We start from the raw sequence: 55997 nt of genomic DNA on the forward strand, positions 1-55997 counted from the left end.
CCCAAGTGTCGACGTGGCGAAAGCCGCGGGATTGGTCGGTGGTGAAGTGGGTTTCGCCGGGCAGGAACAAGGTCGGTCGATGTGGTTCTTGGGTGGGCCGAGACGCCCGGCCATTCGAGATGGGGACCGGACACCGCGAAGGAAAGCGGGGCGCCTGCATGTCAGAGCATGGCCGTCGGCATCCCGCAAGCAGGCGCGCCGGCCCGGCCTCGAGGCCCCATCGTCCGACCAGCGCTTTGCCGGCAGGCTCCCCGCATCGGCCCGAGGTGAGTTGGTCAGTGTTTAGGCAAAAGCCAACCGTTTTGTCCTCGAAATAGGCAGCCTAAGCCTCGGCATGGCGATATTGTGCTTGCCGGCGGAAAGACATGGCGAAGATGCCAGCTTAACCGAACGTATACGAACGTCCGGCTATTTGATCACGACGGTATAGCGCGAGACGAGCGTCTAAGGCCGACCCGGTGTGGCGGGAGAAATTGCATTGCTCGCACGCGATTTCATGAACTTCTTCGACGCGTCCCGGCGCCAGGGCGTAATCCTTTCCTTCGGCGGCGACATTTCGGAGAACGTCCTCTTCTCCCTCGGCGAAGTGCTCAAGTTGCGCATGCGCCAGGGCGAGACCGATGCATCGGTGGCCAAGCGCGTCTTCGCGATCTTCGTCGAGCAGGCACAGAACGTCATCCGCTACTCCGCCGACAAGGTCGTGAAACCGTCCGGTCCGCAGGCAGGTCTGATCAGCAACGGGGTGATCGTCGTCGGTATGGAGGCGGGGCGCTTCTACGTCGTCTGCGGAAACGAGTTGCCGGATCTCGACGTCCCGCCCCTGCGCGCCCGCCTCGACCATATCGCGAGCCTGAGCAGCGACGAACTGAAGGCCTATTACCGCGAGAAGCTTCGCCAGCCGCCGGACGAGGGCAGCCTCGGCGGCAGCATCGGCCTGATCGAGATCGCGCGGCGCTCCAGCGCGCCGGTCGAGTACGGCTTCCAGGCGCTCAGCTCCGGGCGCAGCTTCTTCTGCCTCAAAGCCTATATCTGACGGGCCGACCACCGATGGACCGAATCCAGCTTGCCGCCACGGACCGCTCGCCGCGGGTCGATTTCGACTTCGCGACCGGGCACCTGTCCCTGCACGGCGAATCCTATCCCGAGGATGCCGCCGCCTTCTTCGGCCCCCTGCTCCAGGCTCTGCGCACCTACCTGGCGGATGCCTCCCCGACCCCGATCGTGTTCGAGGTCGGGCTGGCCTACTTCAACTCGTCGAGCGCCAAGGCGCTGATGAACCTGTTCATGCCCCTGGAGGACGCCGCCGAGGAAGGGCGCTCGATCACGGTGCGCTGGTGGTTTGCCGATGGCGACGAGACGATCGAGGAAGCGGGCGAGGACTTCGCCGCCGACTTCTCCTACGCGCGCTTCGAGATGGTGAGGGAGATCGTATGACCCGCGCGATCCGGGCCGTCGGAGGCACGACCTCAGAACCCGCCGCCGATTCCTTCAGTCTCTACGACGCTGAGGAAGCGGTACTGACCCGCACGGAGGCGATGCTGTCGGGGCTCTCGGACGTCGCCGGCGGTGTCCAGGCGCTGGCCGACGCCTATCGCCGGGGCTTTCGCGAGCAGCAGCGGCTGGTCCGCATGAGCGACCGGATGCAACTCGACCTGCAGAAGGCGAACCAGCGCCTGGCCGATCAGCGCCGGGATCTGCAGGCCCTGAACGCCGCCCTGTCCGGTGAGATCGAGCACCGCACCCGTCTGGAGGCCGAGCTGCGGCGCTTGGCCGACACCGACGACCTGACGGGGGCCCTGGCGCGCCGCCGCTTCATGGAGAGCGCTGCGCGCGAATGGCTGCGCCACGCGCGCAGCGGCGCCCCGGTCTGCATCCTCATGCTCGACCTCGACCGATTCAAGCTCCTCAACGACAGTTTCGGTCACGCGGCCGGCGACGCCGCGCTGGTCTCCTTCGTCGCGATCTGCCGGGCTCACCTGCGCACCCTCGACTTCATCGGCCGCACCGGCGGCGAGGAGTTCGCCATCGTCCTGTCCGATACCGGCCTCGAGGGCGGCGCGGCCTTCGCGGAACGCCTGCGCGAAGCCGTTGCCGTGACGCCGGTGCCGATGATGGATGCTGCCATGCGGATCACCGTGAGCATCGGCGTCGCCCAGTCCGAGCCGGGAGAAACCCTGGAGAACGCCATGCAGCGGGCTGACGCGGCCCTTTACGCGGCCAAGGATTGCGGTCGCAACCGTATCGCATTGAGGTCCGGCGCGCAGGACCTCTCTGGCGCTGCGATCCGGCCATGACTGCCGAGACTCCGACCCTCGGAGCCGCCACGGGCCCGTCCGCCAGTGACCGGCCTGCCTCCGGCGAACGGCGCGGCGGGTCCCTGCGCGGAGCCGGCCCGCGGCGCAGCAGTGATTTTCTCAGCGCGGCGGGCTTCATCGATGTCCCGACCGGCGAGCCGGGCGCGATGCGTCCGGGCGCCCTGCGCGGCGCCGCCCAGGGGCGCGACCTCGACAGCCTCGCCCACACCCTCTTCCTGCGGATCTACCCCGTGATCGCGGTGGTCGTCCTGGTGACGCAGATCGGGATCGCGTGGGTCAATTATCGCGACCAGCTCCACCTCTACACCGAGCGCGCCGACCTGATGGCGTCCCTGACCGCCAAGGCTATTGCCGGCCCCGGCTGGCGCAGCCGTCCGGAGATCTATCGTCGTCCGATGGAGGCTTTGACCCTCGACCCGGCCTTCCGCGCGGCGACCCTGCGCGACGCCGCCGGCGCCGTGGTGATGACGCTGGGCGAGCCGAAGCGCGGGCGGTCCTTCGAGCAGATCACGACGCAGGCAGATCTCGTCGCCGGCCCCGGTGACGCCCCGGTGGGACACCTGACCCTGTCGATCTCGGCCGAGGCCCTGCGCGGCAACGCCGAGAAGCAGGCGATTCTCGCCCTCGTCACCAGCCTGATCCTGATGCTCGCCTTCGTGCTGACCCTGCATGCCAACGTGCGGCGGCACGTGCTGTCCCCCCTGAAGCGCCTGCTGCTGGCCATGCGCGAGGTCGAGCACAAGCGCTGGGTGCCGGTGGAGCTCGATGGCGCTTTCCGCGCCAGCAACGAGATCGACGTCATCTCCCAGGCCTTCAACCGCATGGTCGACGGGCTCCGCTCCGGCGACGAGGCCAAGCAGCTCCTGGAGCAGCTGGAGCAGGCACACCGTAAGCTGGCCCAGGCCAACCACTTGGTGATGGAGAGCATCGGCTATGCCCGTCGCATCCAGAGCTCGGTGCTGCCCGACCGGTCAGCCCTCGACGGCACGGGTCTAGACGTGGCGGTGCTCTGGGAGCCGCTGCATCTGGTCGGGGGCGATTATTTCTGGCTCGAGGAAATCGACGGCCTCGGCATCCTGCTGGTGGCCGACTGCACCGGCCATGGCGTTCCGGGCGCCTTCCTGACGCTCATCGTCGCCACCGCCCTCGACCGCCTGATCCACGAGCGCGGCCTGCGCGATCCGGCCGCCATCCTGGAGGCGCTCGATGGCATGGTGCGGACCCAGCTGCGCCAGGACGGGCGGGGATCTGAATCCGACGACGGCCTCGATTGCGGCCTCTGCGTCTGGGACCCGGCCGCGGCGGAGCTCCGCTTCGCCGGCGCCGGCTCGGCCCTGACGTTGATCGACGGCGCGGCGGTGACGCGGATCCGCGGTGCCAAGCGCGGCCTCGGCTATCCGCAGCGACCGGGCGAGCGCTTTGCGGCGGAGGAGACCCGCCTGCGGGTTGGACCCGGCATGACTTTCTACCTGATGACGGACGGGATCACCGACCAGATGGGCGGCGCCGGACCCGCCCGACGCCTCCTCGGCCATCGTGGCGTGACCGAGATTCTAGGGCCTCATCAAGGGGCGCCGCTGGCCGAGCAGGTGGCGGTGCTCGATGCAGCGCTCGCTGCCTATCGCGGCGGCGAGAGCCGACGGGACGACATGACCCTGGTGGCCTTCCGGCCGCGGGTCCTGCCCCGCGCGACCTGAGCGCGGGGCAGGGGCTGAGCGCGGGGCAGGGGATCGCGTTCAGCCCCGACGGATCAGGGTGCCGGCACCGTAATCGGTGAACAGCTCCAGCAGCACCGCGTGGCTGACCTTGCCGTCGAGGATGACCACCGCCTCGACGCCCTGCTCCAGAGCGTAGATGCAGGTCTCAACCTTGGGGATCATGCCGCCCGTGATCGTGCCGTCCGCAATGAGCCGGCGGCAATCGTCAATCGACAGCTCGGGGATGAGCTTCTTGTCCTTGTCGAGCACCCCCGGAACGTCGGTAAGCAGCAGCAGGCGCTTGGCCCGCAGCGCCCCCGCAATCGCGCCCGCGAAGGTGTCGGCATTGACGTTGTAGGTCTGGCCGTCGGCGCCGAAGGCCACGGGCGCCAGGACCGGGATCAGCTCGGCCTTCAGCACCGCGTCGAGAACGCCGCGCTCGACATGCTCAGGCTCGCCGACGAGGCCGAGATCGACCTCCTGCTCGGTCTGGCTCTCGGGATCGATGATGGTGCGGGTGGCCTTGCGGGCCCGAACCATGTTCCCATCCTTGCCGCAGAGGCCGATGGCGCGGCCGCCCTCGGCCGAGATCCAGCCGACGATCTGCTTGTTGATCGAGCCGGCCAGAACCATCTCGACCACCTCGACGGTGGCCTCATCGGTGACGCGCAGACCGCCGCGGAATTCCGATTCGATGCCGAGCCGGCCGAGCATCCGCCCAATCTGCGGGCCTCCGCCATGGACCACGATGGGCTTCAAGCCGGATTGCTCCAAGAGCACGATGTCCTCGGCGAAATCCTCCGCCGCTGCCCGGTCTCCCATGGCGTGGCCGCCATACTTGATGACCACGATCTCCTGGTCGTAGCGCTGCATGTGCGGCAGGGCCTGGACCAGGACCTCGGCGCGCACATGGACGTTGGGCAGCGGTTCTTTCATCGTGGGGCTCGTCCTCGATGGCGCGTCGGGCACCGCGCGCGACGCCGGGCTTCTAGCGCAGCAACGCGACGGTGCGAAGCAGCAGGCAAATGAATTTCACGCGGCGGCGACGTGTTGCGCCGGTGTCCGTCCGGCGCGGCCCCCTTCCGCGGACGCGTCGCGGACGCGGCTGCAACCGATCCCTGGTAATCAATCCTTAAGGTTGATAAACCATGATCGGTCGGTCGCCGGGGATCCTGCACCATGCTGAATGTTGATCCATACGTACCGCGTCCCACCCTGCTCAGCCCGCACCACATCGCCAGCGCGGTCGACCAGCTCAACCCTCAGGCGGCCTCGCCCTCCGAGGTCTGGCGCCTCCTGACCGAGCAATTCACCGTCGATCTCGATGCCGTCGCAGCCATTCTGCCGCGATCCGAGCCCGAGCCGCACTGGTTGCAGGTCCGCCGCTAACGCAAGCTGCGCCATCGGCGGCCCCGTCCACGCCGGACGGTGATCCGCGCCTCAGGGGAACGACGCTGGCACACGCCGTGCTTAGCGCTCTTCAACAACAACGACACGGGGAACACCAAGGCAACGATCACGCGGCCGCTCGCACGCCGGAGCCACACCGCGGACCTTTTTCGCCATCTCGAACAAGGGGTCCGTCATGTCTGAACTGCTCTCCGTCGCCCTCGTCTGCGCCGCGACGCTCCTCGCCAAGGATTGCTCGCGCGACACCGCCCTCGACGTCATCGTCGCCCCTGCCCGAACTCCCATGGAGTGCCTGATGCACGGTCAGGCCGCCGCGGCGTCCACGGGCCTGGCCGCCGGTGAGAGCCGCTACCTGAAGGTCACCTGCGAGCGCCGTCACGCGGACCTGCGCCACCTGCGCCGGGCGGGCTACGCCGCCGCCATCGTCCTCGTGCACCGCGACGCCATCTAGCCCAAGCTGAGAGCCTCGCCGGCCGTCAACACGCCGCCTTCCAGCACCTCCGCGTAGACGCCGCAATCCGTGTGGCCGAGATGCTGCGCGAGCGTACGAGGAATCGCGAGGTCGCGCTGGCCCGTGACCGGGTCGACATTGGTCGCTGCGCAGCGCTGCGTTCGCTTGTGGATGCGCAGGCGCACGCCGCCCGGCGACGTGAGCGTGTGATCGACGAGATCGAGCTCGGCCCAGGCGTCGAGGCCCGTGACGTGGAGGTTCGCGCGGAAGCGGAGGGGGTCCACCGCCGCGCCGGTCATGGTCTCGAGCGCGGCGACGCTAGCGAGATTGAGGAGCGAGACGAAGCCGCGCGGAGAGTCCGTGAAGCGATAACCGCCCGGCGCCGACAGGATCCGGGCTGGACCGCGCAGGGATCCGGGCATGTAGCGCGTGAGGAAGTCTTCGATGGTGGCCCGCCCTTGCGGTTGGGCGAGGTCGCCGCGGGCTGCGATCGCGCCGCCCTGGCGGATCGTCAGCGTCCCATCCGTCGGATCGTAGCGCGTGTCGAGCTGCGCCAGCGCCTCGTCGCGCATCAGCATCAGGAACTTGATCTTGGGCTGGTGCACCGGGGCGGCCGGGTCGAAACCCGACGGGCCGTTCTCGACCGCGAACAGGCGGTCGTTAGGAAAGTAGTCTCCGTCCCTCAGGGTTGCGTGGTCTATCGACTCGGGTGAGAGCCCCTTCACGGGGTAGCGATAGAGGGCGTCGAGGCGCAGGCTTGGCATGTCGGTCATGCGCCGAGCGTGGCCCTGAAATGCGTCGGGACGCAAGCCTGAGCGACGGCTGTCTCCCGTCGCGTACCGCACCCTTGTGGTGCCGATTTACAACACCACATCTCGACTACCGGCGGCCAGGTGGCGCCGGGGTCTCCAGCGGCATCGGCCGTGGGGGCGACGTCTCGGCGATCGGTCGCGCCGCGAAGAGCGGGCGGTGGGTCGAGCCGACACGGGGAGGTGGGACACAGATGAATTTTGAGATCTATACCGAGCGCGCCCGCGGCTTCGTTCAGGCCGCGCAGAGCCTCGCAATGCGCGAGGGCCATCCGCAATTCCAGCCGGGCCATATCCTCAAGGTTCTGCTCGACGATCCCGAGGGCCTCTGCGCCGGTCTGATCGATCGGGCGGGCGGTCAATCACGGGTCGCCCTTGCACAGACCGAGGCGTGGCTCGCCAAGCAGCCGAAGGTGTCCGGCAACGCGTCTCAGCCGCAGGCGACGCGCGAACTCGTGCGCCTGTTCGACACTGCCGAGAAGGCCGCCGAGAAGGCGGGCGACAGCTACGTCACGGTCGAGCGCCTGCTGCTCGCCCTCGCGGTCGAGAAGGATACCGAGGCCGGGCGCGCGTTGGCGGCGGCCGGCGTCACCGCGGCCTCGCTCAACGGCGCGATCAACGCCCTGCGCAAGGGCCGGACCGCCGACAACGCCACGGCCGAGAACGCCTATGATGCGCTGAAGAAGTACGCCCGCGACCTCACCGAAGCGGCGCGCGAGGGCAAGCTCGACCCGGTGATCGGCCGCGACGAGGAGATCCGTCGCACGATCCAGGTCCTGTCCCGGCGCACCAAGAACAACCCCGTCCTCATCGGCGAGCCCGGCGTCGGCAAGACCGCCATCGTCGAGGGCCTCGCCCTGCGGATCGTCGATGGCGACGTGCCGGAATCCTTGCGCGACAAGAGCCTCCTCGCCCTCGACATGGGCGCGCTGATCGCGGGTGCAAAGTATCGCGGCGAGTTCGAGGAGCGGCTGAAGGGCGTGCTCTCCGAGGTGACGGCGGCCGAGGGCGGGATCATCCTGTTCATCGACGAGATGCACACCCTGGTCGGCGCCGGCAAGGCGGATGGGGCGATGGATGCCTCCAACCTGCTGAAGCCGGCCCTCGCCCGCGGCGAGCTGCACTGCGTCGGGGCCACCACCCTCGACGAGTACCGCAAGCATGTGGAGAAGGACGCGGCCCTGGCGCGGCGCTTCCAGCCCGTCTTCGTGTCCGAGCCCACCGTCGAGGACACGGTCTCGATCCTGCGCGGCATCAAGGAGAAGTACGAGCAGCACCACGGTGTACGCATCCAGGATGCGGCCCTGGTGGCGGCTGCGACCCTGTCGAACCGCTACATCACCGACCGCTTCCTTCCGGACAAGGCCATCGACCTGATGGACGAGGCTGGATCGCGCCTGCGCATGCAGGTCGATTCGAAGCCCGAGGAGCTCGACAACGTCGACCGCGAGATCGTGCGCCTGAAGATCGAGGGGGAGGCCCTGAAAAAGGAGACCGATTCCGCCTCGCGCGACCGTCTCGTGCGATTGGAGAAGGAGCTGGCCGACCTCGAGGAGCAATCCGCCGCGATCACCTCGCGCTGGAAGGCCGAGAAGGACAAGCTCGGGGCCGCCGCCGAACTCAAGCGCAAGCTCGACGAGGCGCGGAACGAACTGGCCTCGGCCCAACGCCAAGGCCAGTACCAGCGCGCGGGTGAGCTCGCCTACGGGGTGATCCCGGGCCTGGAGCGTCAGCTCTCGGAGATCGAGGCCCAGGCCGAGAGCGCCGTGGTCCGCGACGGCATGGTCGAGGAGGCGGTGACGCCGGCGCATATCGCCGGCGTCGTCTCGCGCTGGACCGGGGTTCCCGTGGATAAGATGCTGGAGGGCGAGCGTGACAAGCTCCTGGCCATGGAGAAGGTGCTGGGCGAGCGCGTCGTCGGGCAGCGCGAGGCGGTGGAGGCGGTGGCGACCGCCGTGCGCCGGGCGCGCGCCGGTCTCCAGGATCCGAACCGGCCGATCGGCTCGTTCATCTTTCTGGGCCCCACCGGCGTCGGCAAGACCGAGCTGACCAAGGCCCTGGCGGGCTTCCTCTTCGACGACGACACGGCTCTCGTGCGCCTCGACATGTCCGAATACATGGAGAAGCACTCCGTGGCCCGGCTGATCGGCGCGCCTCCGGGCTATGTCGGCTACGAGGAGGGGGGAGCACTGACCGAAGCGGTTCGGCGCAGGCCCTACCAGGTCGTGCTGTTCGACGAGGTCGAGAAGGCGCATCCGGACGTGTTCAACGTCCTGCTTCAGGTGCTCGATGACGGCCGGCTGACCGACGGACAGGGGCGGACGGTGGATTTCCGCAACACGCTCCTGATCATGACCTCCAACCTCGGTTCGGAATACCTCGTCAACCAGGGGGAGGGCGACGACACCGACGCCGTGCGCGCGGAGGTGATGGGCGTGGTGCGCAGCCACTTCCGGCCGGAATTCCTGAACCGGATCGACGAGATCATCCTGTTCCACCGCCTGATGCGGTCGGAGATGGGCGCGATCGTCGATATCCAGCTGAAGCGCCTGCAGAAGCTCCTCGACGAGCGTAAGATCACCCTCGACGTCGATCCGGAGGCTCGCGACTGGCTCGCCGACAAGGGTTACGACCCGGCCTACGGGGCGCGTCCCCTGAAGCGCGTGATCCAGAAGGCGGTGCAGGATCGGCTGGCGGAGCAACTCCTGTCCGGGCTGATCCACGACGGGGAAGTGGTGCCGGTGGAGGTCGGTCCCCTCGGGCTGAAGGTGGGCAAGTCCGGCCTCAGCACCGAGCGCCGGCCGGAGAGTGCCACTCTCAACTGAGGCGGGGCGTCATTCCGACACCCTGCCAAGAATCCCGCCGAGATCCCGGGGCCCGCGACGGCAGCCGCTGCCGCGGGCCCCACCAGGCCGGTTCCTCACTGTCCCGAGCGCAGCACGAGGCGGCGGATGCGACGGTCGAAGTCCTGGAAGCTGGCCGAGATGCCCCGGCCGGCGCAGGCCTGGAAAGAGTCGCCGGCGAAGAAACCGCGCGCACTCTGCTCGCGGCAAGCCATCAGGGGCGGGACCAGCACGGTGCCGAGGCCTACGACCAGCACCAGGGCGAAGTTCAGGATGACCGCGATCATCCAGCCGAGGGGTGACAGGAAGGGCTTCTCGAAATCCGTCCTGCCCCGGTCCTGGCGCGCCAGATCACGCACCTTGGCGCTGGCCTGACGCCGTTCGGCCATCCTCGTATCGAGGTCCCGGAACTTCGAGATTTCGGCCACGAACAGGGTCTCCCATGCGAGAACAGGGCGCATCGTAGCCGTCGAACCCTCAAGGAAGCCTGAAGCGGCGACCTGACATTCCCGCGCGATCCCTGCTGCCAAGCCTGTGTACCGGCCGGATTGCATCTTGAGCCCGGTCGGCAATTGCGGACAATGCGCCTCCAAGGCCATTTCCTCGTTCCCAGGACTTCCCGATGTCGACACCCAAGCCGGAGCGTCGAGCCGACCCCGCCGCGCTGGACAGCGCCCTGTCGCGGGCCGGCATCCGCTTCACCGCCTGGGCCGAGAAGTGGTTTCCCGATGCCTTCATCTTCGTCGCCATCGCGGTGGTCATCGTCGCCCTCGGCGCGCTGGCCAACGGCGCCCCGGCGCCCGCCATCGCCAAGAGTTTCGGCGACGGCTTCTGGAGCCTGATCCCCTTCACCATGCAGATGGCCTTCGTCACGATCGGCGGTTACGTCGTGGCGACGGCGCCCCCGGTCCAGGCGCTGATCGATCGGCTCGCCGCGATCCCGAAGACCGGCCGCGGCGCCGTCGGCTTCGTCGCCGCCGCGACCATGCTGTCCTCGTTCCTGAGCTGGGGCCTGAGCCTGATCTTCGGTGGCCTCCTCGCCCGCGCGCTCGCCCGCCGGACCGAACTCCGCATGGATTACCGTGCCGCCGGGGCAGCCGCCTATCTCGGGCTCGGCGCCACCTGGGCCATGGGCCTCAGCTCTTCGGCGGCCCAGCTTCAGGCGAACGCGGCGAGCCTGCCGAAGGCGCTGCTGCCGATCACCGGTGTGATCCCCTTCAGCGAGACCATCTTCCTCTGGCAGTCGATGCTGATCGCCGCGATCCTCTTCGTGATGTCGGTGATCATCGCCTATGCCTCGGCGCCCCGCCCGAGCACGGCGGTGACGGCCGAGGATCTCGGCGTGAACGTCGCGCGCGAAACGACCGATCTCGGCCGGCCGGAGCAGCCCGGCGAATGGCTGGAGCACTCGCCCATCCTGACGATCCTGCTCGTGGTGATCGCGGGCGCCTGGATCTACCAGGAGTTCGCTCGGCAATCCTGGATCACCGCGATCTCCAACCTGAACACCTACAACCTCCTGTTCATCACCCTCGGCCTGCTGCTGCACTGGCGCCCGAAGCGCTTCCTCGTCGCAGTGGCCAAGGCAGTCCCGGCGACGGCCGGCATCCTCATCCAGTTCCCGCTCTACGCCGCCATCAGCGCGATGCTGACCGGGCCGAAGAATGCGGCCGGGATCTCGGTGTCCGAGGTGATCACCCACGCCTTCGTCAGCCTGAACACCACGGGCAGCTTCCCGATCTCGATGGGCGTGTACTCGGCGGTGCTCGGCTTCTTCGTGCCGTCGGGCGGCGGCAAGTGGCTGCTCGAAGCACCCTATGTGATGCAGGCGGCCAACGAGCTGCAGGTGCATCTCGGCTGGGCGGTGATGGTCTACAACGCGGCCGAAGCGCTCCCGAACCTGATCAACCCGTTCTGGATGCTGCCGCTCCTCGGCATCCTCGGCCTGAAGGCGCGCGACATCGTCGGCTTCAGCTTCCTGCAACTCCTCATCCACCTGCCGGTGGTGCTGTTCCTGCTCTGGGCCCTGGCCTTCACGCTGACCTACCACCCGCCGGTGATGCCGTAGGCAGCGCCCGGAAGCCGGATCGGAGGATCCAACCCATGCGTGTCGCCGTCCTGCCGGTCCTGTCGATCCTTCTCTTCGGGAGTCTGTCCGCCTTGGCCCAAGACCGCCTGCCGCCGCTTCCGGCCGACGCACTCAGCCCGGAGCAGAAGGCGGCCTCCGAGGCCTTCCTGGCGGCGCGACGGACGCCGGTCTTCGGACCGTTCGTGCCGCTCCTGCGCAGTCCCGAGCTGATGACCAACGCCAGCAACATGGGGCTGCACCTGCGCTACCGCAGCGTGCTGCCCTTGCGGCTGAGCGAGTTCATCATCCTGATCACCGCGCGGGAATGGACGCAGCAGCTCGAGTGGCACATCCACGCGCCGATCGCTCTGAAAGCCGGCCTCGACCCGGCGATCGTCACGGCGATCCAGGAGGGCCGGCGGCCGGACGCGATGGGCCCGGAGGAGACGCTGGTCTACGCGTTCTCGACGGAGCTGCACCACAACAAGGCGGTGAGCGACACGACCTACGCGCGGGCGGTCCGGACCTTCGGCGAGCAGGGCGCCATCGAGATGGCGGGGATCAACGGCTACTACACGCTGCTGGCGATGAGCATGAACGTGGCGCAGACCGCGCTGCCGGACGGCGCCGCGCCACAGCTGCCCCCGCTGATCCGCTGAGGGCCGGGTTCCGGCGGCTCGGCCGGACCGCTGAGGCGTCTTCCCGCCACACGATCCCGGAGCCGACGACGAGGAGTCACCCGCGCGGTACGCATCGGGCGGTCGGCCGCGGGCCCATGCCTCAGGACCGGCGCGCCGGAATGAAGGCGGCCACGGCCGTGAGCAGCCAGCCGGCCATCAGGGCGAAGCCTCCGGTCGGCGCCGCCATGGGAAACAGTGGCGTCCCTTGGAGCGCCCGGAGCGCGAGGTCGCCCGAGAACAGCGCGAGGCCGACGACCAGGGCCCCCGCCGCGATGCGGGTGACGAGACGGTGCGTCGTGCCGGTGGCGGTCAACGCGACGAGCCCGAGGATCGCCGGGGCGTGGAAGAGCAGGAACTGGGCGGCCGTCTTCAGACTGTCGGCTCCGCTGAGATGAGCGGCCGCCGCGCTGGCAGCCACACCCAGCAGGCCCGCGAGGGCGCCGAGCGCCAGGAGGACGCGATCGACGCCGTTCACGCGCCGCGCTCCCGCAGCAGGCGGGCGACGCTGGCCCGGAGTTCGGGGACGCCCCGATCGTCGCGGCTCGAGGTGAGCAGGATCTCGGGGTAGGCGGCCGGCCGACGGGCGATGGCGGCCTGCACCCCGGCGAGGCGGGCATCCATCTCGGATTTCTTCAACGCATCGCCCTTGGTCAGCACGATCTGGTAGCTGACGGCGGCCTTGTCGAGGCCGTCGAGCACGTCGGTGTCGATGCTCTTCAGGCCGTGGCGCGAGTCGATCAACATGAAGACCCGGGCCAGGTTCGAGCGGCCCTTCAGGTAGTCGTGGATCAGGTCGGTCCAGGCCTCGACCTTGGTCTTCTCCACCGCCGCGTAGCCGTAGCCCGGCATGTCGACCAGGGTCAGGCGGCCCCCGATATCGAAGAAGTTGAGCTGTTGCGTGCGCCCCGGGGTGTGCGAGGTCCGCGCCAGGGTGTTGCGCCCGGTCAGCGCGTTGACGAGGCTCGACTTGCCCACGTTGGAGCGGCCCGCGAAGGCGATTTCAACGCCCTTCATCGCCGGCAGGGCGGGCACGTTCGGTGCCGAGGCGATGAAGTCGGCCGCACCCGCGAACAGCAGGCGTCCGGCCTCCAGCAGGGCGGCATCGTCTTCGGCTTGGGACATCGGGCGGCTCCGGACGAGGGGGCGCATCCGCCGCCCTCGCGAGCCGACACGCCGGAAACAGGACGGTCCTCCCCGTCAGGAAACGGAGAGGACCGGTTGGGATGTCGCGCGCCGTGGCCGGACGTCGGCCCGGCGCGGTTCGGTCGAGCCGGGTTCAGCTCTTGGCAACTTCAGCTCTTGGCGACGGCGTTCTTGTCGGCGGGTTTGCGCCGGAACATGCCCCTGAGATTGTCCCACAACTCCACCTTCACGCCGTTGCGGCGCATGATGACGTATTGCTGGATCACCGACAGGGTGTTGTTCCAGGCCCAGTAGATCACCAGTCCGGCCGGGAACGAGCCGAGCATGAAGGTGAACACGATGGGCATGAAGGTGAAGATCTGCGCCTGGACCGGGTCCGGCGGCGCGGGGTTCATCTTCATCTGGATGAACATCGTGATGCCCATGATGATGGGCCAGATGCCGAGGTGGATGAAGTCGGGTGCCGCGAACGGCAGGAGGCCGAACAGGTTGAGGATGTTTGTCGGATCCGGCGCGGCCAGATCCTGAATCCAGCCGAAGAACGGCGCGTGCCGCATCTCGATGGTGATGAACAGGACCTTGTACAGCGCGAAGAAGACCGGGATCTGGATCAGCACCGGCCAGCAGCCAGCGACCGGATTGATCTTCTCCTTCTTGTACAGCTCCATCATCGCCTGCTGCTGCTTCATCTTGTCGTCAGCATAGCGCTCGCGGATCGACGCCATCTCCGGCTGCACGGCCTTCATCTTGGCCATGGACTGGTACGACTTGTTGGCGATCGGCAGGAAAAGCAGCTTCAGGCAGAAGGTCACCACCAGGATCGACACACCGAAGTTGCCGAACAGGTGGAAGAAGAAGTCCAGCGCCCGGAACATGGGCTTGGTGATGAAGTGGAACCAGCCCCAGTCGATCAGCAGGTCGAACTGCTTGATGTTCTGGTTCGCCTGATAGGCGTTGACGGTGTTCACTTCCTTGGCGCCAGCGAACAGCTGCTGGGTCGCGGTCGCCGAGGCCCCGGGCTGGATCATCTGCACGTTGCCGAGCACGTTGGCCTGGTAGACCTTGGTGGCGCCGTCGGTCCGCTCGGTGAAGCTGCCCGTGTAGGGGGTCGCCTGATCCGGGATGGCGGCAGCGGCCCAGTACTTGTCGGTGATGCCGACGAAGCCGCCCGTCACGCCCGCCCAGGTCTTGCCCTTGGTGCTGGCATTGCCGAGGGCCGGCTCCTTGGCGAGGTGATCGTAGGTGTATTCCTGCAGGCCGTCGGCGCCGAGGACGCCGATCAGGCCCTCGTGCAGCACGTAGTAGCCCTGGGTGTGCGGCTTACCCCAGCGCGAGACGAGGCTGTAGGGATAGAGGGAGACCGCGTTGCCACTCTTGTTCTCGACCTCGTCACGAACGGTGAACATGAACTTGTCGTCCACCGCGATGATGCGCTTGAACAGCAAGCCGGCGCCGTTGTCGTAGCTCAGCGTCACCGGCTTGCCCGGCGCCAGAGTGGTGGCGTCGGCGGTCCAGACGGTGTCGCCGTTGGGCAGCGGTCCGGCGTTCTGACCGACCCAGCCGAACTCGGCGTAGTAGGGATTCTCGGTGCCGGTGGGCGAGAGCAGGACGATGCGCGGGCTCTTGTCGTCCACGGTCTCGTGGTAGTTCTTCAGCGAGACGTCATCGATGCGGCCGCCCTTCAGGGCGATGGAGCCGGCGAGGGCCGGGGTGTCGATGGTCACGCGCGGGGAACGCGCGATCGCCGTCTCGCGGGGTACGACGCCACCGCCGGCGCTTGCGGCGCCCGGCAGGGTTCCGGGGACGGGATTGGCGGGGCCGCCTTCCTTCGGGCTGGCGCTGGGCACGCCGTCCGGACTGGCCGGCTCAGTGGCGGCCTTGTTCTGGAGGGCGGCCTGGCGCTGCTGCTCCACGCGGGGGGCGGCGATGAAATAGTTCCAGCCGAGCAGGACCGCCAGCGACAAGGCGATCGCGACGATCATGTTCGTCTTGTCATTACCCATCGGTCGGTCCGTCGCATGCGTTGGGAGAAGGGGAGGGCGCGTTCGCGCGGGTCGGCTCGGCATCGGCCGGCGCGGCGAGGCCCGAGGCCAATACCGGAGCCGCCGCCGATGCGCCAGACGCGGGCGCGCCTTTGCCGCGTCCGCGCTGGGCGGGCCGCGAATCGGAAGCTCCGGATGTCTGGCCCGGCAGTTTCGGATCCTGCGGCTTCGTCACCACGGTGACGGCGCGGCGCAGGTCGTCGATGAGGGTTTGGAACGGGGCGTGCAGGGCCGGGCGCCGCGCCACCAGAACCACGTCGGCGGGACGCGCCGGCAGGTCGCCGGCCGCCTGGGCCACGGCTGCGCGCAGCCGTCGCCGGATACGATTGCGCTCCGTCGCGTGGCCGACCCGTTTGGTGATGGTGAAGCCGATGCGGAGGCCATCGCCCGCGGGATCGCCGGGGGCGTCGTCCGTGGACGCCTCCGCGGCGCGGACGAGGCCCTGCGCCGACACGCGTTCGTTGTGGAAGCGACGTCCGCCGGCCGCGGCCAGGAATTCGGAGCGTCGCGTGAGCCGCCCGACCGTCGGTGGGGCCGATGACATGGCCGATCCGATCTCGCAGCGGGTCCTGTGGCCCCTGGCCAGACTCATGATGTGGCGCGCCGCCGTGACGGCGCCGCCGACCTCTTAGGCCGAGAGCTTCTTGCGACCGTGTGCGCGGCGGGCCGCGATGACCTTGCGACCGCCAGCGGTCGCCATGCGGGCGCGGAAGCCGTGACGACGCTTACGCACGAGCTTGCTGGGCTGATAAGTTCTCTTCATGGCGCGATCTCCGAATGGCCGAGGATCGATCCGGGCCGCACCGAAGGCCGCGCCGGATATTCACTCGCCCTGAAATGTGTCTGCAAGCGCGAACAGCGCCCTCGAGGGCGCCGCGTCGCGATGGCGCGGCTTATGGGGCAAGGTCCCGCGCGAGTCAATTCCGGAGCGTGCCGAAACGGCAAGATCCCGGTCCCTCGATCAGGCGCCCGGACGGCATTCCGTGAACCATCCGTTAACCAGTCTGCGCCATCCTGTGATCCTGTTCGGTTCTCCCGGACAACGCGCGGATTGTCCGATCCGCTTGCTTGGACTGCTCCCGAAACTCGCTCTCCAGGCCGCCCGCACCGGGCGGCCTTTTTTCGTTCCGGGTTCTTCGCGTCCGGGCCTTCGCGTGTCCGGGCCTTCGCGTGTCCGGGCCTTCGCGTGTCCGGGCCTTCGCGTGTCCGGTCATCCGGACGCCCCAGCGGCGCGATCGCGCGGCTGGGACCCGATCGCCCCGATTAACGTTAACTGCGGGTAAAGGCCGCGGATCGGTGGGTTCGGCGCTAGAGTTGCGCAGATCGGTGCAAGCGCGGCGCCTTCGTCCCATCTCGGGACGCAATCGGTCCGGTCGCGGCACAGGAGGCACCATGAGCGGGTTCGACGTCATGTTCCGGGACGAGCGCGATTGGGTGAATTTCGGTGACACCTACGTCACGTCCGAGGCCTTCAAGGTTCTTTTCCGCGAGGGCATGACCCTGGTCGAGGAGGCAGCCGCCTATCTCGACGGGACCGGCCGCGAGGAATCCCGCCTGATGTCCCGCGATGGGACGCTGAGCTATGCCAGCGAGAGCATGCGCCTCACCACCCGGCTGATGCAGATCGCCTCCTGGCTCCTGGTGCAGCGCGCCGTGTCCGAGGGCGAACTGACCCCGGCCGAGGCGATGCAGGAGAAGACCCGCGTCCGCCTGACGACGCCCGAGACCTTCCGAAGCGAGGTGTTCGGCGTCCTGCCGCCGACCCTCCAGGACCTCATCGTGCGCTCGCGCCGTCTCCACAGCCGGATCTTGCACCTCGACGGCCTGATCGCCGACGAGCGTCCGACGCCGCTGCCGCAGGAGAGCCCCGTCGTGGCACAGCTGAGCCTGCTGCGCTCTGCCTTCGGCGGCGCGTCCGCCTGAGCGAGGCTTCACCGCCCGGCCTCGGCCGGGCGGCGGGAAAGGAGACGGAAACGCAGAACGGGCGGCTCCGGGGGAGCCGCCCGTTCTGCGTTGTCCTGAGGTCGCCGCCGCGTTGTGCGGCAGCGAACCCGGGTGACCTTACTTCTTGCCGAAGGAGAGGGCGCCGAAGCGCGAATTGAAGCGCGACACGCGACCGCCGCGATCGAGCATCTTCTGCTCGCCACCGGTCCAGGCCGGATGGGTGTTCGGGTCGATGTCGAGGTTGAGGGTGTCGCCCTCCTTGCCGTAGGTCGACCGGGTCATGTACTCGGACCCGTCGGTCATCACGACCTTGATGAAGTGGTAGTCGGGATGCTCGGTACCCTTGGCCTTGTCGGCCGCGCTCTTTGCCATGACGAAATCCTTGAATAGCCAAGCCGACCGGCCCGTCTGGCGGCCCGCGGCCATAGATCACGCGCAATCGGATGAAGGCGCGCCTATACCTCACGCACCTCCGCCCGACAAGCGTGCGCCGATCGAAGAGACCGCCGAACGGTCGCTTTTCCTGGAAGACCAACGATGACGAGGCACCATGGCTCGCGGCCGTGACAAGAAAATCCCCGGCGAGGCGCGGCCGAAGGCACCGCTGGGTTCGCTCCGCCCGCTGATCCCGTTCGCGATGGTCTATCGCGGCCGGATGCTCGCGGCGTTCCTGGCGCTCCTCGCCGCTTCGGGCGCGACCCTGGTGGTCCCGATCGCCTTGCGTCGGGTCATCGACCACGGGTTCTCGCCCGAGGGCCAGGGCGTGATCGACACCTACTTCGCCGCCCTGATCGGGGTCGTGGCGGTCCTCGCCCTCTCCAGCGGGGCGCGCTACTACACGGTCGCGACGCTGGGCGAGCGCGTGGTGGCGGATCTCCGCACCGCCGTGTTCCGGCGCCTGACCCAGCTCGATCCCGCCTTCTTCGACCGCTCGCTCTCGGGCGAGATCATCTCGCGCCTCACCGCGGATGCCACGCAGGTGAAGGCCGTCTTCGGCGTCTCGATCTCGATCCTGCTGCGGAACGCCTTCCTGTTCACGGGCGCGGTGGTGATGATGGTCATCACGAGCCCGAAGCTGTCGGTCCTCGTCCTGGCGGCGATTCCCCTCATCGTCTTTCCCCTGATCCTGTCCGGCCGCGGCGTGCGACGCCGCTCCCGGGCAGCGCAGGACCGCCTCGCCGACGCCTCGGCCTATGCCGCCGAGGCCGTGAACGCGATCCGCACGATGCAGGCCTTCGGCATGGGCCGGACCACCGCGAGCCGCTTCGCTGCGGCGGCGGAAAATGCCTATGCGGCCGCGCGGGATTCGATCCAGGCACGGGCGCTCCTGACCGGCGTCGCCATCTTCCTCATCTCCGCCAGCGTCGTCGGCGTGATGTGGTACGGCGCGCAAGGGGTCTTGGCCGGCACCATGACGGCGGGTCAGCTCTCGCAGTTCGTGCTCTACGCGGTGTTCGGGGCGAGCGCCCTCGGGCAGCTCTCGGAGGTCTACGGTGAGCTCGCCCAGGCGGCCGGGGCCGCCGAGCGCCTCGGCGAGATCCTGGCGGCCGAATCGATGATCCGTACCCCGGCCGAGCCGCTGGCCCTGCCGGTGCCCGCCAAGGGCGCCGTGTCCTTCGACGCCGTGCGCTTCCAGTACCCGACCCGGCCCGATCATCCCTCCCTGGACGGCATCAGCTTCACCATCGCGCCGGGGGAGCGCGTCGCCCTGGTGGGACCCTCCGGCGCCGGCAAGACCACGGTGCTGCAGCTGCTGCTGCGCTTCTACGACCCGCAATCCGGCTTCATCCGGGTCGACGGGGTCGACATCGCCCAGGCGGATCCGGAGCCACTGCGCGAGCGCCTCGCCCTGGTGCCCCAGGACCCGACGGTCTTCTCCGGTTCGGTGCTCGAGAATATCCGCTATGGCCGGCCGGCCGCGACCGAGGCGCAGGTCCAGCGCGCGGCCGAACTCGCCCATGCCGACGGCTTCATCCAGGCCCTGCCGCAGGGCTACGCCACGACGGTGGGCGAGCGGGGCGTCACGCTCTCGGGCGGCCAGCGCCAGCGGGTGGCGATCGCCCGCGCCATCCTCAAGGATGCGCCGATCCTCCTGCTCGACGAGGCGACCTCAGCCCTCGACGCCGAGAGCGAGCGCGCGGTGCAGACCGCCCTCGACACCCTGATGCGCGGGCGTACCACCCTGGTCATTGCGCACCGCCTGGCCACGATCCGCAAGGCGGACCGCATCCTGGTCCTCGACGGTGGTCGAATCGTCGAGAGCGGGACGCACGAGAGCCTGCTGGCGCAGGGCGCGCTGTACGCGCAGCTGGCGGCCCTGCAGTTCACCGATGCCCATGACGATGGCCCGCGCGCCCCGGCATCCCGGCCGCTCCTCGACGCGCTACCGGCGGAGTAGGGCGCCAGCGAGCGCCCCCAGCCTGTCGCGGGGGTCAGCCCTCCGCGCCGCTCCCGTTGAGCGGGTTTGCCTCGTCCCAGGCGTAGCCGAGGGTCTCGAACCGCATCGCGCGGGTATCGACCATGAGGAGGCGGCCGACGAGGGGCTCGCCGAAATCCGTCACCGTGCGGATCACCTCCAGGGCCATCAGCGAGCCCATGATGCCCGCGAGCGCGCCGAGCACGCCGGCCTCGGCGCAGGGGGCGACGCTTCCGGGCGGCGGCGGGTTCGGGAACAGGCAACGGTAGGTCGGGTTCGGGCGCCCGCGCGCATCGGCCTCGTAGGGCCGCAGGGTCGTGAGCGAGCCGTCGAAGCGTCCGAGCGCCGCCGTCACCAGTGGGCGCCGGGCGTGGAAGCAGGCATCCGAGACCGCGTAGCGCGTGGCGAAGTTGTCGGAGCCGTCGGCCACCACGTCGTAGGCGCCGATGAGGTCCGGGGCGTTCTCCGGCGTCAGCCGCAGCGCATGCGCCTCCACGGCGACGTGCGGGTTCAGGCGCGACACGGCCTCGGATGCGCTCTCGACCTTACGCCGGCCGATATCGGAGGTTGCGTGGATGACCTGCCGCTGCAGGTTCGACAGGGAGACGGTGTCGTCGTCGACGATGCCGATGGTGCCGATCCCGGCAGCCGCGAGGTACTGGATCAGGGGGGCGCCGAGACCCCCGGCCCCGATGACGAGGACGCGGGCGGCCTTCAGCCGGGCCTGACCCGGACCGCCGACCTCCGGCAGGACGAGATGGCGGGCATAGCGTTCGACTTCGTCGGGGGAGAGGGCCATGTCCCGCAGATAAGCCCCCCCGTCGCCCGGCGAAAGCCCGGCCGCGAATTGCACCCCCGCGCGCGCGCGCCTATGGCCGTCCGCACCCGGACATCACGCGAGAGTCCCGCCCGTGCCGAACGCGCCCCTCGACCGCTCCCCCCTCGCCCTCGCCCAAAGCCTGATCCGCTGCCCCTCGGTGACTCCGGAAGAGGGGGGCGCCCTCGCCTGGCTCGCCGGCATCCTCGCGGGGGCGGGGTTCCGCGTGGAGCGCCCGCGCTTCTCCGAACCGGGCACGCCCGATATCGACAACCTCTACGCCCGCATCGGTACGAAGGCGCCCTGCCTTTTGTTCGCCGGTCACACCGACGTGGTGCCCCCCGGCGATGTCGCCCGTTGGCGCCACGGCCCCTTCGCCGGGACCGTGGAGAACGGGGTGCTGTACGGGCGCGGGGCCGTCGACATGAAGGGCGGGATCGCCTGCATGCTGGCCGCCGTCCTCGACTACCTCGACGTGGCCGGTCCGGATCTTCCGGGATCGATCGGCTTCCTCATCACCGGCGACGAGGAAGGGCCTGCGATCAACGGCACGGTGAAGCTCCTCGAATGGGCCCGGGCCCGGGGCGAGCGCTTCGACCATTGCCTCCTCGGCGAGCCCACCAACCCGGACGTGCTCGGCGACATGATCAAGATCGGCCGGCGCGGCTCGCTCACGGGCCGGCTGACGGTGCAGGGACGCCAGGGCCACGTCGCCTACCCGGACCTCGCCGAGAATCCGATTCCCGGGCTGCTGCGCCTGGCCGCTGCGCTCCTCGCCGCGCCGCTCGATGCCGGGACCCAGCATTTCGGTGCCTCGAACCTGGAATTCACCACCCTCGACGTCGGCAACACGGCCACCAACGTCATCCCGGCCGAGGCGCGCGGCACCTTCAACGTCCGGTTCAACGATCGCTGGACCGCCGAGACCCTGGGTGCCGAGATCCGGGCCCGCCTCGACGCGGCGGCCGGCCGGAGCGTACGCTACAGCCTCGAACTGCTGCCCTCGAACTCACCCGCCTTCCTCACCGCGCCCGACGCCTTCACCGAACTCGTCGCCGGCGCCATCGCCACCGAGACCGGCCGCCGCCCGGTGCTCTCGACCACGGGCGGCACCTCGGATGCGCGTTTCATCAAGGAGGCCTGCCCGGTCATCGAGTTCGGCCTCGTCGGCCAGACCATGCACCAGACCGACGAGTGCGTGCCGGTCGCGGACCTGAACCGGCTCACGGCGATCTACACCCGCGTGCTGGCGGCGTATTTCGCCGGGCGCTAGCCCGTCCGTCGCGACCGCACGCGAGTGTTCGTAGCCCTAGCCCCTCAGGTCGCGTTGCCGGACGCGCCCGCGGGCTGGGCCCGGAAACGCCGACAGTCCGGCCCGAGGCGGTCGCCCACCGCGATGAAGATCTGGCGCAACCGCTGGACGTGGGGGTCGTCGAGCCGCAACTCGATGCTGGCGACGACCAGGTCGACGGCGGCCTGCCGGTCCGCTGCCGCGTCGATCATGGGCGCGCCCAGGATGATGCGGCCGACTTCGAGCAACAGAGCCTCGTTGCGCGTCACGCTCGGCGCGGCCAGCCGTTCGAGGTCGAACAGGGTCCGCACGCCCAGGGGCCAGAGCCGGATGACTCTCTCGCGCCCGACCGAGCAGCAGAGCTGCGCCTGCGCGACCCAATCCATGATCTGGTAGACCCCGTAGGGCGTCTCGACGAACAGCATCAGCGGATTGGCGGCCGCCAGGTTCTGGGTCGAATGGATGTGGTGGTCGTCGAGACGGACGCGGATCTCACTGTCGATTCCGTCGATGATCTCCACGGGCGTAATCTTGAAGGCGCGAAAGACCTCGCGTTCCTCTCGCTTGAAGTTCTTCAGCTTATCGCGCTGGAGGATGTTGCGCAGTACGACGTCGGGCATGATGCCGGCGACGAAACAGCCGGTAATCGCCAGGGCGAGCACCAGCGGGGAACGCATCGGGTCCTCAAGCGTCGCGATGGCTTCCGCGAGGCTCGTCCCAAACCGCAGCAGGCCGACCACCAGGATCGGCGCGAGGACGATGCCAATCACGATCTTGATCGTTTCGCCGACGATGGTCGCGGGGCTCAGGTCGAAGTTCTTGATCGCTCGGTACAGGTTGCGCAACGCCGTGAGGTAGCTGCCGGCGAAGGCCGCACAGACGCCGAACAGCCAGACCGCGGTCCGATTCTGGTCCGTCAGACAGGTGCCATCCAGCCACGCGAACCCCGACCCCGTGGCGCACAGAAGCGTCGCAAGCAGCGAGAGGGTATGAAACACAGCGACTGCCGCCAGCACGCTGAAGGCGATGCTGCCGAGGATCCAGGCTGCTGTCGTGAAATCCTCCCGGTGTCGCGACCGGTCAAAAATATCCAGAGATCCTTCCGATGAATCGGGCGATCCCCCTTTTCCAAACAGCTTGGGTCGGCCAACGAAGTACTTGTACTTCACGAATTCGAAGGATGGGATCAGACGTTGGCTCGAAGGCCCCGCAATGTCGAAGACGGCCGCCAAGTCCCGGACGATCTCCTGTCTCTGACGCTTCACGGCTTCGCGGATTGCGATGAAGATGAAGGGCGAGAGGGCAGCGAAGACGGTTGCGCCGAGGATGAGCAGATGAACAGAAGGATTCGTCACGGCAAATTCCATCGCCCCGATGCGAATTGCACCGGACGCGACGGATCATCAGGTTTCCTGCCGGCGTATCAACTTAAAGTAGGGAGTTATTAACTAACGGTTGTGTGATCGCCGTAATCGACGCTGACCAGAGTGAGCCCGCGGGCGGGGGCCAGGGGCCCGCAGCGGCTGCGGTCCCGACTTGCCAGGATCTCGCTCACGTCGTCCGCGCTGATACGGCCGGCGCCGGCCAGCATGAGGGTGCCGACCATCGAACGGACCTGATGATGCAGGAAGGCGCGAGCCGACGTCGCCACCACGATCTCGTCGTGCAGGCCCATCGGCAGGACGGCGACATCCAGCTGATCGAGGGTTCGGATCGGGCTCTTCGCCTGGCACTCGGCGGCCCGGAAGGCGGTGAAGTCGTGCAGCCCGAGGAGGCGTGCGGCCGCGTTGCGCATCAGCCCGACGTCGAGGGGCCAGGGGACCTGCCAGACATGGGCGCGGTTGAGCACGGCGGGGCTGCGCCGGTTGAGGATGCGGTAGCGATAGTGCCGGCGGGTGGCGGAGTGCCGCGCGTTGAAATCGGCGTCGACGATCTCGGCGCTGAGGATCGCCACCGGGTTCGGGCGCAGATGCGCGTTGAGCGCGTCCCGCACCACATCGGTGCGCCACGCCCGTTCGAGGTCGAGATGAGCCACCTGATGCGTGGCGTGGACGCCGGTATCGGTGCGGCCGGCGCAGGTGAGGCCCGCGACCTCGCCGGAGAAGCGCTTGACCGCCGACTCGATCGCGCCCTGGACGGAGGGCTGCGCGGTCTGGCGCTGCCAGCCGCAGAACGGGCTGCCGTCGTACTCGATGACGAGCTTGTAGCGCGGCATCAGGCGTGAACCGGTGCGGTCATGCCAACGGCGTCCCCGGCGTTCGGTGGGTGCCGCGCACGAATTCGGCCCCGCTGCTGACGCCTCCCTTTCCGGCGCGCCGCACTGCGCACAGGCGCACGGCACCCTCGCCACAGGCGATCGTTCCCTCGGTGTCGAGGAGCGTACCGGGGGTGCCGGAGCCCGGCACGGCCTCGGCCGAGAGCACCTTCACCCGCTCGGGCCCCTTGCCGAAATCCGCCTCGAAGAAGGCGCCGGGGAACGGCAACAGGCCCTGGACGTGGTTGGCGACCGCGTGGGCCGGTCGGGTCCAGTCGATCCGGGCCTCGTCGTTGGTGATCTTGTGGGCGTAGACCACGCCCTCCGGAGCCTGGGGGGTGAAGGCCAGTGCGTCCCGCTCCACGTCCCGGAGCGCGCGGGCCATGAGGTCGGCGCCGAGCGGCATCAGCGCGTCGTGGAGTTGTCCCGCCGTCATGCCGGGGGTGATGGGAATCCGCGCCTCCAGCGCCACGGGGCCGGTATCGAGGCCGGCCTCCATCCGCATGATGCCGACGCCGCTCTCCGCATCGCCGGCCATCACGGCACGCTGGATCGGGGCCGCTCCGCGCCAGCGGGGCAGGAGCGAGCCGTGCAGGTTGAGGCAGCCGTGGCGCGGCAGGTCGAGGATCGCCTGAGGCAGGAGCAGGCCGTAGGCGACCACCACGGCGACCTCGGCCGCATGGCCGGCGAAGGTCTCGGCGGCCTCCGCTCCCTTCAGGCTTGTGGGCGTCAACACCGGCGCGCCGAGGCTCTCGGCCATCGCCTGCACGGGGGAGGGCTTGAGCGCCATGCCGCGTCCGGCCTTGGCCGGCGCACGGGTGTAGACCGCCGCGATGGCGTGGCCGTCGGCGGCGAGGCGCGCCAGGGTCGGCACGGCGAAGTCCGGCGTGCCCATGAAGACGACGCGCATGGCTCTCCCCCCGCACCCGGTCTCAGACGTCGCCGCGCTTGGCCGCCTTGGCGAACTTCTTCACCACCCGGTCGCGCTTCAGCTTCGACAGGTGGTCGATGAACAGCACCCCGTCGAGGTGGTCGATCTCGTGCTGGATGCAGGTCGCCAGCAGCCCGTCGGCCTCGATCTCCTGCTCCCGGCCGTCGAGGTCGCGGAAGCGGACGCGCACGCGGTCGGGCCGCTCGACCTCCCCGTAGAATTCGGGGATCGACAGGCATCCCTCATCGTAGATCCGCTTCTCCTCCGAGGCCCAGACGATCTCGGGGTTGAGGAAGACCTGAGGCTGGCGGTCGTTCTCGTCCTTCGAGGTGTCGATGGTGACGATCCGCTTCGGCACGCCGATCTGGATCGCCGCGAGGCCGACGCCGGGGGCGTCGTACATGGTCTCCAGCATGTCGGCGGCGAGCGTCCGGATCTCGTCGGTCACGGGGCCGACCGGCGCGGAGGCAAGGCGCAAGCGCGCATCGGGCAGGATCACGAGGGGGCGGATGGTCATGGGGCGATCGGACTTGAAACGGGTGCGGGGCGGGCGGTGGCCTTGAGCCCCCGCAGATACGGGTGCACCAGAGGCCGGTCAAATACCAGGCCTGCGCGTACCGGAGTCAGAACGGCGTGCGGCTGCGGATCGCGGCGGTGAGGGTGCCCTCGTCGAGGTAGTCGAGCTCGCCGCCGACCGGGACGCCGTGGGCGAGGCGGGTCACCTTGAGGCCGTGCGCCTTCAGGGACTCGGTGACGTAGTGGGCCGTCGTCTGCCCGTCGACGGTGGCGTTGAGAGCCAGGATGATCTCCCGCATGGCCGGGTCGGCGGCGCGGGCCACGAGGCTGTCGAGGTTGAGGTGCTCGGGCCGCACGCCGTCGAGGGCCGAGAGCACGCCGCCGAGGACGTGGTAGCGGGCCGTCACCGCGCCGGAGCGCTCCAGGGCCCAGAGGTCCGAGACGTCCTCCACCACCACCAGGGTGGCCGGGTCGCGCGCCGCGTCGCAGCAGATCGTGCAGGGATCGCGCGTATCAACGTTGCCGCAGGCCTGGCACACGACGATGCGTTCCGACGCCACCCGCATCGCGTCCGCCAGGGGCGCCAGCAGCGTCTCGCGCTTCTTGATGAGCTGCAGGGCGGCGCGGCGGGCGGAGCGGGGCCCCAGGCCCGGCATGCGGGCCAGAAGCTGGATCAGGCGCTCGATCTCGGGACCGGCGACGGCTTGTGCCATGGACGCAAATTCTCGTGACGGTGGGGACGCCCACGCAGCGGACGGCGGAGCGGTAAGCGGATGAGACGGTGCAGCTCCGGCGCGCCCGGCTGTTCCGTACCGCCTGACATAGGGTTTCCGGCCCGGAATTTCGCCCCCGGCGTTCTGGAAACGCGCCGAAAAGCTTGTCGCGCCGGCCCAGTTCACGGGGGCGCTCGGGCGCTCATCCTGGTCATGTAAGACTTTTTGTTGGCCAACAGGCGGATTGACGGCAACGGCGCCGTCTCTATGCAGGAGAGGCGCGGATCTCGAGCGGTGAACCTGCGCGCGGTGGACCTGACCAACCACGCGGACGCTCGAGATCCGAACGAATACGGAGAGCCGGCAGGGCTCCCGTCATGGGTGGCGACGCGATCAGGTGCCCGAGGAGAGATGAGCGTGATGAATATTGGCCCGTTCAATGCAGCGCATGGTTCCGAAGCCATCGGGCTGCGCAACCTGAAGGCGGTTCACTGGAACCTCGAGGTTCCCCGCCTCTACGAAGAGGCTCTGGCGCGTGGCGAGGGCCAGCTCGCCCGGGGTGGCGCCTTCGTGGCCACCACCGGGTCTCACACCGGCCGCTCGCCCAAGGACAAGTTCGTGGTGCGCGACGCCGCCACGGAGAACGAGATCTGGTGGGACAACAACGGCGCGATCACGCCCGAGCAGTTCGATGCCCTGTACGCTGATTTCCTCGCCCATGCGGAAGGTCGCGAGCTCTTCGCCCAGGACCTGCGCGGCGGCGCCGACCCCTCGCACGGCGTCAACGCGCGGGTGTACACGGAGCTCGCTTGGCACTCCCTGTTCATCCGGAACCTGCTGATCCGGCCGGATCGCGCGTCGCTCGCGGGCTACGTGCCCGAGCTGACGATCATCGACCTGCCGAGCTTCCAGGCTGAGCCGCACCGCCACGGCTGCCGCTCGAAGACGGTGATCGCCATCGACTTCGCGCGCAAGCTCGTCCTCATCGGCGGCTCGGCCTATGCCGGCGAAATGAAGAAGTCGGTCTTCACCTACCTGAACTACGTCTTGCCCAAGGCCGGCGTGATGCCGATGCACTGCTCGGCCAACGCGGCCCTCGACGAGGCCGGCGACTCGGCCCTGTTCTTCGGCCTGTCCGGCACCGGCAAGACCACCCTCTCCAACGATTCCTCGCGCCAGCTCCTGGGCGACGACGAGCACGGCTGGAGCCGGGAGGGCATCTTCAACTTCGAGGGCGGCTGCTACGCCAAGACCATCCGTCTCTCGCGCAATGCCGAGCCGGAGATCTACGCCACCACCGAGCGCTTCGGCACGGTGATGGAGAACGTGGTGATCGACCCCGAGACCCGGATCCCGGACTTCGACGACGCCTCGCTCACCGAGAACACCCGGTGCGCCTATCCGCTCGACTTCATCGCCAATGCGAGCGCCACGGGGCGTGCCGCGCATCCCAAGAACATCGTGATGCTCACCTGCGATGCCTTCGGCGTGATGCCGCCGATCGCCAAGCTGACCGGCGCCGAGGCGATGTACCACTTCCTGTCCGGTTACACCGCCAAGGTTGCCGGCACGGAACGGGGGCTGACCGCACCCGAGGCGACGTTCTCGACCTGCTTCGGTGCACCGTTCATGCCCCGCCACCCCAGCGTCTACGGCAACCTGCTACGGGACCTGATCGCCGATCATGACGTCGATTGCTGGCTCGTGAACACCGGCTGGACCGGCGGCGGCGTCGGCACCGGGCGCCGCATGCCGATCCGGGTCACGCGCCGCCTGCTCACGGCCGCCCTCGACGGCTCCCTGGCGCATGTCGAGTTCCGGCGCGACCCCTATTTCGGCTTCCAGGTGCCCGTCGCGGTCCCGGGCGTCGAGACGGAGGTGCTCTCTCCGATCGAGACCTGGACCAACAAGCCCGCCTTCCACGAGACCGCGACGCGCCTCGTCACGATGTTCCAGGAGAACTTCAAGCGCTTCGCCGCCCACGTGGACGCGGATGTCCGCGCTGCCGAACCGGTGCGCTCCGCGGCCGCCTGAGCGCTCGCCTTCCGGGGCGCGGCGCGCGAGCGTCCGCGTCCCGGCACGGAATCCGATGCGGGCGCTACGGTTTCGGGATCGGACCGGTCGCCGAATCTTCGCCGCACAGCGCATCGTCGCACAGGACCTCGGGGGCATTCTCCCGCGCTTCGCGGAAGAGGACGCCGACTTCGTTCCCGCTGGACCAGATCGTGTGCGCCCGGTAGGCGGTCTCGCCCGGATCGAGGAAGAGGTCGAAGCTGTCCGGGACCTCGACCTCCGAGCAGAACGCGACACGCGCCCCGATGGGCGACAGGTTTCGCACGAGGCAGGGCGTCGTCTCGGCCGATGCCCCGTCGAGGGCAACACGACCGGACAGATGCGTCGAGGCTCGAACGGCGTGGCGATGCTCATCCATGCCGTCAGCAGACACGGGCATCCGTTAAGACAGCCCGACTTCAATCGGTGAAATGCGAGGCTATCGGCTGCAGACCGGTTGATGGCGGGGTAAATCGTGCCTCCGCCCGGGCATTCCGCACGCCGGCGTGCCGGGCAGGATCGCTCAGGCCGCCTCCCGCACCATCGCCTGGCGCACCTTCAGGGCCAGCTGCTCCAGCGTATAGGGCTTGGCCAGCAACTGCACGTCGGCGTCGACGAGCCCGTTATGCACGATGGCGTTGCGCGTATAGCCCGTCGTGAACAGGACCGGCAGGTTGGGCCGGCGCTGGTGGACGGCCTCGGCGAGTTCGCGACCGTTGACCTCCGGCATGACGACGTCGGTGAAGAGCAGTGCGATCTCGGGATGCGTGTCGAGCATCTGCAGGGCATCCTTGGCGCCCTCGGCATGGATCACGGTGTAACGCAGGTCGCGCAAGGCCTCGACGGCCAAGTCGCGCACGCCGTCCTCGTCCTCGACGACCAGGATCACCTCCCGGGCCGAGCCCTCCGGGAGCATCGTCGGCGTGACGCGCTCCATCTCGGCGGCGTCACCGAAATGACGCGGCAGGTAGATCCGGACCGTCGTTCCCCGCTCGGGCTCGGAATAGATCGCCACGTGCCCGCCGGACTGGCGAACGAAGCCGTAGACTTGGCTGAGACCGAGGCCGGTGCCCTGTCCGACGGGTTTCGTCGTGAAGAACGGATCGAACGCCTTGGCGGCAACGTCGGGCGGCATGCCGCTTCCGCTGTCCGTCAGGGCCACGAGGACGTATTGGCCGGCCGGAACGCCGGGATTCTGGGCGGCATAGGCCTCGTCGAGATGGACGTTGTCGGTCTCGATGATGAGGCGGCCGCCCTTCGGCATCGCGTCGCGGGCGTTCACCGCCAGGTTGAGAATCGCGTTCTCCAGTTGGTTGGCATCGGCCTGCGTGGTCCAGAGGTCGGGGGCCGCCACGGTCTCGATCCGGATGGATTCACCGAGGCTGCGGCGCAGCAGGTCGGACATCGCGGCGATGAGACGGTTACAGGCGATGGCCTCCGGGGCCAGGGGCTGCTTGCGAGCGAAGGCAAGCAGCCGATGCGTGAGGGTCGCTGCCCGGTCGGCGCCCTTGAGGGCCTGCTCGGCGTAGCGCTCCACCGCATGCTCTCCGCGCTCCAGCCGCCGCTTGAGGAGGCTGAGATTGCCGATGATGATCGCCAGCATGTTGTTGAAGTCGTGCGCGAGGCCGCCGGTGAGTTGACCGAGGGCCTCCATCTTCTGGGATTGCCGCAGGCGGTCCTCGAGCATGTCCCGGGTGGCGGCGGCCTCGATCAGGGAGGCGTTCGCTTCCTGCAGGGCGGCGTGGGCACGGAGTGTGCGCTGATGCCGCTGGCCCGCATCGATCACCACGTAGGCACCCAGCACGACCACCAGGATGACGGCTGCTGCGACGGCGAGTTGCACCTGGCGTGCCGCCTCGCCCGCCTGTTCCTGACGTTGGATCAGGCGGCTGTAATTGTCGGCCTGGGCCTCCCCGAAGAGCGTGCGGACCTCGTCCATGAGGTGCTTGCCCTCGCCGGAACGCATGCGCGCCAGGGCCGCTTCGACCTGGCCGGCGCGGCGCAGGACGATGGTCTCCTGCATTTCCGCGACCTTGGCTTCGGCGGCGTGGCTCAGCCGGGCGATGATCGCCGCCATGCCGGGATTGCGTGCGACGGCCTCCGCGATGGTGGACAGGCGACCGGGCGTCCTCGCGACGGCCTCCTCGTAGAGCTTGAGGTAGACCTCGTCGCCCGAGAGGAGAAACCCGCGCTGACCCGATTCGGCATCCTGGATGCCGGAATACAGGGTGAAGATGGCGTCTCGAATGCGGACGCTGCGGCGCAGTTCGGCTCGGTTCGCATCCTGCTCCGCAACCAGGCTGGCTGTCGCAGCAACCGTTGCGATCAGGAGTAGAAAGCCGACGATCAGGGGTGCAATGTCCCTCAAGCGTCCCGGTACAGCCTTGGGCTGTATCGGCGTAACCCGAGGAAGATGCGCATCAAAGTTCATGATCCGGCCGGCGGGAGAACGTTGGAGGCCCAACGTTCCACTCCGCCGGCTCTATGGCAACGCTTCAACGACCAAATTGTGATCGATGTTGCTCAATTGCCGGATTGACGGACTTAGAACAGCTTCATGCCCGGGGGGATCGGCAGGCCCTTGGTGAGCTCGGCCATCCGCTCGGCTGCAACCTGTTCGGCCTTGCCGCGGGCATCGTTGACGGCGGCCACGATGAGGTCCTCGAGGATCTCGCGCTCGTCGGCCACCAGCATGGCGGGGTCGAGCTGCACGCCCTTCACGAGGCCCTTCGCCGTCATCGTCACCCGGACCGCGCCCCCGCCCGACGCACCGGACACCTCGACGGTGTCGAGCTCGTCCTGCAGGGAGGCCATCTTCTCCTGCATGGCCTGGGCCTGCTTCATGATGCCCATGAGGTCGCGCATCGGGTCTGCCCTCTCTCGTTCCGGAATTGGGATGGATCACATCTGGGGCGCCACGGCCCCGGAGGCTATGCCTCGTCGTCGGGCTCGTCGGTTTCCGCTTCCCCGGTGGGCGCGGCCTCGATCGCCGGCGACCCCGCGGGCGCCTTGTCGCGCACGTCGACGATCTGCGCGCCTGGGAAGCGGGCCAGGACCTCGCGGACCAGCGGATGGGCGGCGGCGTTCTGGTGGCGGGTCTCGGTGGCGGCGCGCGCGGTCGCGTCGAGGGTCGGATCGCCGGCCTCCTTCGACAGGGCGACGATCCAGCGCCGGCCGGTCCAGGCATCCAGGGCGCGGGCGAGGTCGTTGGCGATGCTCTGGCGCCCGCCCTCGGCGAGGCGGAACTCGATGCGGCCCTCCTCGAAGCGCACGAGGTGGACCTCGCGCTCCAGGGCCATCTTCAGGCCGATATCGCGCTTGGCATCGGCCAGGGCGACGACGTCGGTGAAGCGGAGGAGGCGCGGCCCTTCGGGCTGCGGCGCCGGAGCCGGGTTTGCCAAGGCTGGGTTTGCCAAGGCCGGGCGCGCCCCGCCGCCATGGGCCGCCATGGTCAGGGCAGGGCGCGGCGGTGGCTCCCCGGAGAAGGTCGGGATCGGCGGGAGGGCCGGGCGGGCCTCGGCCATGGCGGCCCCCGGGGACGGGGACACGGCCAGGGACGGGGACACGGCGAGGGACTGGGACACGGCCAGGGACGGGGATTCGGCGGGGGACGGGGCCGCGGCACCGGCGGTCGCCGCCGGGCCCGTCAGCGCCTGGGCCTTCATCTGGCGCAGGGCCTCGTCCGGGGTCGGCAGGTCGGCGGCGTAGGCGAGGCGGACGAGCGCCATCTCGGCCGCCGCCAGGGGCCGGGTGGCCGTCTGCACCTCGGGGATCGCCTTGAGGAGAATCTGCCAGGCCCGCGACAGCACCCGGACCGAGAGGGTCTTGGCGAAGTCGCGTCCGCGCGACCGCTCCGCCTCGCTCAGGGTCGGGTCGGCGGCGGCCTCTTCCGGCACCAGCTTCAGGCGGGTGACGAGGTGGGTGAAGCTCGCGAGGTCGGACAGGATCACGGCCGGATCCGCGCCGGCCTCGTACTGCCCGCGCACCTCTGCGAAGGAGGCCGGGATGTCGCCGCGCATCACCGCCTCGAACAGGTCGACGATGCGGCCGCGATCCGCCAGCCCCAGCATGTCGCGCACGCTCTGGGCGCTGACGAGGCCGGCCCCGTGGGCGATCGCCTGGTCGAGGAGCGAGAGCGCGTCGCGCACGGAGCCCTCGGCCGCCCGGGTGATCGCCGCCAGCGCCTCCGCGTCGGCCTCGACGGATTCGGCGGCGCAGATCCGGCCGAGGTGCCCGACCAGGGTCTCCGCCTCGACGCGGCGCAGGTCGAAGCGCTGGCAGCGGGACAGGATGGTCACCGGCACCTTGCGGATCTCTGTGGTGGCGAAGACGAACTTGGCGTGCGGCGGCGGCTCCTCCAGGGTCTTCAGGAAGGCGTTGAACGCCTTCTCCGAGAGCATGTGGACCTCGTCGACGATGTAGACCTTGTAGCGGGCCGAGACCGGCGAATAGCGGATGCCGTCGATGATGCCGCGCACGTCGTCGATACCGGTGTGCGAGGCGGCATCCATCTCGAGCACATCCATGTGCCGGGATTCCATGATGGCCTGGCAGTGCCGGCCGAGCTCCGGCATCGCGATGGTGGGCCCCGTATCGGGATGGCCGTCGCGCACGTAGTTCAGGCCGCGGGCGAGGATCCGGGCCGTGGTGGTCTTGCCGACGCCGCGCACGCCGGTGAGCATCCAGGCCTGGGGAATCCGGTTGGCCGCGAAGGCATTGGCCAAGGTTCGCACCATGGCGCCCTGGCCGATCAGATCGTCGAAGTTCTGGGGCCGGTACTTGCGCGCCAGCACCCGATAGGGTGTGGCGGCCGGGGTCGGCTCGGGAAGGCCGGGCAGGAGCCCGGCGTCGCTCAGAGGACCGGAGGTCGCGTCCATGCCGCCTTGCTGGGTTGGTGCGGCTCCGGTCGGAGGGTGCCGCCACGCGAGCCCGAGGCATCGATCGAGGTGGGAGGCTGGACGAAGACCCGCTCGGTCTCGTTAGGGCTGCTTCCTTCCGGACCTGACCCGGTTGGCGAGTGAAACGTCCCTCGCCAACCTCCCGAGCGCTATATGGCCGCCGCGCGCGACGGATGCAAGCGGAGTCCGGGTCTCGACGCGGAGTCCGGGTATTCCAAGGAGATTTTCGGTATTCCAAGCGAATGCAGGGTATTCCGAGCGAATGCGGGGTATTCCGAGCGAAATCCGCCTCGCAGATCTGCTCGCGACAGCCCGCGGCGTGCCCGCAAATCGCCCGATCCCTGCGCCAACGTCCGCCCCCTGATCTGTATCGTCCAAGAAGGAGACGCCGATGACGCGGCGGTTCGGCTTGAGCCTGATGGTATCCACGTACCTCGCAGCGGGCCTGATGGCGGCATCTGCTGCGCCCGAGGCGCCCAGAGCCTGGGCGGGCCGCTATCGCTACGAGCACGATGGTGGTCGCACCGTCGGCGGATCGCCGATCGTCGTCACCTACGAACTCGACATCGCTCCGGGGCGCGGCAACCGTGACTGTCTGTTGCGGATCGAGGGCTTCCAGACCGACGAGACCATCGTCTGCAAGGCGAGCGGTACGGCCGAGAGCGTGTCCGTTGCGTTTCACACCTTCGGCGACGGTCGCACGGTCAACGCCTACGGTACGCGGCTCTACGATGTCGGCCTGAACCTGTTCGAGATGCACCGGGGCGGCGACGCCGTCCTGACGCAGTGGCGCGCGCTCAATCCGAGCGGTGCCGGCTCGGCCGCGCCGGCCGGCACCTATTTCACCCGTCAGAGCTGAACGTCAAAGCGAGGCCTATTCGGCGGTCCGGCCCAGATGAGCATCGTGGACTACTCGGCCTTGCGCTTCACGATGGCGAAGGTCTTGGGGTCGAGTTCCAGGTCGAACTGCTTCCCATTGGCGTCGATGGCATCGTCGACTTCGATCTCGTCGTCCTCGACCTCGATCTTCTTCCATTTGGTGAAGCCTTCCTGCTTCAGCACGGCTTCGATCTTGGTCTGCTCCTCCGGGGTCGGCTTCCGGTCGGCGAAGGCGGACCCGGTAAAGGCGAGGCCGAGGGCGAGGGCGGTGAGGCCCGTGAGCTTGATCGACATGGTGTCTCCCTGCTGTGTTGAGAAATGTTTCTGACCCCAGTCGAACCACTCAGCCTGAGTGAGGTTCCTGCCAACGTCGTACGATGGCTGCGCCCAGAGGTTGTGTCCGGAGGCGGTGCCTCCTAGGGTCGCCGGATCTTTCCGCCCCAGGATCGGTCCAGCATGGTCACGCGCGTCGCCACCGTGGCGTTCGAGGGCATCGAGGCGCGGGCCGTCGATGTTCAGGTTCAGATCGCCCCCGGCATCGTCGCCTTCACGGTGGTGGGCCTCGCCGACAAGGCCGTGGCGGAATCCCAGGAGCGCGTGCGGTCGGCGCTGATCGCCTCCGGCCTCGCCCTGCCGGCCAAGCGCATCACCGTCAATCTTGCCCCGGCCGACCTGCCGAAGGAGGGCTCGCACTACGACCTGCCGATCGCCCTAGCGGTGATGGGGGCCATCGGCGCCCTGCCGGCGGATGCGCTCGCGGGCTACTGCGTTCTCGGCGAACTCGCCCTCGACGGCACGATCACGGCCGTGTCCGGCGTCCTGCCCGCCGCCATGGCGGCCAGTGCCCTCGGCCTCGGCCTGATCTGCCCGGCCGCGACCGGGCCCGAGGCCGCGTGGGCCGGCGGCGACCTCGACGTGCTGGCGCCGCGCTCCCTCATCCAGCTCGCCAACCACTTCAAGGGGACCCAGGTCATGGCCCGGCCGGAGCCGGCGGTGGCCGCGCCGGGCCCCGCCTTGCCGGACCTGCGCGACATCAAGGGTCAGGAGGGGGCCAAGCGCGCCCTGGAGATCGCGGCGGCCGGCGGCCACAACCTGCTGATGAACGGGCCACCGGGAGCGGGCAAGTCGATGCTCGCCGCGCGCCTCCCCTCGATCCTGCCGCCACTGGCGCCGCGGGAACTCCTCGAAGTCTCGATGATCCAGTCGGTGGCGGGCGAACTGAAGGGCGGCGCGCTCTCGAACCGGCGCCCGTTCCGGCAGCCCCACCATTCCGCCTCCATGGCGGCCCTGGTCGGCGGGGGCATCGATGCCCGTCCGGGCGAGGCCTCGCTCGCCCATGGCGGCGTGCTGTTCCTCGACGAATTGCCGGAGTTCACGCCCCAGGTGCTCGATTCCCTGCGCCAGCCGATGGAGACCGGGACGATCATGATCGCGCGGGCCAACCACCGCGTGACCTACCCAGCCCGCTTCCAGCTCGTCGCCGCGATGAATCCCTGCCGCTGCGGGCAGGCGCTGGAGCCGGGCTACGCCTGCCGCAGGGGGCCGAACGAGCGCTGCGTCGCCCAGTACGGCGCGCGGATCTCTGGGCCGCTCCTCGATCGTATCGACCTGCGCATCGAGGTCGGGGCGGTGACGGCCGCCGACCTCATCCTGCCACCGCCCTCGGAGGGCTCGGCCGAGATGGCGGCGCGCGTGGCGACCGCCCGCGCTCTGCAGGCTGCGCGCTACGCGGCCTACGATCCCGACGCGACGTTCACCAATGCCACCTGCCCGTCGCCGGTGATCGAGGCCGTCGCCGCGCCGGACCCGGAGGGCGCCGCCCTGATCCGGTCGGCCGCCGAGACCATGCGGCTCTCGGCGCGCGGCTTCCACCGGACCCTGCGCGTCGCCCGCACCCTGGCCGACCTCGACGGCGAGGCCCAGGTCCGCCGCATCCACCTCGCCGAGGCCCTGTCCTATCGCGGGCGGACGGAGCAGCCCGTCGCGGTATGACCTCAGGCGGCGGGGAGCACCTGCGATGCAGGATGCCGCCTTTGGTGGCGGATCAGCGCAAGCGTCAGGCCCGACAGGGTGAGCAGGTCGCAGGTGAGCCCGAAGACCGAGCCGACCAGGGCGTTATGAAAGGCCCAGCACAGGCTGGCGCCGAGAAAGAGCCGCCGCATACCCTGCGGGTCGCCCTGGAGGCGCGCGGCCGTCGCCAGCAGGGCCCCGAGCCCGGCACAGGCCGAGGGACCGCCGTTCCAGGTCGCCAGGGTCAGGCCGGCGGCGACGAGGGTTGTCGCGGCGAAGAGGGGACCAACCCAGGGAGCGCGGCCCTGCGGCCCGATCGCATGCGCCGAGACCAGGTTCTGCAGGAGGGCGATGGCGCACATGGCCGTGCCGGTGAGCGCACCGAGATGCAGGTAGTGTAGGCCAAACGCGGTGGCGCATCCGGCGGAGGCGAGGAGCATCCCGCGGCGATGCGGCATGATCCCCGCGGCGAATCCCAGCAGCAGGCCGAGGGTTCCGAAGAGGTCGAGATGTGGTTTCGCTGCTGCCCAGCCGATCTGAGCCCACTCGATGACAATCATGGTCCGCGCCCGGTCGGCGCAGAAGCGCGCCGCACTCGACGCAGGCGCTAGGTCGTCATGGTAACCGGTCGGTTAACGCGTCTTGTCGAGGGCCGGAGCTGTCGTCCGACTGCCACAGCGGGCGAACGGACCGCCCGCTGGACCGTCCTATTCCGCGGCCTGGCGGGCGGCGTAGCCGAGCCGCCCGTTCAGCTCCTCGATCAGCTTCACGGCGGCCTCCGCGATGACGGTGCCGGGCGGGAAGATCGCCGAGGCACCGGCGGCGTAGAGGGCGTCGTAGTCGCCGGGTGGGATCACCCCGCCGATGACGATCATCACGTCGCCGCGGCCCTGCTCCGTCAGCGCCGCCTTGAGCTCGGGCACCAGGGTCAGGTGGCCGGCAGCCAGCGACGACACGCCGACGATGTGGACGTCGTTCTCCACCGCCTGCCGCGCCGCCTCGGCGGGCGTCGCAAAGAGCGGTCCGATATCCACGTCGAAACCGAGATCGGCGAAGGCGGAGGCGATGACCTTCTGGCCGCGGTCGTGGCCGTCCTGCCCCATCTTGGCGACGAGGATGCGCGGGCGGCGCCCGTCATTCTCCTCGAAGGTCTCCACAAGCTTGCGAACGGTCTCGACCACCGGCGACATGCCACCCACCTCCCGCTTGTAGACGCCCGAGATCGAGCGGATCTCGGCCCGGTGACGGCCCCAGGCCTTCTCCAGCGCATCCGAGATCTCGCCGACCGTGGCCTTGGCCCGCGCCGCACTGACCGCGAGTTCGAGCAGGTTGCCCTGGCCCTGTGCCGCGGCCGTGAGGGCGGCCAGCGCCGCGTCGACGTCGGCCTGGCTGCGCTCGGCGCGCAGGCGCTTCAGCTTGTCGATCTGCAGGGTGCGGACGTTGCCGTTGTCGACCCGCATCAGCTCGATGGCGCGATCGTCGTCGGGCTTGTACTTGTTGACGCCAACGATGGTCTGGCGGCCGGAGTCGATCCGAGCCTGGGCGCGGGCGGCGGCCTCCTCGATTCGCAGCTTCGGGATGCCGGCCTCGATGGCCTTGGCCATGCCGCCGAGCTCGTCGACTTCGCGCAGGTGCTCCCAGGCGCGGGTGACGATGTCCTGGGTCAGCTTCTCGACGTAGTAGGAGCCGCCCCACGGATCGACGATGCGGGTGGTGCCGCTCTCCTGCTGCAGGAAGAGCTGCGTGTTGCGGGCGATGCGGGCCGAGAAGTCGGTAGGCAGGGCCAGCGCCTCGTCGAGCGCGTTGGTGTGCAGGGACTGGGTGCCGCCCTGCGTCGCCGCCATCGCCTCGATGCACGTCCGGGTGACGTTGTTGAACACGTCCTGGGCGGTCAGCGACCAGCCCGAGGTCTGGCTGTGCGTGCGCAGCGGCAACGACTTGTCGCTCTTCGGTTCGAACTCCTTGACGAGCTTGGCCCAGATCAGGCGCGCAGCCCGCATCTTGGCGATCTCCATGAAGAAGTTCGTCGAGATCGCCCAGAAGAACGACAGGCGCGGGGCGAACTGGTCAATGGTCAGGCCAGCCGCCAGACCCGCCTTGATGTACTCGACCCCATCCGCCAGTGTATAGGCGAGCTCGAGGTCGTTCGTCGCCCCGGCCTCCTGCATGTGGTAGCCGGAGATCGAGATCGAGTTGAACTTCGGCATGTTCTTCGACGTGTAGGCGAAGATGTCGCCGATGATCCGCATCGAACCCGCCGGCGGGTAGATGTAGGTGTTGCGGACCATGAACTCCTTGAGGATGTCGTTCTGGATCGTGCCGGCGAGCTTCTCCGGCGGCACGCCCTGCTCCTCGGCCGCGACGATGTAGAGAGCCAGGATCGGCAGCACCGCGCCGTTCATCGTCATCGAGACGGTCATCTCGTCCAGCGGGATGCCGGAGAACAGCGTCCGCATGTCGTAGATCGAATCGATCGCCACGCCGGCCATGCCGACATCGCCCGAGACACGCGGGTGATCGGAATCGTAGCCGCGGTGGGTGGCAAGGTCGAAAGCCACCGACAGGCCCTTCTGCCCGGCGGCGAGGTTGCGCCGGTAGAACGCGTTCGAATCCTCCGCCGTCGAGAACCCGGCATATTGCCGGATCGTCCAGGGCTGGGTCACGTACATCGTCGGGTAGGGACCGCGCAGGTAGGGTGCCACCCCTGGGTAGGTGTCGAGGAACTCGATGCCGTCGCGATCCTCGGGGCCGTAGACGCCCTTCACCGGAATGCCCTCGGGCGTCATCCAGGGCTCGCCCGTGGGCGGCACCGGAGCCGGGATGGCATCGGCCGCGTAGGGAACGGTCGCGAAGTCGGGGATGCGAGACGTCATGGGCTCTGGCTCGTGCGGCGGCGGCGTCCCTGCATTATAGGTACGCGTACAATCTGGGCTACCTCTAACCGGACTTCGCCCGGATGGGGCCGGCAAAACCGTCACTTTCGCGCATGCGAGCGGCAAATCTTTTCGGGCCGCTGCCAAATCTTTCTTGTCGGATGCCCCTATTCGGCGGCCATCCGGGAGGGGGCGAGGCCCTGGACCTCGGCGGCCACGGCCGCCACGACGCTGCGCAGGTGCCAGACGAGTTCCGAGAAGCCCGGCGTGATCGCGAGGGAGGCCTCGTTCATGTAGAGGCTGCGGTTGATCTCGATCTGCAGGGCGTGGCGCTCGACGTTCGGTTCGCCGTAATGCTCGGTGATGAAGCCGCCCGCGTAGGGCTTGTTGCGCAGGACGCGGTAGCCGCGAGCGCGCAGGTGGTGCTCGAAGGCGTCGATCAGGATCGGCGCGCAGGCCGTGCCGAAGCGGTCGCCCAGGATGATGTCCGCCCGCGCCGCCTCGTCGCGCCCGAGGCTCGACGACGGCATCGAATGGCAGTCGATGAGGATGGCGTGGCCGAACTGGCGGGCGGTGCGCTGGATCAGGCTGCGCAGCGTGCGATGATAGGGCTTGTACAGCGTCTCGATCCGCTCGACCGCGACCTCCACCGGCAGCCGTCCGCGATAGATCTCCTGCCCGTCGGCCACGAGGCGCGGGATGGTGCCGAGGCCGCCCGCCACCCGCATGGAGCGGGTGTTGGCGAAGGCCGGCAGGCGTCCGTCGAACATGCGCGGATCAAGCTCATAGGGCTCGCGGTTCACGTCGAGGAAGGCGCGCGGGAAATGTGCCCGCATCAAGGGGGCCCCGAGATCGACCACCGGGGCGAACAGCCGGTCCACGTGCGCGTCTTCCGAGCGCCGCAGCGCGAGCCCGTCGAGGCGCGAGGCGGCCAGGAAGGCGGGTGGGTAGACCGCGCCGGAATGCGGTGTGTTGAAGACGAAGGGGAGGGTATGCGCCGTCGGCTCGTCCACCGTGAAGGGCGGATCGAAGACCGCCGCTCCGGACGCTTCGGGGGTCTGGAACGGCTCTGTCATCGCGGCGCGGGCGCCTCGGTGCGGACGGGACAACGCATCGACTCACTTTGCGGTTTGCCAACTCGCCTGTCCAGCAGGACGGAGGCGTCGCGAGGCCGCTCTGGGTGCCGTTGGACACCCCGTCCCGTCGGGCTGGCAACGTTCTGTTTACCAAGCCGGTGCTTTGTGGAATGAACACGTCGAATCAAAGGTACGGGACGCTGCTCGATGAAGATCCTCCTGGCGGAAGACGACAACGACATGCGCCGCTTCCTGGCCAAGGCGCTGCAGAACGCCGGCTACGACGTGCTGTCGTTCGACAATGGGCTGTCGGCCTATAATCGCCTGCGCGAGGAGCCCTTCGAGCTGCTGCTGACCGACATCGTGATGCCCGAGATGGACGGGATCGAGCTGGCGCGTCGCGCCACCGAGCTCGACCCCGACATCAAGGTGATGTTCATCACGGGCTTCGCCGCCGTGGCTCTGAACCCGGATTCGAAGGCCCCGAAGGACGCCAAGGTCCTGTCGAAACCCTTCCATCTGCGCGACCTCGTCAACGAGGTCGAGAAGCTGCTGGCCGCCTGAGCGTAACCGCCAGGGCCCCCACCGAATCGAGGCAGTAGGAAGAGCCCGCCGGCTCGCCTATATGCTGTACGGATTGGGATGGGGCGTTTCGACGATGAAGCCGGTCACGATCTATACAACCGCGTGGTGTCCATACTGCTCGGCGGCCAAGAGCCTGCTGCGCGACAAGGGCATCGCGTTCACCGAGATCGACGTCGAGCGGACGGCCGGTGCGCGCACCACCATGGTCCAGCGCGCCGGGGGCCGCACGAGCGTGCCGCAGATCTTCGTCGGCGACACCCATGTGGGTGGCTGCGACGACCTCTATGCCCTGAACGGTGCCGGCAAGCTCGACGCCCTGGTGGCCTCATGAACGACGCGACCAAATTTACGGCCGCGTGCGTACAGATGCGCTCGGGCCGCGATCCGCTCGCCAACCGCGACGCCGCCGTGGCCCTGGTCCGCGCGGCCGCGGATGCCGGGGCGCACTACGTCCAGACGCCCGAGATGACCTCTCTGGTGGAGCGCAGCAAGGCGAGCCTGTTCGAGAAGGTCACGGCCCAGGACGACGACCCGACGCTGGCGGCGCTGCGCGATGTCGCCCGTGAGCGCGGCCTCGTGCTCCAGATCGGGTCGCTCGCCGTGCGCAACGGCGACAAGGTCGCCAACCGCGCCTTCCTGATCGATGCCGAGGGAGCGATCACCGCCTCCTATGACAAGCTGCATCTCTACGACGTCGACCTGCCCAACGGTGAACGCTGGCGCGAATCGGCGACCTATACGGGCGGCGCCTGCGCCGTGGTCGCCGACACGCCCTGGGCGGCCATCGGCCTCGCCATCTGCTATGACATCCGCTTCCCGGCCTTGTACCGGGCCCTGGCGGAGGCGGGCGCCACCGTCCTGACGGCGCCGGCCTGCTTCACCAGGCAGACGGGCGAGGCGCACTGGCACGTGCTGCACCGGGCCCGCGCCATCGAAACCGGGTCGTTCATGATCTCGGCCGCGCAGGGGGGACACCACGAGGATGGACGCGACACCTACGGTCACTCCCTCATCGTCGATCCCTGGGGCCGAGTCCTGGCCGATGCCGACGGAGCCGAGCCGGGGGTGATCCTCGCCGAGATCGATCTCGCCCGCGTGGCCGATGCCCGCGCCCGCATTCCAACCCTGCAGCATGCCCGCCCCTTCACGATTGAGCGGGTGGGGCGCGCCTCCTGACACCGCCCGCAGACGCGTTCCGAAAATCCTGACCGATGATCCGCTACACCCTCGTCTGCGAGGCCGAGCACGGCTTCGAGAGCTGGTTTCCGTCGAGTGATTCCTTCGACGCCCAGGCGGCACGCGGGCTGGTCTCCTGCCCGGTCTGCGGCTCGGTCCGGGTTAGCAAGAGCATGATGGCGCCCTCGGTCGCCCGGACGGATCGCGGTCCTCGCACGCTTCCGGCCCCCGTCGGGACGCCTGCGGAGGCTGGCGCGTCCCCCGCTGGGCCGCCGGCGACGCCGCAACTGGCACTCACCGAGCCCGAGCAGCGCCTGCGCGCCCTGATGCGGGCGATGCGCGAGGAGGTGACGCGGAACGCCGATGATGTCGGCGCACGCTTCCCGGAGGAGGCCCGGCGGATCCACTACGGCGAGACCGAGACCCGTGCGATCTACGGTGAGGCGAGCCTCGAGGAGGCCCGCGCCCTCGTCGACGAGGGCATCGCGGTGGCGCCCCTCCCGCCGGCCTCCGACGACCGGCACTGAGCCTCAACGCTTCAGTGCGGCGGTCCCGGCGATCGACGAGAGGGCGAAGGCGATGAGCGCGTTCCAGCCCGCGAGAGAGATCCCGGCCAGGCGCCAGGCCGCCGTGGAGCAATCGGCCACGCGGGTGGTCTGAAGTGCGTTCAGAAAATCGCCGACGGCGGCCGGATTGGCGCCCGCGCCACCGCCGCAATCGGTGGGGCCGGCCCAGAGGCTCCACTCCGCGCCCGCGTGATAGACGCTCAACCCGGCTCCATAGAGGAGGCCGACGGCGGCGAGGCCGAGGACGAGGCGGGTGGCCCAGGCGGGCAGGACCAGGCCCAGGACCGCCAGTGGAATCGCCGCGTAGTAGGGAATGCGCTCCTGCAGGCAGAGCTTGCACGGCACGTAGCCGAGCCCCCACTGGAAATACCAGGCTCCCGCGAGCGTCAGTACGGATCCGACGAGCAGGAAGAGCGCGGTGCGGCGTAGGCGCAGGAGCGAGGCGTAGTCCATCTGTCTACAATCACCTTGGTCTAGAGCAACACCTTGAACAGCACGAAGCCGAGGATGATGACGGCGACGGAGATCGCCGCCACCACGTTGAGGTGCCGGTCGAGCACCCCCCGGATTTGAACGCCGTAGCGGCCGAGAAGTCCCGCCAGGATGAAGAACCGGGCGCCGCGCGTCAGCAGCGACAGCACCACGAACCAGAACAGGTCGTAATGGGCGAAGCCCGAGGTGATGGTCACGAGCTTGAACGGGATCGGCGTCAGGCCCTTCAGCAGAATCACCCAGTGCCCGTACTCGGCGTAGGAGGCCTGGAAGGTCGCGGCCTTGTCGGACAAGCCGTAGACCCGGAACACCCATTGCCCGATGGAGTCGAACAGCAGGGCGCCGATGGCGTAGCCGAGGAGGCCGCCCGCCACGGAGGCCAGGGTGGTGATCAGGGCATAGAACCAGACCCGATCCGGCCGGCTCACCGCCATCGGCACCAGCATCACGTCCGGCGGCACCGGGAAGAACGAGCTCTCGGCAAAGGCCACCGCCCCGAGGGCGTAGGGCGCGGAGGGCTTGCCCGCGAGCGCGAGGATCCACTCGTAGAGGCGACGGATCATGAGGGGTCCGGGAAGGCTGGAAGGGATGGGCGGCGCCCTTTGACCATACGGCGCCGTTCCTGGCGAGCGCTCGCAGACCGCACTGCGAAGAAAACCCCTCTGGCCGAAACCGGGAAGGTGTGCGATGACGCGGATGCTGCGGGCGTGGTGGAACTGGTAGACGCGCCGGACTCAAAATCCGGTTCCGCAAGGAGTGTCGGTTCGATTCCGACCGCCCGCACCACTCGGCTCCCCTAGCCATCGCGATTCGGCCCGAGCGCCCAGGTGCGCCTCGACCCGTCTCATCTCGGCGAGCGGCCCGCGAAAAGCGGGCGATCGACGACCTTGGCATGGTGGCTCTCGCTCGATCCCCGCCCTGATCGGCCTGACGTTGCGGGGAGGGCCGAGAGACAATCCATCGCGCGGTATCACGGACGGTCCGGTCGGCTCCGCCTGCGCGCGGACCCGTGATGCAGGGACAATCCTGCCGAGCTGGGCGATCCCAACGAATGAAGTCGACGCTGCCCTCGCCGTGAGCCTCGCAAAGCGCGGTTCCCCAGGCCGCTCGACCGGAGCAGACCTGCGGTGCGGGCGCGCCGCAGGTCTGTCTTCGTTTCGAGTGTGGTCCTCAGGCGACGAGCAACACGTCGTGTTTCAGGCTCCCGATAAGGTCGAGGTTGGTCACGCCGGCGATCTGGAACGTCTCGCTCAACTCGCCCCAAAGGTCGGTATCCGCCGTGATCGTGTAGACGTCCGTGCCCATCGTTTGGCTCAGCGTGGCGCCCGGACCGAAGCCGGAGAACGCCAGGCGGTCGCCCGCCGACGCACCTGCGTCGTTGAAGTCCATGACCTTGTCGCCGTTGGTCTCGCCCGGGCGGAACACGAAGGTGTCGGTGCCGCCCCCGCCGATGAGCACGTCCTTACCGCTGTCGCCGTCGAGGACGTTGTCCGCACCGTTGCCGATCAGGGTGTTGCCGAGGGCGTTGCCCGTGCCCGTCAGATCGGCCGTGCCGGTCAAGGTCAGGGCATCGAGGGTGGTTCCGAGGGTGTAGCTGATCGAGGACCGTACGGTGTCGATGCCTTGGCTGGCGATTTCGACCACGAGATCACCGCGCGCGCCGACGACGTAGGTGTCGTCGCCCGTGCCGCCGATCATGAGGTCGTCGCCGGTGCCGCCGTCGAGCGTATCGTCGCCGGTACCACCGTAGAGCCAGTCACCGCCGGCGCCGCCCGACAGCGTGTTGGTGGCCGCGTTGCCCATGAGGACGTTGTCCAGCGTATTGCCGGTGGCGTCGATGGTGCCCATCCCCGTGAGCTTCAGGTTCTCGACGTTGGCGCTGAGCGCGTAGGAGATCGCGGCAAGGACGGTGTCCGTGCCCTCTCTGGTCGACTCGATGACACTGTCGTCGATGCTATCCACCACGAAGGTGTCGGTGCCGATGCCGCCCGCCATGGTGTCGGTGCCGAGGCCGCCGTCGAGGCGGTCGTTCCCGGCACCGCCGGTCAGCGTGTCGTTGCCCGAACCACCGGCCAGCGCATTGTCAACGCTGTTTCCGACAATCGTATCGTTGCCCGCTCCGCCGATGGCGTTCTCGATGAGAGACGCGGTATTGTCGTCATACAGGAGGGCATTGGCAATATTGCCAGCCGCCGGATGACCTACTCCGAGCTGAGCCAGTTGACTGACGGAAGTTACCGTCCACTTTCCGGGAGACAGATCGATGCTCAGATTTGTCCCATAATTCGACAAATCGTATGTATCATTTCCTCCCCCATCCCAGATCGTCATGAACAGGCGATTTTCCAAAGGAATGGAGAATCCATTGCCATCGATCGAGATCTGGCCAGTATCGGGGCTCCACTGGTAGCGATTGTCGCCTGCGTTGACGTCATAATTCGCTCCGTACATGTATTGCAGCGCGGCAATGTCGTACATCATCAGCGATTGAGGAAAGCCGTTGAGCTCGTTTTCGGCATACCCTCCATCTGAGCCGACATAGGATTTGGCCTTGATCGTGTATTCGCTTGAATCATGCTCATAGGTCATGGCCCCGAATACACCGGGCTCATTGCCGTGCTTGAAGCCCAGCGCATGCCCGATTTCATGGAGCATCGCAGAAAAAGCATAGGTTCCGACGATCGGGTCGTCGAACCCCACCGTATTATACCAAGTGTCGCCGGCATCGGGGCCATTGCCTGGATAGTAAGCCCACGCATTTGGGGGCATATCCGACATGGCGAAGCGTAAATCGCCGGCCCCTCCGTCGACCTCGGTGAAAGAGAGATCTGCGACTGAGGCGACAGAACTCAACATCTCTCGGACAACTTCCTTCTGCCGTTCGCTGAAAGACTGGAAGTTTAAATCCTTCTCGCCTCTGTATTCGTACTGGGCAGGATCGGTGGGAAAACTGAACGTCATATCGGTGTTCGCCCAGCGCAAGCCTGCCAGCAATCCATTGATATCTTGATCGCCGCTTGCAGGGACAGACGCATAAGTATTGGCCATTTTACGCTCCAATCGATACGGACTAACTCTTCGAAATTCTTGATGTCTGCGCACGATTTGTTCGAAAGGCGGCAGATCGGACATCGCTCCAGTCTTCCGGCCGGCCAATCGGGGTTATCTTGGATCGCATGTCGGGAAGTCGCGTTGACGTATCGACCCTGGCGGGATGGCAAGCATGCCTCACCCGATCAGAGGTGGAGGATGAGACCTGTTTTCGACTTGGTCGCATCTCGGCAGAGAGCAGGCTTCGATGCCCTTGTATTTCGGGTTATGCTGTAAGTCGCAGGTGTTGATCTATTATTGTCTTTGGCAAAGGCCGCGAGCAATTTACTCTGTGTGACCCTTTATTCTGCATCGGCCTCTTTCAGAACGCAGGGTTTCTCGACCGGGGAAGTGCTGAAGATGTGTTGGCGCGGGCATCGCGCCGCGTCGCAGGTCGGTCTCGGGTTGGCTCGGATGTCGATCGATACGGCAGCGGTCTGGGATGTCTCGATTTGCTCTGCGTGGTTGTCGCTCTGTCGATCATCCTTTCCTGTGGCGTGCCTCCGGATGCGGCGGCCGGACCCTCGGAACTGCGTGTCCAACCGCCGCTTCGAGGGGCTACGGAGACTTTGGGCGATACCGATCCTGCCCGAGTCGACGATCATCCCAAGCAGGCGTAAGCGAAATTCGTGCCGTGGTTGAATGTGCTCGAGAGAAGGATCGCGCTGCGTGCACGCCGCGTCCTGTCTTCGATTTGCGATGGCTGCGCGTCGCCGGCCGGGGCATCGAACCGCACCTCGATCGCTGGGACGCGAGCGCCTTGCCGAGAGCTTGTCAGGGGTAAGCGAGAACCGGTTGTCCCGAAAAGACAAACGCCAAGACCGAAATCAAGGGTTTGACTCGTTCAGGATGAGGCTGACAGACCCGGACGACGCGATCGTTGGCGACCCGGCCCAAGCCCCGCTCGACCACCTGCATGGTCTCGGACTGCATGGTCCCGGGATGTCATTCCTGGATCCGTCGCGACGCGAGCCAGGCCTGCCGGATCCTCGGCGAGCCTCGGGGCATGCAACGCTTCGTGCCGGCGGTACTGATCAACCAGGATGCGCTGACACGCGCCAGCATGGCCCCGGCGTTCGAGTTCGGACGCCATGGCGAGCGCCGCATCTCTGCACTGTGGCAGGCGGCGGGGTGGGCGGGGTCAGGTCAGGTGGGGCACCACGCCGGGTGACTTCTTCGGTTCGACCAATGCCGCAAACATCGCACGCGCTGATCCGCTCATCGCGAGCGGGGAGGCGAAGGGCAAGGTCGTCCTCGCCGGTTTCGCCGACTAAACCCCATCAGGACGCATCCCGGCTGGAACCGGGACGCGTCCTGCATCGGCCCGAGGCTACGGTGTGAGCTGTGCCAATTCCTCGAGGCCGCCACCATCGGCATAGGCCTTCCGGAAGCTGTCGCGAGACTTCCAGCGCTGCCAGAATCCGTCGAGCTGCTCGAACCGTTCGTCGAGCGGCGTGGCTACGGGGCCGAACTTCGAGAAGGCGATGGCCGTGCAGAGGGTGATATCGGCAAAGGTCGGGTGCTCGCCGCCCAGCAGCCATTCGCGTCCTTCGGCCAGGTGTCGATCGACGAGGGCGGCGTGCGCCAGGGCCTCCTTGCGGCAATGCTCGCCCCATTGCGGGTTGCTCGTCAGCTCCAGCTTCGGTCCGAGACCCCGATGCGAGACGTGGAACAGCGTCGTCAGCCGGTAGAGGATCTGCACCCAAACGCGATTGTCCCACATCGCGTCGAGCCCCTGAGCGAGGGGCGTTTCGCCGGTGATCCTGCGGCCCTCATGGTGTGCATCGAGGTAGCGCACGATCGCGGACGACTCCGAGAGATAGCTACCGTCGGGCAGTTCCAGCGTCGGTGTCTCGCCCCACGGGTTCATCTTGAGGTGGCGCCAGCCGCGCTGCTCGCCCTTGGGGGCCATATCGTAGATCACCTCCTCGAAGGCGTCCGTGATGCCTTTCTCGTGCAGGAAGAGGCGAAGGCGCTGAGGGTTCGGGAACGCCGATGGTGACGTGTAGATCCGAGTTTTGGTCGACAAGGAAAATCTCCGCTGATGGGCACGGCCGGCAGGTGGGCTGTACCATCAGGACTGGCAAGGACAGCCGATGTTCCAGAGCCTGACGCGATTCATGGCCCCATCGTTCCGCGAGGCGCCGGCTTGCGCCGCCTCCGGCGCCCGCGCACCCTGCCCGAGACGTTCTTCAACGTTGGGGGCTCGAACAGCGTGATCGCGATTGGGACGGCCGGCTGGAGCGTGCCGAAGGCCCATGCCGATGCGTTCCCCGCATCCGGCAGCCATCTGGAACGCTACGCGCAGCGCTTCGATGCCGTGGAGATCAACACTGCGTTCTACCGGTCCCACCGAGTCGGGACCTATGCGCGATGGGCGGCCTCCGTGCCCGAACGGTTTCGCTTCGCCGTCAAGCTTCCGCGCACGATCACGCACGAGCAGCGGCTCGATCGAGCCGAGGGGCTGCTGCGCCAATTCCTCGGCGAGGTCGCCGGGCTCGGCCCCAAGCTTGGCCCGCTCCTGATTCAGCTGCCGCCGAGCCTCCGCTTCGACCCAGATACGAGCGCTGGGTTCCTGCGTGCCTTCCGAGACATTCATGGCGGCAGCATCGTCTGCGAGCCGAGGCACGCCAGCTGGTTCGCGCACGATGTCGATGCGCTGCTGACCGAGTTGTGTATCGCGCGCGTTGCAGCTGATCCGTCCCCAGTGCCCGGCGCCGGCGAACCCGGAGGCTGGCATGGTCTGCGCTACGAGCGCCTGCACGGCTCACCGAAGATGTACTACTCGGCCTATCCACCCAGCACTCTGGATGCCCTCGCCGGACGCCTGCGAGGCGACGCCGTGCACGGGCGCGAGTGCTGGTGCATCTTCGACAACACCGCTGCTTTCGCGGCCGCTGGCGACGCGCTGGCTGTATGCGAGCGTCTTCGCAGCCACGCAAAGCTGAGCGAAACGCCGACGCCACCTTAGCGCTGCCGCCAGACGATCTTGGCGCGCCACAGGAACGGCGCGCGCTCCGCGCCGCAGCCGAGCCGTGTTCGCATCTGCCCAGCATCTCAGCGCACAAACGGCGCCCTTGCCCCCTGAGCGACTCGACCCGATTGGGATCTGCGACCTTTGCTTTCGAAGCCCTTGCGGACATCCCTCTGAGCCGAAAGGCTGCCACGACCCGTTGCGCGGAGCCCGTGCATGGGCTACCAGAACGACACGGTCAGCACCCGTAGCTCAGCTGGATAGAGCGTTGCCCTCCGAAGGCAAAGGTCACACGTTCGAATCGTGTCGGGTGCGCCGTTTCGATCTAAATATGCGAACCACGCGCGCTACTCCGTCTGGGTTGAACCATCTGGGTGTTCGAGGCTTGCCGTGTCACCAATGATGCGGATGACGGCGTCATCCACCGTGATGCGGTTACCGGTCGCCTGCGGCAACGCCTTGTGGAACGTAATTACGCCCCAGCTACGACGTTCTCACGCGCCAGCTGCTTAGTCAGTCCCGGACCCCCGATCTATGGCGGCTGTTGCTCCACAAGATGCGGTGCCGCCTGTTCTTGGTTTGCACTGACTTGATGGCGTGGGGTTCACGCAGAGGCGGCGACCAAAATCACTGATCGTTCTGGGGGGACGGAGAGAAGGGATGACCCGGCACCCGGGATCTGCATGAGGGGGTGGTGGCGCCCGTGGCAACGACCTCGCGCCGGCGGGCGTTCGCGCGGTTTGAGGTCAGTGTCGCCCTCTCGCTCTACTGAATGGCCTCACGCACGACGACCGGGACGGTGACCTATCAGGCCGAGTTGCTTCTCTACCTCGCCGATTACGCGGACGAACTCGGTGCCGGTGACACGCGCGCTCTCAGTCATGTATCTTGATGGCGGTTGAGGGTCAGGCTGAAGGATCTGACCGACGAACCAGTAAGGTTGTCACTCAAAAATATTGCGTGCCAACGATTCCGCGTCGCAAAGCGACTTCCCAAGCGTGGCCGTTCAGGTAGGTTGTGGCGGTAGCTCAGGGTTGTGGATGCGGAGATCCAGTAGCCGAATGCCTCTTGGCACTAGCGCACTAGGCCGCTCGTAAGACTCTGAGCTTTCCTTCGATCGGGATGCTTTCGGTGAACGCTTCAAAATATGTTCTCAGCGCCGTCGCGGCGGCTCTCATCAGTTGCACCGCACCGGTGCCGCGCGCGTCGGCGGGCCCGTTGGACGGGCTCGCCGGCGGAGCCATCGGCTTTGCTCTGGGCGCCATGGCGGCTGCACCGCGACACGCATACCAAGCTCCGCGGACGCAACGCGTCATCGTCTATCGGAACCGTCCGTCCCGCCGGCACGTCGCTGCCGCCCCGGTTCGTCGGAAAGCCGCGCCACTGCAAGGCGGCGCAGCCATCAGCACCGTGTCCGATCCGTTCGCAGGATCGAGCACCGCTCGACCGATTCCCGTCAGCGGTCGCTGAGACCACCGGGAAGGTTATTACTGTCATGAGTCTTGTCTCGCGTCCGTTCTTGATCGTCGTGATGGCCCTCGCGGCTGCGTTTCCCGCACCGCGAGAGGCCACCGCTGCTCCTGTCCTCAGCGTGGACAAGACGATTGGGAAGGTATCGGGCTGGTCGATCGGGATGAGCCGATCGACCGACGGCTGCCTGGCCGCTGCGACCTACGAGGACCAGACGACAGTCTGGATGGGATTCAACGGAGAGAAGGACGAGGCATTCCTGGCCTTTACCAATCCCAAGTGGCGGTCAATCGAACCCGATCGCCTCTATCAACTCATGATGCTCACCGGACGGGGACGCTGGAAGGGCCAGTTCTCCGGGATCGAACGCGGTACGGATCGTGGTCTCATGGCATCCGGGCTCAAGAAGAGCTTCGTGCTCGACATCGCCCGTGCCGGTGGGATCGAAGTGCTGTTCGAGCGCAAGTCGATCGCGCAACTCTCGTTGTCGGGATCCTCGGATGCGATCAGCGCGATGATCGATTGCCAGAAAGCCATCGTCGAAGCGAAAGCGGAAACGGCGCCATCCAGGAACAAGGCGAACCCCGACGCGGGCGTGACGCCGAGGCGGGACAGCGGGTCCTCCGGAACCGGCTTCTTCGTGTCGGAGGCCGGACACGTGCTGACCAACAACCATGTCATCAATGGCTGCACGGAAATCAATATCGCCAAGTTCGGTCTGCCGTCCCTGCGGGCGCGGCTCGTCGCCACCGATGTCCAGAACGATCTCGCGGTGCTGAGCACCGGCTTCGAGAATCCCGTGGTTCCGTCCCTTTCGCTCAAACCGAGGGTCGGCGAGAGCGTCTATGCCTATGGCTTTCCACTTCCCGACCTCCTGGCAGCCTCCGGGAACTTCACGGTCGGCAACATCACCGCTGCCGCGGGCCTCGGCGATGACACCCGCATGCTGCAGATCTCGACGCCCGTTCAGCCCGGCAACAGCGGCGGGCCTCTGATCGACCAGTACGGCGCCGTGGTCGGCGTCATCGCCTCGAAGCTCAACGCAATGACGGTCGCGAAGGCCAACAACGACATCCCGCAAAACGTGAACTTCGCCATCAAGTCGACGATTGCGCTGAATTTCCTCGACTCGAACGGGATCGTCACAGGGAGCGGCACCAAGAATCCGACTCCGCTGGATCCGGCGACCGTCGCCGAGCAGGCCAAGGCCTACACCGTGCACGTGACCTGCCGATAAGCTGTGCCGCTCGCCATCCGGTCTTGGGAATACCCCCCGGGTCGGACAGCGATGCGCCGTCTCGCGCGAACACCCGACGGTCAGGTCTGCCACCCAGGCGATAGGCCGGCAAATCGACCGACACGGGCGTTCAGTTACAGCCGACGCTCCCGCACAGGGTGTTGGCACCCGTCGGCGACGCCCCGGCGATGGCGGGCGCGAAGAGCGCCGCTTTGGCAAGCTTCGCCTCCTCGTTGTCGGGCTTCAGGCGAAGGACTTCGTCGTAGTCGCGCGACGCCAGGAGGAGGTTGCCGAGTTGCGTCTGCGACTTGGCGCGGTTCATCAGCGGATAGATGAAGGTCGGCCGCATGGTGTGGGCCTGCGTGAAGTCGACGATGGCCGCCGCATGGTTGTTCAGGCCGGCCTGCGCGATGCCACGATTGGCGAAACTGTAAGGGTAATCGTCATCGGCCCGGATCGCGCTGGTGCAGTCGGCGAGCGCCGCCGCGAAGGCGAGACGATCGTTGTTGGCCTTGCAGCGCCCATCGAGGGCGATCGCGCGCTGTCGAGGCGTACGCGCTTCCGCCAGCAGAGCCGAACAGCCGGTCACCCGAGCTTCCGCCGCGCCGGTTCTGCAATCCTGCCCGGGATCGGCCAGAGCGCCTGATCCTGGCGACAGGCATGCCGCCAGAACGAGGAGCGCGGTGAGCTGACGGGCGGCTCCTGGAAACCGGTTTCGCCGACACTGCCTCGGATTCGCGCAGGTGCTGGAAACGGTGCGGGGGCGTGGCGGCATTCGCTTTCCCGGCATGATCAGACGTCCTCGACCCGTTGTCTTCACCGGCACCGGTTCGTGAACATGTCACTGTTCGGCAATTGCATGGAGTTCATCATCTTGAGCAACTCGGCGCGATACGTTTCGCTGTGCTCGGAGGGAAAACGGCCGCCGATATGCGTGATCGTGCTGCGGTCATCGCGGCGAATCGAGACGAAGTCGAGATAGCTGCGATCGTCGAAAGCCCCTTGTCCGCGCGCCGTGCCCCGCCCTTCGAGAATGTAACCGGACCGTCCGGGCGCAGTCGTGATCTCCTGCGAGCGGGAGACCTGCGTCCGGCGTGGAGCGATCTGTTCGCTCATGTACTGGCGCGCGTCGCCGCAGCGCTCGTTCGGGCTGACCTGCACATAGATGGCGACCTGCTCGCCATGCAGCCGGGATTGCCAGACCGTGCTGTACGACTGCTTCTGAGCGTCGAAATGATCATCGGCCAGCGCTTTGATCTCAAGCAGATTTGTCGCGTAGTTCAGTGTCCAGCCGGACGCGCTCCGGGCCGTCGACCGCTGCCGTTGCGCCTCCTCTCGCAGCCGCTGGGCTTCCGCCTCCCGCTGTCGCTGCGCCTCCGCCTCGCGCTGCCGGAGGGCTTCGCGCTCGCGCTCGCGCTGGCTCTCCTGTTCGAGGCGAAAGCGGTCCGCTCGTTCACGCTCCAGTCGTGCCTGCTCCTCCCAGCGCCGCCGCTCATCGGCCTCACGCTGGCGCTGAGCGTCGGCGTCCCGTTGGCGTTGGGCCTCGCTTTGCTGCCGGTCACGCAGGCGGTCGCATTCCACGACGTGGTTCTCGACGATGCCGCGGAAGCGCCCGGCCGGATAGGCGCTGCCGTAGCTCGACGCGCTGAGGCGGTCGTCGCAGGATGCCACGGCCTTCTGAAACGCGCGCTGCTCGCGGCCGGCCTGGAGCCTGTCGGCGAAAGCGCGCGCATAGGGATAGGCGGCGGTGACCGCCTCGCATTCGCGGATCAGCGGATCGAGGGCGATGGAGCGCAGCGCTGCGGGCTCGGCGTTCGGGTCGACCTTGTTGCAGGGTGTCGTCATGCCCGCGAAGAAGCCCTGGGGCAGGAAAGAGAAGGCGGTGGTGAGCGCGCCGCTCGCCCTCGGCTCGAGATCGCTGCCGCCGAGGCCGCGTTGCAAGAATTCGTAGGATTGCAGGAAGTTCTGTCCCTCCTGCGCCATCGCGCCAAGCAGAATGTCGCGCAGGGACGCGCGTCCCGCCAAGGGCACGGCGCCCGGCGCCCGGCGTCCGAGACGCTGACCGCCGATGACGCTGGCGCCCGAGGACCCTGCGGCAGCGTCGAAGTCGCAGCGGCCTCCTGCAACCGGCTGACACTCGTCGACGACGGCGACGAGGTCGCGCGGCTGACGGCGTGACAGGCGTCGGAGCAGATCGCCGAGGCGTACGCCCTCGCTCTCGATGAAGGCCGGTCGCTGCGTGAGGTCGCCCGCAGCCCCCTGCGGCATCAGGAACACGTCGTCCTCGCCACCGACACTCGGGCCGAGCGCGATCACCGCGACCTGGGCCCCCTCCGGGAGCCGCGCTGCGGCTTCGCGCAATCCGCGCTCGAGTTCCGGCCGGTCCGCGGGTCCGAAGGTCCAGACGTCGAACCCGATTTCGCGCAGACGCTTGCGATAGGCTTCCTCGTCGGCATGGGCCGTCGCCGCTCGACTCCCGGCATTCGTTGCCTGGGGCACGATCAGGAGCGCGATGCGCGGACCGGACAGGACGCTGCTCCTGCCCGTCGCCGCCTGAACGGCGAGCCCTGGGGCGGCCGCGCGAGCGGACGGGATGTGCACGAAGGCATTCAGGGCGAGAGACAGGCCCGTGAGCAGCGCAGCCGCGCGCGCCGTGGCCCGGAGCCGGACCGGTCGTGAAGTGGAGAGGGCCATGGGAAGACTCTTGGAAAGCGTCATGGACGGCAGATCGCGCGCAGTCGCTCGTCGCGGCCGACGAGTTCCGTGTTGGCGTCGCACAGGCTTCGGAGCGCGTCGGTGTGCCGGGGCGAGCGGTTGCGCCAGAGCGCGTAGTAATAGGCGGCGCGGGAGACGTCGGGCTGAGCGGCGTCGCGATACGTGGTGTCGGTGGTCCGGGGATCGTAGAAGCGCGCCATCTGCCAGGCAGCATCCGCGCTGGCGGCGGGATCGGCCTCCTCGAAGGCCCTGAAGGCGGCCCCTCCCTGCTGAGCCTCGATCGCTGTGCCGCCGAGCGCCAGAAACGCGCTGCCTGTCGCGCGTTCATCCAGGAGGCGTCCGTGCCGTTGGCGTAGTTCGGCAGCACTCAGACGTGGCGCCTCCGCAGCGGGCGGCGTCCGTGCTTCGGGCTGCGCCGGTGTGTCCGCCGGCGCAGTCGGGTGGCCGGCCAGGACAGCCTTGAGCAGGTCCTGGTACAGGTACGCGCCGATTCCGGCCCCGGCGAACAGAACCAGGAATACGAGCGCCGGCCAGATCCGGCGCGGCGCCTCTCGAGGCACTTCGGGAAGGACAAGCCCGTCGCGCACGCTGGCCCGGCGGGGCGGCTCAGGCTCGGCCGGGGACGTTTCCAAATCCTGGAGCGGGGCGAGACCGTCACCGGGTTCACCGGCGAGCGTTTCCTGAGAGGGCGCGGTCTGGGTCAGGCTGGGGGCGGGGATCGGGGAAGCGGCGAGCATGCCGGAGCCGGCGGGTGCCGGCGTAATGAACGGCCAGGATACGACCCCGAATGAGGTGCCGTCCTGGCCGACGATCTCGATCGGAACGAGTTCCTCAATGCGATCGACCACCGAGGGGCCGAAGCGGGCTACGGTGCGGCCGTCATGCTCGGTCATGGAGAGCGGGGCGAGCCACGCAATCTCCGGCTGCCATCCCTCGGTGCCGAGATGCCTCGGCTCGGTGTCCTGGCGCCGGAACGACAGCAGCGGCGAGGCGGCGCGCTGCCCGAGATCGATGAGGGCGTGGCCGCCGATCTCGTCCTCGTCCTCTGTGATGCGAAGGGTCATGGTTGTGTCCAGGCAAGTCGTCTGAGGCGTCTGTGAGCAGCGGGGCTCGAGGTCCGTGAGCTAGGCGGCCGAACGCCCTTGCAGGCCCGTCAGGATCGCGCCCAGCCTGCCGTTCTGCTCGAGGTCGATGGTGACCCCGGCCGCACTCTTCGCGTTGTCCTCCACGACCCGGTAGAAGCCGTGGAACCAGTCGGTCGCGTAGGTGTGGCCGAAGGCTGCCGGAGTGGGGCCGATCGACCGGGCATCGAAGGTGACCGGCCGGGCCTCGAACGCGATGCGGTCGCCCGCCTCATCCTGGATCGAGGGCCGTTCGCCGGCTGGGGGGACCAGACCGAAGCCGAGATCGCCGCTCAAGCGGTTCAGGCGCGTGGCCGCGATCAGTGCGAGCTTCGCCGTCGACTGCTCTGCACGCTCCACGGTCGCGAGGGCCCGCAGATCGGCTGCGATGGCGGCCTCCACATCCGCACGGCGAGCCAGGGTGATCATCTCGCCGACGATGA

Annotated in this window: 53 protein-coding genes, 2 tRNA genes, 1 other RNA gene and 1 pseudogene (2 of these 57 cut by a window edge); 24 read left to right on the forward strand and 33 right to left on the reverse strand. The window is 68.1% G+C overall.

Annotated features, from left to right (window positions below):
- On the reverse strand, positions 1–70 hold the start of the coding sequence (locus tag CRT23_RS02845; RefSeq protein WP_103708464.1) for a pyrimidine 5'-nucleotidase. The gene continues 659 nt to the left of window position 1, outside the view; only the first 70 of its 729 coding nucleotides appear in the window; its start codon is at positions 68–70; its stop codon lies off the left edge, out of view.
- 408 nt (positions 71–478) lie between these two features.
- Between CRT23_RS02845 and CRT23_RS02850 the strand changes: the two genes are divergently transcribed.
- Genes CRT23_RS02850 through CRT23_RS02865 form a run of 4 tightly spaced genes read left to right on the forward strand, consistent with a single transcriptional unit; the run spans position 479 to position 4012 of the window.
- Entirely contained in the window at positions 479–1033 is a 555-nt protein-coding gene (locus CRT23_RS02850) for a SiaB family protein kinase (RefSeq protein ID WP_103708465.1), read from the forward strand.
- A 14-nt stretch (positions 1034–1047) separates the two neighbouring features.
- Positions 1048–1434, forward strand: coding sequence for a DUF1987 domain-containing protein (locus tag CRT23_RS02855; RefSeq protein WP_103708466.1), 387 nt, complete (start codon positions 1048–1050; stop codon positions 1432–1434).
- On the forward strand, positions 1431–2294 hold the full coding sequence (locus CRT23_RS02860; protein ID WP_103708467.1) for a GGDEF domain-containing protein: 864 nt from the start codon (positions 1431–1433) through the stop codon (positions 2292–2294). Before CRT23_RS02855 ends, CRT23_RS02860 begins: the two co-directional genes overlap by 4 nt.
- Positions 2291–4012 (forward strand): SpoIIE family protein phosphatase, encoded by a 1722-nt coding sequence (locus CRT23_RS02865; RefSeq protein WP_103708468.1) that lies wholly within the window; start codon positions 2291–2293, stop codon positions 4010–4012. The genes CRT23_RS02860 and CRT23_RS02865 overlap by 4 nt, the downstream gene beginning before the upstream one ends.
- A 39-nt stretch (positions 4013–4051) precedes the next feature.
- Here the strand turns inward: CRT23_RS02865 and argB are convergent, their stop codons facing one another.
- Positions 4052–4948: an acetylglutamate kinase gene (gene argB, locus CRT23_RS02870; RefSeq protein WP_055947887.1), complete on the reverse strand. Its 897-nt coding sequence runs from the start codon at positions 4946–4948 to the stop codon at positions 4052–4054.
- Between the two features lie 243 nt (positions 4949–5191).
- Here argB and CRT23_RS02875 point away from each other — a divergent pair, with 243 nt between their 5' ends.
- Together CRT23_RS02875 and CRT23_RS02880 are read left to right on the forward strand one after the other, a co-directional pair.
- On the forward strand, positions 5192–5401 hold the full coding sequence (locus CRT23_RS02875; RefSeq protein WP_055947890.1) for a hypothetical protein: 210 nt from the start codon (positions 5192–5194) through the stop codon (positions 5399–5401).
- A 196-nt stretch (positions 5402–5597) separates the two neighbouring features.
- Positions 5598–5873, forward strand: coding sequence for a hypothetical protein (locus CRT23_RS02880; RefSeq protein WP_055947893.1), 276 nt, complete (start codon positions 5598–5600; stop codon positions 5871–5873).
- Here CRT23_RS02880 and CRT23_RS02885 read toward each other — a convergent pair.
- On the reverse strand, positions 5870–6646 hold the full coding sequence (locus CRT23_RS02885; RefSeq protein WP_103708469.1) for an MOSC domain-containing protein: 777 nt from the start codon (positions 6644–6646) through the stop codon (positions 5870–5872). The genes CRT23_RS02880 and CRT23_RS02885 overlap by 4 nt on opposite strands.
- 230 nt (positions 6647–6876) lie before the next feature.
- Between CRT23_RS02885 and clpB the strand changes: the two genes are divergently transcribed.
- Positions 6877–9507: an ATP-dependent chaperone ClpB gene (clpB, locus tag CRT23_RS02890; RefSeq protein ID WP_103708470.1), complete on the forward strand. Its 2631-nt coding sequence runs from the start codon at positions 6877–6879 to the stop codon at positions 9505–9507.
- Positions 9508–9602: 95 nt separating this feature from the next.
- Here clpB and CRT23_RS28335 read toward each other — a convergent pair whose 3' ends face one another.
- Positions 9603–9986 (reverse strand): hypothetical protein, encoded by a 384-nt coding sequence (locus tag CRT23_RS28335; RefSeq protein WP_181017235.1) that lies wholly within the window; start codon positions 9984–9986, stop codon positions 9603–9605.
- Positions 9987–10147: 161 nt separating this feature from the next.
- On the opposite strand from CRT23_RS28335, the gene CRT23_RS02900 reads away from it, so the two are divergent.
- A complete protein-coding gene (locus tag CRT23_RS02900; RefSeq protein ID WP_103708472.1) occupies positions 10148–11593 on the forward strand; it encodes a TIGR00366 family protein in 1446 nt (481 codons plus the stop codon).
- A 35-nt stretch (positions 11594–11628) separates the two neighbouring features.
- Entirely contained in the window at positions 11629–12252 is a 624-nt protein-coding gene (locus CRT23_RS02905; protein WP_103708473.1) for a 4-carboxy muconolactone decarboxylase, read from the forward strand.
- 121 nt (positions 12253–12373) lie between these two features.
- Here the strand turns inward: CRT23_RS02905 and CRT23_RS02910 are convergent, their stop codons facing one another.
- The 5 genes from CRT23_RS02910 to rpmH form a co-directional block, all read right to left on the reverse strand.
- Positions 12374–12748 carry a DUF423 domain-containing protein gene (locus CRT23_RS02910; RefSeq protein ID WP_103708474.1) on the reverse strand — a complete coding sequence of 125 codons (375 nt, stop codon included), beginning with the start codon at positions 12746–12748 and terminating at the stop codon, positions 12374–12376.
- On the reverse strand, positions 12745–13395 hold the full coding sequence (gene yihA, locus CRT23_RS02915) for a ribosome biogenesis GTP-binding protein YihA/YsxC (RefSeq protein ID WP_055947915.1): 651 nt from the start codon (positions 13393–13395) through the stop codon (positions 12745–12747). Before yihA ends, CRT23_RS02910 begins: the two co-directional genes overlap by 4 nt.
- Before the next feature lie 170 nt (positions 13396–13565).
- Positions 13566–15419, reverse strand: a complete 1854-nt coding sequence (gene yidC, locus CRT23_RS02920; protein WP_103708475.1) for a membrane protein insertase YidC — start codon at positions 15417–15419, stop codon at positions 13566–13568.
- Positions 15412–16002 carry a ribonuclease P protein component gene (gene rnpA, locus CRT23_RS02925; RefSeq protein ID WP_103708476.1) on the reverse strand — a complete coding sequence of 197 codons (591 nt, stop codon included), beginning with the start codon at positions 16000–16002 and terminating at the stop codon, positions 15412–15414. Before rnpA ends, yidC begins: the two co-directional genes overlap by 8 nt.
- Before the next feature lie 84 nt (positions 16003–16086).
- The gene (gene rpmH, locus CRT23_RS02930; RefSeq protein WP_055947927.1) at positions 16087–16221 is read right to left on the reverse strand and encodes a 50S ribosomal protein L34; all 135 of its coding nucleotides are present in this window, start codon (positions 16219–16221) and stop codon (positions 16087–16089) included.
- Between the two features lie 629 nt (positions 16222–16850).
- On the opposite strand from rpmH, the gene CRT23_RS02935 reads away from it, so the two are divergent.
- Positions 16851–17381 carry a DUF1465 family protein gene (locus tag CRT23_RS02935; RefSeq protein ID WP_055947930.1) on the forward strand — a complete coding sequence of 177 codons (531 nt, stop codon included), beginning with the start codon at positions 16851–16853 and terminating at the stop codon, positions 17379–17381.
- Between the two features lie 138 nt (positions 17382–17519).
- Here the strand turns inward: CRT23_RS02935 and rpmE are convergent, their stop codons facing one another.
- Entirely contained in the window at positions 17520–17774 is a 255-nt protein-coding gene (gene rpmE / locus CRT23_RS02940) for a 50S ribosomal protein L31 (RefSeq protein ID WP_055948879.1), read from the reverse strand.
- Positions 17775–17952: 178 nt separating this feature from the next.
- Between rpmE and CRT23_RS02945 the strand changes: the two genes are divergently transcribed.
- A complete protein-coding gene (locus tag CRT23_RS02945; RefSeq protein ID WP_103708477.1) occupies positions 17953–19800 on the forward strand; it encodes an ABC transporter transmembrane domain-containing protein in 1848 nt (615 codons plus the stop codon).
- A gap of 34 nt (positions 19801–19834) precedes the next feature.
- Here CRT23_RS02945 and moeB read toward each other — a convergent pair whose 3' ends face one another.
- Positions 19835–20617, reverse strand: coding sequence for a molybdopterin-synthase adenylyltransferase MoeB (gene moeB, locus CRT23_RS02950; protein ID WP_103708478.1), 783 nt, complete (start codon positions 20615–20617; stop codon positions 19835–19837).
- Positions 20618–20729: 112 nt separating this feature from the next.
- Here moeB and dapE point away from each other — a divergent pair, with 112 nt between their 5' ends.
- The gene (dapE, locus tag CRT23_RS02955) at positions 20730–21908 is read left to right on the forward strand and encodes a succinyl-diaminopimelate desuccinylase (RefSeq protein WP_103708479.1); all 1179 of its coding nucleotides are present in this window, start codon (positions 20730–20732) and stop codon (positions 21906–21908) included.
- A gap of 44 nt (positions 21909–21952) precedes the next feature.
- On the opposite strand, the gene CRT23_RS02960 is transcribed toward dapE, so the two are convergent.
- The 5 genes from CRT23_RS02960 to recR all read right to left on the reverse strand — a co-directional run bounded on the left by CRT23_RS02960 (position 21953) and on the right by recR (position 26340).
- Positions 21953–23158, reverse strand: a complete 1206-nt coding sequence (locus CRT23_RS02960) for a hypothetical protein (RefSeq protein ID WP_146056310.1) — start codon at positions 23156–23158, stop codon at positions 21953–21955.
- Positions 23159–23370: 212 nt separating this feature from the next.
- The gene (gene truA / locus CRT23_RS02965; RefSeq protein ID WP_103708481.1) at positions 23371–24141 is read right to left on the reverse strand and encodes a tRNA pseudouridine(38-40) synthase TruA; all 771 of its coding nucleotides are present in this window, start codon (positions 24139–24141) and stop codon (positions 23371–23373) included.
- A gap of 19 nt (positions 24142–24160) precedes the next feature.
- Positions 24161–25090: a methionyl-tRNA formyltransferase gene (fmt, locus tag CRT23_RS02970; protein ID WP_103708482.1), complete on the reverse strand. Its 930-nt coding sequence runs from the start codon at positions 25088–25090 to the stop codon at positions 24161–24163.
- A 22-nt stretch (positions 25091–25112) separates the two neighbouring features.
- On the reverse strand, positions 25113–25628 hold the full coding sequence (locus tag CRT23_RS02975) for a peptide deformylase (protein WP_055947950.1): 516 nt from the start codon (positions 25626–25628) through the stop codon (positions 25113–25115).
- A 106-nt stretch (positions 25629–25734) separates the two neighbouring features.
- Entirely contained in the window at positions 25735–26340 is a 606-nt protein-coding gene (gene recR / locus CRT23_RS02980; protein WP_055947953.1) for a recombination mediator RecR, read from the reverse strand.
- A gap of 417 nt (positions 26341–26757) precedes the next feature.
- Here recR and CRT23_RS02985 point away from each other — a divergent pair, with 417 nt between their 5' ends.
- A complete protein-coding gene (locus CRT23_RS02985; protein ID WP_103708577.1) occupies positions 26758–28374 on the forward strand; it encodes a phosphoenolpyruvate carboxykinase in 1617 nt (538 codons plus the stop codon).
- A gap of 64 nt (positions 28375–28438) precedes the next feature.
- Here the strand turns inward: CRT23_RS02985 and CRT23_RS02990 are convergent, their stop codons facing one another.
- From CRT23_RS02990 to ffs, 5 genes are all read right to left on the reverse strand, one after another.
- Positions 28439–28786: a hypothetical protein gene (locus CRT23_RS02990; RefSeq protein WP_146056311.1), complete on the reverse strand. Its 348-nt coding sequence runs from the start codon at positions 28784–28786 to the stop codon at positions 28439–28441.
- A gap of 129 nt (positions 28787–28915) precedes the next feature.
- On the reverse strand, positions 28916–30760 hold the full coding sequence (locus CRT23_RS02995) for a CHASE3 domain-containing protein (RefSeq protein ID WP_245435917.1): 1845 nt from the start codon (positions 30758–30760) through the stop codon (positions 28916–28918).
- A gap of 176 nt (positions 30761–30936) precedes the next feature.
- The gene (locus CRT23_RS03000) at positions 30937–31257 is read right to left on the reverse strand and encodes a YbaB/EbfC family nucleoid-associated protein (protein ID WP_055947962.1); all 321 of its coding nucleotides are present in this window, start codon (positions 31255–31257) and stop codon (positions 30937–30939) included.
- A gap of 65 nt (positions 31258–31322) precedes the next feature.
- Positions 31323–33269, reverse strand: a complete 1947-nt coding sequence (locus CRT23_RS03005) for a DNA polymerase III subunit gamma/tau (RefSeq protein WP_103708485.1) — start codon at positions 33267–33269, stop codon at positions 31323–31325.
- Between the two features lie 68 nt (positions 33270–33337).
- Positions 33338–33434, reverse strand: an RNA gene (ffs, locus tag CRT23_RS03010) — signal recognition particle sRNA small type.
- A gap of 247 nt (positions 33435–33681) precedes the next feature.
- Between ffs and CRT23_RS03015 the strand changes: the two genes are divergently transcribed.
- A complete protein-coding gene (locus CRT23_RS03015; protein ID WP_103708486.1) occupies positions 33682–34149 on the forward strand; it encodes a DUF5991 domain-containing protein in 468 nt (155 codons plus the stop codon).
- Positions 34150–34199: 50 nt separating this feature from the next.
- Here the strand turns inward: CRT23_RS03015 and CRT23_RS03020 are convergent, their stop codons facing one another.
- Positions 34200–34463 (reverse strand): PepSY domain-containing protein, encoded by a 264-nt coding sequence (locus CRT23_RS03020; protein ID WP_103708487.1) that lies wholly within the window; start codon positions 34461–34463, stop codon positions 34200–34202.
- Between the two features lie 162 nt (positions 34464–34625).
- Here CRT23_RS03020 and CRT23_RS03025 point away from each other — a divergent pair, with 162 nt between their 5' ends.
- Positions 34626–36161: a YifB family Mg chelatase-like AAA ATPase gene (locus CRT23_RS03025; RefSeq protein WP_103708488.1), complete on the forward strand. Its 1536-nt coding sequence runs from the start codon at positions 34626–34628 to the stop codon at positions 36159–36161.
- Between the two features lie 2 nt (positions 36162–36163).
- Here the strand turns inward: CRT23_RS03025 and CRT23_RS03030 are convergent, their stop codons facing one another.
- The 3 genes from CRT23_RS03030 to CRT23_RS03040 all read right to left on the reverse strand — a co-directional run bounded on the left by CRT23_RS03030 (position 36164) and on the right by CRT23_RS03040 (position 40128).
- Complete coding sequence (locus CRT23_RS03030) at positions 36164–36739, reverse strand: YgjV family protein (RefSeq protein WP_055947973.1); 576 nt, start codon at positions 36737–36739, stop codon at positions 36164–36166.
- Between the two features lie 147 nt (positions 36740–36886).
- Positions 36887–39052 carry a methylmalonyl-CoA mutase gene (gene scpA / locus CRT23_RS03035; protein WP_055947976.1) on the reverse strand — a complete coding sequence of 722 codons (2166 nt, stop codon included), beginning with the start codon at positions 39050–39052 and terminating at the stop codon, positions 36887–36889.
- A gap of 167 nt (positions 39053–39219) precedes the next feature.
- A complete protein-coding gene (locus CRT23_RS03040; protein ID WP_055947980.1) occupies positions 39220–40128 on the reverse strand; it encodes an N-formylglutamate amidohydrolase in 909 nt (302 codons plus the stop codon).
- A gap of 207 nt (positions 40129–40335) precedes the next feature.
- Between CRT23_RS03040 and CRT23_RS03045 the strand changes: the two genes are divergently transcribed.
- The 4 genes from CRT23_RS03045 to CRT23_RS03060 all read left to right on the forward strand — a co-directional run bounded on the left by CRT23_RS03045 (position 40336) and on the right by CRT23_RS03060 (position 42416).
- Positions 40336–40692, forward strand: coding sequence for a response regulator (locus CRT23_RS03045; protein ID WP_003603128.1), 357 nt, complete (start codon positions 40336–40338; stop codon positions 40690–40692).
- Between the two features lie 94 nt (positions 40693–40786).
- Entirely contained in the window at positions 40787–41044 is a 258-nt protein-coding gene (gene grxC / locus CRT23_RS03050; RefSeq protein WP_103708489.1) for a glutaredoxin 3, read from the forward strand.
- Positions 41041–41889, forward strand: coding sequence for a carbon-nitrogen hydrolase family protein (locus CRT23_RS03055; RefSeq protein ID WP_103708490.1), 849 nt, complete (start codon positions 41041–41043; stop codon positions 41887–41889). Before grxC ends, CRT23_RS03055 begins: the two co-directional genes overlap by 4 nt.
- A gap of 35 nt (positions 41890–41924) precedes the next feature.
- The gene (locus tag CRT23_RS03060) at positions 41925–42416 is read left to right on the forward strand and encodes a DUF1178 family protein (protein WP_103708491.1); all 492 of its coding nucleotides are present in this window, start codon (positions 41925–41927) and stop codon (positions 42414–42416) included.
- Positions 42417–42419: 3 nt separating this feature from the next.
- Here CRT23_RS03060 and CRT23_RS03065 read toward each other — a convergent pair whose 3' ends face one another.
- Positions 42420–42908, reverse strand: a complete 489-nt coding sequence (locus CRT23_RS03065; protein WP_103708492.1) for a disulfide bond formation protein B — start codon at positions 42906–42908, stop codon at positions 42420–42422.
- A gap of 20 nt (positions 42909–42928) precedes the next feature.
- Positions 42929–43510, reverse strand: coding sequence for a YqaA family protein (locus tag CRT23_RS03070; protein WP_055947995.1), 582 nt, complete (start codon positions 43508–43510; stop codon positions 42929–42931).
- A 138-nt stretch (positions 43511–43648) separates the two neighbouring features.
- Between CRT23_RS03070 and CRT23_RS03075 the strand changes: the two genes are divergently transcribed.
- A tRNA-Leu gene (locus tag CRT23_RS03075) sits at positions 43649–43733 on the forward strand.
- A gap of 384 nt (positions 43734–44117) precedes the next feature.
- On the opposite strand, the gene CRT23_RS03080 is transcribed toward CRT23_RS03075, so the two are convergent.
- Complete coding sequence (locus tag CRT23_RS03080) at positions 44118–46079, reverse strand: M10 family metallopeptidase (RefSeq protein WP_103708493.1); 1962 nt, start codon at positions 46077–46079, stop codon at positions 44118–44120.
- 934 nt (positions 46080–47013) lie between these two features.
- Between CRT23_RS03080 and CRT23_RS28340 the strand changes: the two are divergent.
- A pseudogene (locus CRT23_RS28340) lies at positions 47014–47172 on the forward strand (IS3 family transposase); the annotation flags it as partial.
- A 195-nt stretch (positions 47173–47367) separates the two neighbouring features.
- Here CRT23_RS28340 and CRT23_RS03090 read toward each other — a convergent pair.
- Positions 47368–48066 carry a glutathione S-transferase N-terminal domain-containing protein gene (locus CRT23_RS03090; protein ID WP_103708495.1) on the reverse strand — a complete coding sequence of 233 codons (699 nt, stop codon included), beginning with the start codon at positions 48064–48066 and terminating at the stop codon, positions 47368–47370.
- 147 nt (positions 48067–48213) lie between these two features.
- Between CRT23_RS03090 and CRT23_RS03095 the strand changes: the two genes are divergently transcribed.
- The 3 genes from CRT23_RS03095 (at position 48214) to CRT23_RS03105 (ending at position 51718) form a co-directional block, all read left to right on the forward strand.
- On the forward strand, positions 48214–49008 hold the full coding sequence (locus CRT23_RS03095) for a DUF72 domain-containing protein (RefSeq protein WP_245435930.1): 795 nt from the start codon (positions 48214–48216) through the stop codon (positions 49006–49008).
- Positions 49009–49252: 244 nt separating this feature from the next.
- Positions 49253–49326 (forward strand) — tRNA-Arg (locus CRT23_RS03100).
- A 1180-nt stretch (positions 49327–50506) separates the two neighbouring features.
- Positions 50507–51718: a serine protease gene (locus CRT23_RS03105; RefSeq protein ID WP_103708497.1), complete on the forward strand. Its 1212-nt coding sequence runs from the start codon at positions 50507–50509 to the stop codon at positions 51716–51718.
- A 130-nt stretch (positions 51719–51848) separates the two neighbouring features.
- On the opposite strand, the gene CRT23_RS03110 is transcribed toward CRT23_RS03105, so the two are convergent.
- The 4 genes from CRT23_RS03110 to CRT23_RS03125 form a co-directional block, all read right to left on the reverse strand.
- Complete coding sequence (locus CRT23_RS03110) at positions 51849–52307, reverse strand: hypothetical protein (protein ID WP_245435919.1); 459 nt, start codon at positions 52305–52307, stop codon at positions 51849–51851.
- Between the two features lie 227 nt (positions 52308–52534).
- Entirely contained in the window at positions 52535–54079 is a 1545-nt protein-coding gene (locus tag CRT23_RS03115; protein ID WP_181017237.1) for an MAP7 domain-containing protein, read from the reverse strand.
- 353 nt (positions 54080–54432) lie between these two features.
- Positions 54433–55497: a hypothetical protein gene (locus CRT23_RS03120; protein ID WP_103708498.1), complete on the reverse strand. Its 1065-nt coding sequence runs from the start codon at positions 55495–55497 to the stop codon at positions 54433–54435.
- 60 nt (positions 55498–55557) lie between these two features.
- Positions 55558–55997 carry the 3' portion of a virulence factor SrfC family protein gene (locus CRT23_RS03125; protein WP_103708499.1) on the reverse strand. 2203 nt of this gene lie beyond the right edge of the window, so 440 of the gene's 2643 nt are visible here — the last part of the coding sequence; the start codon falls outside the window, past its right edge — the gene reads right to left on this strand; the stop codon is at positions 55558–55560.

The sequence above is a fragment of the Methylobacterium sp. V23 genome (genome assembly GCF_002917135.1).
Classification (GTDB): Bacteria; Pseudomonadota; Alphaproteobacteria; order Rhizobiales; family Beijerinckiaceae; genus Methylobacterium.

Bases quoted from the DNA above. Each gene is read 5' to 3' on its own strand.
- CRT23_RS02855 (WP_103708466.1), top strand. From the start codon at position 1,048: ATGGACCGAATCCAGCTTGCCGCCACGGACCGCTCGCCGCGGGTCGAT.
- CRT23_RS02860 (WP_103708467.1), top strand. From the start codon at position 1,431: ATGACCCGCGCGATCCGGGCCGTCGGAGGCACGACCTCAGAACCCGCC.
- CRT23_RS02865 (WP_103708468.1), top strand. From the start codon at position 2,291: ATGACTGCCGAGACTCCGACCCTCGGAGCCGCCACGGGCCCGTCCGCC.
- argB (WP_055947887.1), bottom strand. From the start codon at position 4,948: ATGAAAGAACCGCTGCCCAACGTCCATGTGCGCGCCGAGGTCCTGGTC.
- CRT23_RS02875 (WP_055947890.1), top strand. From the start codon at position 5,192: ATGCTGAATGTTGATCCATACGTACCGCGTCCCACCCTGCTCAGCCCG.
- CRT23_RS02880 (WP_055947893.1), top strand. From the start codon at position 5,598: ATGTCTGAACTGCTCTCCGTCGCCCTCGTCTGCGCCGCGACGCTCCTC.
- CRT23_RS02885 (WP_103708469.1), bottom strand. From the start codon at position 6,646: ATGACCGACATGCCAAGCCTGCGCCTCGACGCCCTCTATCGCTACCCC.
- clpB (WP_103708470.1), top strand. From the start codon at position 6,877: ATGAATTTTGAGATCTATACCGAGCGCGCCCGCGGCTTCGTTCAGGCC.
- CRT23_RS28335 (WP_181017235.1), bottom strand. From the start codon at position 9,986: ATGCGCCCTGTTCTCGCATGGGAGACCCTGTTCGTGGCCGAAATCTCG.
- CRT23_RS02900 (WP_103708472.1), top strand. From the start codon at position 10,148: ATGTCGACACCCAAGCCGGAGCGTCGAGCCGACCCCGCCGCGCTGGAC.
- CRT23_RS02905 (WP_103708473.1), top strand. From the start codon at position 11,629: ATGCGTGTCGCCGTCCTGCCGGTCCTGTCGATCCTTCTCTTCGGGAGT.
- yihA (WP_055947915.1), bottom strand. From the start codon at position 13,395: ATGTCCCAAGCCGAAGACGATGCCGCCCTGCTGGAGGCCGGACGCCTG.
- yidC (WP_103708475.1), bottom strand. From the start codon at position 15,419: ATGGGTAATGACAAGACGAACATGATCGTCGCGATCGCCTTGTCGCTG.
- rnpA (WP_103708476.1), bottom strand. From the start codon at position 16,002: ATGTCATCGGCCCCACCGACGGTCGGGCGGCTCACGCGACGCTCCGAA.
- rpmH (WP_055947927.1), bottom strand. From the start codon at position 16,221: ATGAAGAGAACTTATCAGCCCAGCAAGCTCGTGCGTAAGCGTCGTCAC.
- CRT23_RS02935 (WP_055947930.1), top strand. From the start codon at position 16,851: ATGAGCGGGTTCGACGTCATGTTCCGGGACGAGCGCGATTGGGTGAAT.
- rpmE (WP_055948879.1), bottom strand. From the start codon at position 17,774: ATGGCAAAGAGCGCGGCCGACAAGGCCAAGGGTACCGAGCATCCCGAC.
- CRT23_RS02945 (WP_103708477.1), top strand. From the start codon at position 17,953: ATGGCTCGCGGCCGTGACAAGAAAATCCCCGGCGAGGCGCGGCCGAAG.
- moeB (WP_103708478.1), bottom strand. From the start codon at position 20,617: ATGGCCCTCTCCCCCGACGAAGTCGAACGCTATGCCCGCCATCTCGTC.
- truA (WP_103708481.1), bottom strand. From the start codon at position 24,141: ATGCCGCGCTACAAGCTCGTCATCGAGTACGACGGCAGCCCGTTCTGC.
- fmt (WP_103708482.1), bottom strand. From the start codon at position 25,090: ATGCGCGTCGTCTTCATGGGCACGCCGGACTTCGCCGTGCCGACCCTG.
- CRT23_RS02975 (WP_055947950.1), bottom strand. From the start codon at position 25,628: ATGACCATCCGCCCCCTCGTGATCCTGCCCGATGCGCGCTTGCGCCTT.
- recR (WP_055947953.1), bottom strand. From the start codon at position 26,340: ATGGCACAAGCCGTCGCCGGTCCCGAGATCGAGCGCCTGATCCAGCTT.
- CRT23_RS03000 (WP_055947962.1), bottom strand. From the start codon at position 31,257: ATGCGCGACCTCATGGGCATCATGAAGCAGGCCCAGGCCATGCAGGAG.
- CRT23_RS03005 (WP_103708485.1), bottom strand. From the start codon at position 33,269: ATGGACGCGACCTCCGGTCCTCTGAGCGACGCCGGGCTCCTGCCCGGC.
- CRT23_RS03015 (WP_103708486.1), top strand. From the start codon at position 33,682: ATGACGCGGCGGTTCGGCTTGAGCCTGATGGTATCCACGTACCTCGCA.
- CRT23_RS03020 (WP_103708487.1), bottom strand. From the start codon at position 34,463: ATGTCGATCAAGCTCACGGGCCTCACCGCCCTCGCCCTCGGCCTCGCC.
- CRT23_RS03025 (WP_103708488.1), top strand. From the start codon at position 34,626: ATGGTCACGCGCGTCGCCACCGTGGCGTTCGAGGGCATCGAGGCGCGG.
- CRT23_RS03030 (WP_055947973.1), bottom strand. From the start codon at position 36,739: ATGATTGTCATCGAGTGGGCTCAGATCGGCTGGGCAGCAGCGAAACCA.
- scpA (WP_055947976.1), bottom strand. From the start codon at position 39,052: ATGACGTCTCGCATCCCCGACTTCGCGACCGTTCCCTACGCGGCCGAT.
- CRT23_RS03040 (WP_055947980.1), bottom strand. From the start codon at position 40,128: ATGACAGAGCCGTTCCAGACCCCCGAAGCGTCCGGAGCGGCGGTCTTC.
- CRT23_RS03045 (WP_003603128.1), top strand. From the start codon at position 40,336: ATGAAGATCCTCCTGGCGGAAGACGACAACGACATGCGCCGCTTCCTG.
- grxC (WP_103708489.1), top strand. From the start codon at position 40,787: ATGAAGCCGGTCACGATCTATACAACCGCGTGGTGTCCATACTGCTCG.
- CRT23_RS03055 (WP_103708490.1), top strand. From the start codon at position 41,041: ATGAACGACGCGACCAAATTTACGGCCGCGTGCGTACAGATGCGCTCG.
- CRT23_RS03060 (WP_103708491.1), top strand. From the start codon at position 41,925: ATGATCCGCTACACCCTCGTCTGCGAGGCCGAGCACGGCTTCGAGAGC.
- CRT23_RS03065 (WP_103708492.1), bottom strand. From the start codon at position 42,908: ATGGACTACGCCTCGCTCCTGCGCCTACGCCGCACCGCGCTCTTCCTG.
- CRT23_RS03070 (WP_055947995.1), bottom strand. From the start codon at position 43,510: ATGATCCGTCGCCTCTACGAGTGGATCCTCGCGCTCGCGGGCAAGCCC.
- CRT23_RS03080 (WP_103708493.1), bottom strand. From the start codon at position 46,079: ATGTCCGATCTGCCGCCTTTCGAACAAATCGTGCGCAGACATCAAGAA.
- CRT23_RS03105 (WP_103708497.1), top strand. From the start codon at position 50,507: ATGAGTCTTGTCTCGCGTCCGTTCTTGATCGTCGTGATGGCCCTCGCG.
- CRT23_RS03120 (WP_103708498.1), bottom strand. From the start codon at position 55,497: ATGACCCTTCGCATCACAGAGGACGAGGACGAGATCGGCGGCCACGCC.